The sequence below is a fragment of the Vibrio pectenicida genome (assembly GCA_024347015.1).
GTDB classification, from domain to species: Bacteria; Pseudomonadota; Gammaproteobacteria; order Enterobacterales; family Vibrionaceae; genus Vibrio; species Vibrio pectenicida.
Genome location: AP024890.1, coordinates 1,094,634 through 1,152,304, shown reverse-complemented (window position 1 = coordinate 1,152,304; position 57,671 = coordinate 1,094,634). Strand labels below are relative to the sequence as shown.

At 41.6% G+C, this 57,671-nt stretch carries 29 protein-coding genes and 2 pseudogenes (2 of these 31 cut by a window edge); 18 read left to right on the top strand and 13 right to left on the bottom strand.

Features of this window, described 5'->3' with window-relative positions; genetic code table 11:
* The 9 genes and pseudogenes from OCV27_RS20055 to OCV27_RS20015 all read left to right on the top strand — a co-directional run.
* A protein-coding gene (locus OCV27_RS20055) for a non-ribosomal peptide synthase/polyketide synthase (RefSeq protein ID WP_125320985.1) crosses the window boundary here: on the top strand, positions 1 to 10,225 show its final stretch. Its footprint begins 17,504 nt before the window's first position; 10,225 of the gene's 27,729 nt are visible here — the last part of the coding sequence; its start codon lies off the left edge, out of view; the stop codon is at positions 10,223 to 10,225.
* Between the two features lie 100 nt (positions 10,226 to 10,325).
* Positions 10,326 to 20,834 carry a non-ribosomal peptide synthetase gene (locus OCV27_RS20050; RefSeq protein WP_125320986.1) on the top strand — a complete coding sequence of 3,503 codons (10,509 nt, stop codon included), beginning with the start codon at positions 10,326 to 10,328 and terminating at the stop codon, positions 20,832 to 20,834.
* 64 nt (positions 20,835 to 20,898) lie between these two features.
* Positions 20,899 to 22,218 carry an MFS transporter gene (locus tag OCV27_RS20045; protein WP_337969455.1) on the top strand — a complete coding sequence of 440 codons (1,320 nt, stop codon included), beginning with the start codon at positions 20,899 to 20,901 and terminating at the stop codon, positions 22,216 to 22,218.
* A gap of 23 nt (positions 22,219 to 22,241) precedes the next feature.
* Positions 22,242 to 23,483 carry a diaminobutyrate--2-oxoglutarate transaminase gene (gene ectB / locus OCV27_RS20040; RefSeq protein ID WP_125322624.1) on the top strand — a complete coding sequence of 414 codons (1,242 nt, stop codon included), beginning with the start codon at positions 22,242 to 22,244 and terminating at the stop codon, positions 23,481 to 23,483.
* 221 nt (positions 23,484 to 23,704) lie between these two features.
* Positions 23,705 to 24,274 (top strand): 4'-phosphopantetheinyl transferase family protein, encoded by a 570-nt coding sequence (locus tag OCV27_RS20035; RefSeq protein WP_125322625.1) that lies wholly within the window; start codon positions 23,705 to 23,707, stop codon positions 24,272 to 24,274.
* 119 nt (positions 24,275 to 24,393) lie between these two features.
* Positions 24,394 to 24,807: a GNAT family N-acetyltransferase gene (locus OCV27_RS20030; RefSeq protein ID WP_125322626.1), complete on the top strand. Its 414-nt coding sequence runs from the start codon at positions 24,394 to 24,396 to the stop codon at positions 24,805 to 24,807.
* Positions 24,808 to 24,809: 2 nt separating this feature from the next.
* Positions 24,810 to 25,202: pseudogene (locus tag OCV27_RS20025) on the top strand (RidA family protein).
* Between the two features lie 53 nt (positions 25,203 to 25,255).
* On the top strand, positions 25,256 to 26,176 hold the full coding sequence (locus OCV27_RS20020; RefSeq protein ID WP_125322627.1) for a hypothetical protein: 921 nt from the start codon (positions 25,256 to 25,258) through the stop codon (positions 26,174 to 26,176).
* Between the two features lie 289 nt (positions 26,177 to 26,465).
* Positions 26,466 to 27,578 (top strand): annotated as a pseudogene (locus tag OCV27_RS20015) (HNH endonuclease signature motif containing protein); the annotation flags it as partial.
* Between the two features lie 12 nt (positions 27,579 to 27,590).
* Here the strand turns inward: OCV27_RS20015 and OCV27_RS20010 are convergent.
* Positions 27,591 to 27,803: a GNAT family N-acetyltransferase gene (locus OCV27_RS20010; protein WP_125322629.1), complete on the bottom strand. Its 213-nt coding sequence runs from the start codon at positions 27,801 to 27,803 to the stop codon at positions 27,591 to 27,593.
* Positions 27,804 to 28,306: 503 nt separating this feature from the next.
* Here OCV27_RS20010 and betI point away from each other — a divergent pair.
* Genes betI through choV form a run of 6 tightly spaced genes read left to right on the top strand, consistent with a single transcriptional unit; the run spans position 28,307 to position 35,146 of the window.
* Positions 28,307 to 28,903 carry a transcriptional regulator BetI gene (gene betI / locus OCV27_RS20005; protein ID WP_125322630.1) on the top strand — a complete coding sequence of 199 codons (597 nt, stop codon included), beginning with the start codon at positions 28,307 to 28,309 and terminating at the stop codon, positions 28,901 to 28,903.
* Positions 28,904 to 28,915: 12 nt separating this feature from the next.
* Complete coding sequence (gene betB / locus OCV27_RS20000) at positions 28,916 to 30,376, top strand: betaine-aldehyde dehydrogenase (RefSeq protein WP_125322631.1); 1,461 nt, start codon at positions 28,916 to 28,918, stop codon at positions 30,374 to 30,376.
* Positions 30,377 to 30,400: 24 nt separating this feature from the next.
* Positions 30,401 to 32,101, top strand: a complete 1,701-nt coding sequence (gene betA / locus OCV27_RS19995; RefSeq protein ID WP_125322632.1) for a choline dehydrogenase — start codon at positions 30,401 to 30,403, stop codon at positions 32,099 to 32,101.
* 28 nt (positions 32,102 to 32,129) lie between these two features.
* Positions 32,130 to 33,068: a choline ABC transporter substrate-binding protein gene (locus OCV27_RS19990; RefSeq protein WP_125322633.1), complete on the top strand. Its 939-nt coding sequence runs from the start codon at positions 32,130 to 32,132 to the stop codon at positions 33,066 to 33,068.
* Positions 33,069 to 33,116: 48 nt separating this feature from the next.
* Positions 33,117 to 33,959: a choline ABC transporter permease subunit gene (gene choW, locus OCV27_RS19985; RefSeq protein WP_125322634.1), complete on the top strand. Its 843-nt coding sequence runs from the start codon at positions 33,117 to 33,119 to the stop codon at positions 33,957 to 33,959.
* Positions 33,960 to 33,961: 2 nt separating this feature from the next.
* Positions 33,962 to 35,146, top strand: a complete 1,185-nt coding sequence (gene choV / locus OCV27_RS19980) for a choline ABC transporter ATP-binding protein (protein WP_125322635.1) — start codon at positions 33,962 to 33,964, stop codon at positions 35,144 to 35,146.
* Between the two features lie 61 nt (positions 35,147 to 35,207).
* Here choV and OCV27_RS19975 read toward each other — a convergent pair whose 3' ends face one another.
* From OCV27_RS19975 to OCV27_RS19935, 9 genes are all read right to left on the bottom strand, one after another.
* Positions 35,208 to 35,843 (bottom strand): esterase/lipase family protein, encoded by a 636-nt coding sequence (locus tag OCV27_RS19975; protein WP_125322636.1) that lies wholly within the window; start codon positions 35,841 to 35,843, stop codon positions 35,208 to 35,210.
* Between the two features lie 220 nt (positions 35,844 to 36,063).
* A complete protein-coding gene (locus tag OCV27_RS19970; RefSeq protein WP_125322637.1) occupies positions 36,064 to 36,636 on the bottom strand; it encodes a hypothetical protein in 573 nt (190 codons plus the stop codon).
* 114 nt (positions 36,637 to 36,750) lie between these two features.
* Positions 36,751 to 37,998 carry a DUF3644 domain-containing protein gene (locus OCV27_RS19965; protein WP_125322638.1) on the bottom strand — a complete coding sequence of 416 codons (1,248 nt, stop codon included), beginning with the start codon at positions 37,996 to 37,998 and terminating at the stop codon, positions 36,751 to 36,753.
* Between the two features lie 41 nt (positions 37,999 to 38,039).
* Positions 38,040 to 39,005, bottom strand: coding sequence for a hypothetical protein (locus OCV27_RS19960; RefSeq protein WP_125322639.1), 966 nt, complete (start codon positions 39,003 to 39,005; stop codon positions 38,040 to 38,042).
* A 309-nt stretch (positions 39,006 to 39,314) separates the two neighbouring features.
* Positions 39,315 to 41,729: a hypothetical protein gene (locus tag OCV27_RS19955; protein WP_337969454.1), complete on the bottom strand. Its 2,415-nt coding sequence runs from the start codon at positions 41,727 to 41,729 to the stop codon at positions 39,315 to 39,317.
* Positions 41,730 to 42,251: 522 nt separating this feature from the next.
* A complete protein-coding gene (locus OCV27_RS19950) occupies positions 42,252 to 44,957 on the bottom strand; it encodes an AarF/UbiB family protein (protein ID WP_125322869.1) in 2,706 nt (901 codons plus the stop codon).
* Between the two features lie 248 nt (positions 44,958 to 45,205).
* On the bottom strand, positions 45,206 to 45,994 hold the full coding sequence (locus tag OCV27_RS19945; RefSeq protein ID WP_125322868.1) for a PhzF family phenazine biosynthesis protein: 789 nt from the start codon (positions 45,992 to 45,994) through the stop codon (positions 45,206 to 45,208).
* A 200-nt stretch (positions 45,995 to 46,194) separates the two neighbouring features.
* Positions 46,195 to 47,331, bottom strand: coding sequence for an FMN-dependent L-lactate dehydrogenase LldD (gene lldD, locus OCV27_RS19940; protein ID WP_125322867.1), 1,137 nt, complete (start codon positions 47,329 to 47,331; stop codon positions 46,195 to 46,197).
* 57 nt (positions 47,332 to 47,388) lie between these two features.
* The gene (locus OCV27_RS19935; protein WP_125322866.1) at positions 47,389 to 49,080 is read right to left on the bottom strand and encodes an L-lactate permease; all 1,692 of its coding nucleotides are present in this window, start codon (positions 49,078 to 49,080) and stop codon (positions 47,389 to 47,391) included.
* A 157-nt stretch (positions 49,081 to 49,237) separates the two neighbouring features.
* Between OCV27_RS19935 and OCV27_RS19930 the strand changes: the two genes are divergently transcribed.
* On the top strand, positions 49,238 to 50,137 hold the full coding sequence (locus OCV27_RS19930) for a LysR family transcriptional regulator (RefSeq protein ID WP_125322865.1): 900 nt from the start codon (positions 49,238 to 49,240) through the stop codon (positions 50,135 to 50,137).
* Between the two features lie 94 nt (positions 50,138 to 50,231).
* Here the strand turns inward: OCV27_RS19930 and OCV27_RS19925 are convergent, their stop codons facing one another.
* Together OCV27_RS19925 and OCV27_RS19920 are read right to left on the bottom strand one after the other, a co-directional pair.
* Positions 50,232 to 51,857: an ABC transporter ATP-binding protein gene (locus OCV27_RS19925; RefSeq protein ID WP_125322864.1), complete on the bottom strand. Its 1,626-nt coding sequence runs from the start codon at positions 51,855 to 51,857 to the stop codon at positions 50,232 to 50,234.
* A 22-nt stretch (positions 51,858 to 51,879) separates the two neighbouring features.
* The gene (locus OCV27_RS19920) at positions 51,880 to 52,365 is read right to left on the bottom strand and encodes a hypothetical protein (protein WP_125322863.1); all 486 of its coding nucleotides are present in this window, start codon (positions 52,363 to 52,365) and stop codon (positions 51,880 to 51,882) included.
* A gap of 216 nt (positions 52,366 to 52,581) precedes the next feature.
* Between OCV27_RS19920 and OCV27_RS19915 the strand changes: the two genes are divergently transcribed.
* A complete protein-coding gene (locus OCV27_RS19915; protein ID WP_125322862.1) occupies positions 52,582 to 54,942 on the top strand; it encodes a Lon protease family protein in 2,361 nt (786 codons plus the stop codon).
* A gap of 36 nt (positions 54,943 to 54,978) precedes the next feature.
* On the opposite strand, the gene OCV27_RS19910 is transcribed toward OCV27_RS19915, so the two are convergent.
* Entirely contained in the window at positions 54,979 to 55,977 is a 999-nt protein-coding gene (locus tag OCV27_RS19910; protein ID WP_125322861.1) for a 2-hydroxyacid dehydrogenase, read from the bottom strand.
* A gap of 318 nt (positions 55,978 to 56,295) precedes the next feature.
* Here OCV27_RS19910 and OCV27_RS19905 point away from each other — a divergent pair, with 318 nt between their 5' ends.
* Positions 56,296 to 57,671, top strand: the 5' portion of a protein-coding gene (locus tag OCV27_RS19905; RefSeq protein WP_125320809.1) for a methyl-accepting chemotaxis protein. 262 nt of this gene lie beyond the right edge of the window; only the first 1,376 of its 1,638 coding nucleotides appear in the window; it begins with the start codon at positions 56,296 to 56,298; the stop codon falls past the right edge of the window.

Genomic DNA, 57,671 nt, shown 5'->3' with positions numbered 1-57,671 from the left:
ACTTGAACTGCAAAATGTGATGGGTTTATTTGTTAATAGTTTGGTTATACGTACGGATTTATCGGGCAATCCAAGCTTTGAACAGCTTATTGAGCGATGTAAAGAAACGGCTTTATCTGCATACGAACATCAGTCGTTGCCGTTTGAGCGCATCGTGGAGGTATTAAAGCCAAATCGTGATATGGGTTATCACCCTTTATTCCAAGTGATGCTTAATGTCGATACGCAAGGGCTAAAGTCGAGCATAGAATTTGGTGAGATTAAGCTAACAGAAGATCAAACGGAGAATGACACATCGAAATTTGATATCAGCTTAAATATATTGCCGAATGAAGAGAATGGATTAGATTGCTTCTGGGAGTACAGCACGGACTTATTTAACAGCGATACGATTAGAAGGATGGCTTTACAATTAGAGTGCCTCATGGAAAGCATTCTCTTATCCCCAGATAGGAATGTGTTTGGTTTATCCCTAGCCGATCAAGATACAATCGATCTAATCAATGAGTGGAATGACACGGATAGTCCTTACCCAAGTGATAAATGTATCCACCAGATGTTTGAGCAGCAGGTGATTAATATTCCTAATCATATTGCGTTGGTATTTGAGGGGGATTCATTAACTTATGAGCAATTAAACAAGCAAGCTAATCTTTTGGCACACCATCTTATTGAATCTGGGGTAGGACCAGAGAAGTTAGTTGGTATTTGTTTAAATCGATCATTGGAAATGGTGATTTCGATCCTTGCTGTGAACAAAGCTGGAGGTGCCTATGTTCCACTCGATCCTACCTATCCTTTAGAAAGATTAAACTTTATGCTGGAAAATAGTGATGTTGAGGTGTTGATTACTTCAGAGTCGCTACAGAAAACATTAGTGCTTGATGCCAATACATTGATTCTTGTTGATGATCGCGAGTTTTGGAGCCAATTGAGTCAACATTCTTGTTGGGTGAATAACCCTTACGTAGACAAGTTAACATCCCACAACTTGGCATATGTTATCTATACCTCAGGTTCAACAGGCAAACCCAAAGGTGTGATGAATCAGCATTCGGGTTTGGTGAACCGTCTGAACTGGATGCAAAATACTTATCAATTGACGTCAGGCGATAACGTCTTACAGAAGACGCCGTTCGGTTTTGATGTGTCGGTTTGGGAGTATTACTGGACACTAATGTCGGGTGCAACAGTTGTTATAGCTAGGCCTGAAGGCCATAAAGATATCGATTACTTGCTTGATGTGATTAAACAAGAACAAATCACCGTGATGCATTTTGTTCCCCCTATGCTAGCTAGTGTTGTCGCTGACGGTCGATATGCGAATCAGACACCAAGCCTACGTTTGGTAGTTTGTAGTGGTGAGGCACTGCCAGTTGATGTTCAAAATCGGTTTTTGGCAAATCATCATGCGCAACTTGATAATTTATACGGCCCAACTGAAGCCGCTATCGACGTTAGTATGTGGCATTGCCAACAGAACTTTGCTGGACGTTCAGTACCTATTGGTAAGCCAATTGATAACATCCAACTTCACATCTTGGACTCGCATCTAAATCCAGTGCCTGTAGGAGCAGTCGGAGAGTTATTTATTGCAGGAGTTGGGGTTGCTCGTGGGTACTTCAACCGCGATGACCTAACTCGAGAGCGGTTTATTGATAACCCTTATTCACGATCTGATATGGATAAATGTCTATACTGCACAGGAGATCTCGCGCGCTGGCTTCCTGAAGGAAATATCGAATATCTTGGTCGTATAGACCAGCAGGTTAAGATACGTGGTTTCAGAATGGAGCTTGGTGAAATAGAAACTACGATTGGACAACGACCATACGTAGATCAGTGTATTGTAGTGGTGCAGCGCAGTGGACGAGGAGACAAGTTTCTGGCCGCTTATGTTATACCGAGTGAAGCTGGTCATAGTTCAGATAAGCTTACTGAAAAAATTAAACAGGACATATCAAGCTATTTACCAGAGCATATGATTCCGTCAGCATGGGTAATCTTAGATTCCATGCCATTAACACCAAATGGTAAGGTTGACCGAAAGGCTTTACCTGAGTCGACGATATCAGTTAGTGCTAGTAAGCACCAAGATCCTGAAGGAAATATCGAGCAGAACTTGTGTCAACTATGGTCTCAAGTGCTTAACATAGATGTCTCGACGATTGGCCGTGATTCTAATTTCTTTGAAGTTGGTGGACACTCGCTGCTTGCAATTGAACTCATCAATAAGATTCAGAAAACTTTTGGTACGACTTTGCCTCTGACGAGTTTATTCAGAGCACCAACTCTTCGAGAGTTAGCGCTGCAATGCACCAATCAGCCAGAATCAAACATTAATGAGACAAAACAGATCCTGCCAATCAAAGAAAGGCCGGAGCTAATACCTTTGTCTTATGCTCAGCAGCGCCTTTGGTTTATTGATCAAATGGAAGGGGATAGCAGTCAGTATTATATGCCGGCAACGCTTGCGTTAATGGGGGCAGTGGATATACAAGCACTTCAAGGTGCATTTGTATCCGTGATTGCTAAGCATGAAGTGTTGAGAACCACTTATCATAATGATGATAGAGGAGTGGCATATCAATTTGTGCATGCAGCTGATTCGTTGTTCGATATGCCGTTGCATGACTTATCGAATTTGGAGAATGACGAGCAGACCTTAGTTCTGAATCAGAGAAAGAATGAATTTATGACGGAAGCATTTGATCTCAGCCTTGATGTTATGCTTCGTGCAGCACTATTTAAACTGGGAGACAATGATTTCCAGCTTACTGTAATCATGCACCATATTGCTAGTGATGGATGGTCTTCGAATATCTTTATTAGCGAGCTAAGCCAAGCTTATAACCAATTAAGTAAAGGCGAAGCTCTATGCCTATCGCCATTAGATATTCAGTATGCAGACTATGCAATTTGGCAGAGAGAATGGTTACAAGGTGATAACCTAACGTCACAATTAGATTATTGGCGCCAGCAGCTTAAAGATATTCCAGAAGTACATAGTTTGCCTCTTGATAAACCTCGTCCGGCGAAGCAGTGCTATACAGGTGACGTCGTCGTTGAACACCTCGATATGGTTGAACTGCAATCCCTTCTCGATTTATGTAGCTCGACTAATGCCTCCTTGTTTATGGGACTGAATGCGCTTTTCTCTATGCTGTTAAGTCGATACAGTGGGGAACAAGATATTGTTGTTGGTACACCAATCGCTAACCGTGATCAGTCTGAGCTTGCCCAAACGATAGGTTTCTTTGTGAATAACTTGGTTCTTCGAAATCATGTGGACATGAGCCAGAGCTTCCAACAATTGCTTGAACAATCTCGAGACACAGCGTTGGCAGCCTATGAACACCAGAATGTGTCTTTTGAGCATTTGGTTGAAGAGTTAAAGCCTGCCCGAGATTTGAGTCATCATCCTATCTTCCAAGTGATGTTGGTACTGCAAAATACCCCTGAGGACGCGTTTACTTTCGATGGTCTTCAAACTTGCAGTGTGGAGATGCAAACTTCGACGACTTCGTTTGATCTAACGCTTAGTGTTGAACAGCAGTCTGATGGACTGTCTATGCACTGGGAGTTCAACACCAGCTTATTTGAAAAGCCAACGATTACTCGAATGGCCAAGCACTTTGTTGGCTTGCTGAGAGATGTTGTCACCTCTCCGCAAGTCATGATGAGTAAAGTACTTGGCTTTGAGCACTCTGATGTCGAGAGTTTATTGGGCTTGGGGTATGAGCCACTTTTACCTCCACATCTAGAGGTGAAAGGATTATGTATACATGAGCTATTTGAGCGTCAGGTTGAGGCTTCTCCTGAAGCTATCGCTCTGATATTTGAAGATAGACAGGTTACTTATCAGGAGCTTAATTTTCGTTCAAACCAATTAGCTCATCATTTAATTGAACAGGGTGTTGGCCCAGATCAAATAGTTGGCATTTGTTGTCAGCGTTCGATTGAACTCATTGAGGTCATGCTTGGCATCCTTAAAGCAGGCGGGGCCTTTGTACCGCTTGATCCTACGTACCCAGAAGAGCGTCTTGCCTATATGGTTGAAGATAGCCAACTAAGCTTGATTATTGGTGAGCAAGGCTTTGAGAACAAATTACCGACAAGTGTTCAATTTGTCGAACTGAAGAGTTTGATGCAAGGCTCCACTTTACAGAGCACAGATAACATTACAGCAGAAGGTATCGGTCTTAGTGCCAATAATCTGGCTTATGTTATTTACACGTCAGGATCGACAGGCAAGCCTAAAGGCGTGATGTTGCAACATGACGGTCTTGTCGATTTGGCGATTTCTGAGCAACAGCGCTTTATGGTCAGCGAATCTTCAAGGGTACTGCAGTTTGCCTCTTTCAGCTTTGATGGTGCAGTAGCCGATTGGGTGGGCGTGCTCAATGCTGGAGGTACTCTGGTTTTAATTAATCAAGAACAGGTTCATTCTGCTGAGTTACTCACTGAAGTAGTTATCCAGCATCAAGTGAACCATACCATTTTGCCACCTGCTTTGTTACCTGCGTTAGATGCTCAAAAGTGGCAGGGAGTTAAGCACCTTATACTCGCAGGAGACGCATGCCCGCTGTCGCTTGCGCAAAAGTGGGCGCAAGGTCGCCATCTGATGAATGGCTATGGTCCTTCGGAGTCAACAGTTTGTGCCACAGTAGGGGACATTACAGAACATACTCAGACTATTGATATAGGGACGGGTATACCAGGTAAGCGTCTCTATGTGTTAGATGCTGAACGCAATCTTGTGCCTATTGGCGTTGGCGGTGAGCTTTATATTGGTGGTACAGGAACAGCACGTGGTTATCTTCATAAACCTGATTTAACTGATGAGCGATTTATCCAAAACCCGTTTGTCGAAGGGGAGTTGATGTATCGCACTGGTGATAAAGTACGTTGGAATAACCAAGGCAAATTAGAATTCTTAGGCCGTGTTGATCACCAAGTTAAACTACGAGGTTTCAGGGTTGAGCTTGGTGAAGTAACGTCCGTACTTCTTCAGCAGCCTCAGGTCAACGAAGCCTTTGTTATGGTACGTGAGGAGCAGGGAGAAAAGCGCTTGGTAGCATACTGGTCGGCAAGTATTGGTTCAGAATCTATAACTTCGAATGATTTGCGAGACGCCATTAAAGATCTATTGCCTGGCTATATGCTTCCTTCAGCCATCGTCAAACTTGAAAAACTGCCAATTAATGCGAATGGTAAGGTTGAACGCAAGTTGTTGCCAGAGCCTGATTATTCGTCACTTAGTGTGAAGTTTGAAGCGCCAAGCAGTGATACTGAAGTTGCTTTGTGTTCGGTGTGGAAGCAGGTATTAGCTCTTGATGAAGTTGGAATCAGTGACAACTTCTTCAGCTTAGGAGGAGATTCAATCCTGGCGATGCAGGTTGTGTCACAGGCAAAGAGAATCGGGTATAGAATCTCAACTCGCGATCTGTTTGAGCATCAAACCATAAAAGATTTGGCGGAAATTGCTCTGGTCGTAGAAATAAATAAAGGTAGCCAGCAGGTTTCAGGGAAACAAGAGTTACTCCCCATAGATCACTATTTCTTTGCAGGAGATGAAACCGATCGCCATCACTTTAACCAGTCACAGTGGTGTACGTTATCAGAATCAATGGATCTAGAGTCTCTTGGCGCTGTCTTCGCTTCCTTGTATCAGCGCCATGATGTGATGCGATTGAGCTTTATGCAGAACAATGCGCAGTGGAACGCAGATTATCTCGCCATAGATGAACGCAGTGCTGACAATGCGTTCGCGCAGAGCCTATGGATTGAAGACCTAACTTCTATAGAAGAAACCCAATGGGCAGAGTATCTGTTTGATGTGGCAAACAAGGCACAAGCTAGTTTGACCATTGACCAAGAGCAAGGTTCTATGATCAGATGGGTTTGGTGTCAAACGCCATCTGGACAAAGTGATAAACTACTTTGGATTATGCATCACCTAATTGTTGATGGCGTATCATGGCGCATTTTGATGCAAGACCTTCAGATAGCGTTAAATCAAGTGATACAAGGTGAAACAGTATCACTGCCTGAGAAATCTGATAGCTATCAGAACTGGGCACTGACTATGGATGCGTTTGGCCGTTCAGAGGAGCTTGGTGCTGAAAAAACCTATTGGCTGTCTGTACTTAATGCTCCTAGCGGTAGCCTAATGTCGTCAGAACACCTTGAATATGAAATGCTCGGAAGCTCTGATAGGCAGCGTGTAACCGTAGAATTTAGTGAAGCTGAAACAAAGGCCCTTCTCTCTGAATCAAACGAGTGTTATCACACTCATATTAATGATCTTCTCTTAGCGGCTTTGGTGGATAGCTATACCCAAGTTTGTGGACAAGAGTCGCTCAAAATTGATTTAGAAGGTCATGGGCGTGAATCAGGTGTCGTTGCTGATGCTTGTCCACTTATGGATGAGCTTGACTTGAGCCAAACTGTTGGCTGGTTTACTCACGTTTACCCTGTGTTATTAACTAATGCAGCAGGGTCAGATCTCGCAATACTGATAAAAGGCATCAAAGATCAGCTAAGAGCAACACCTAACAAAGGACTTGGGTTTGGCGCTCTTCGTTACCTTGCCAAAGATGAAGATATCATCCAAGCGGATAGTGCCTCAGAGATGGTGTTTAACTACCTAGGTCAATTTAATGGTGACGGTGAATCAATAGAGGCATTCAGGCAAGTAGGGGATGAAGTCAGTGCCAAGCGACAACCTACTCATGGTATTGAAGTTACGGGTATTGTCGTTAATGGCGTATTGGAATTCTCTTTTGATTATGATGCACAACGATATCCACTGATATCAGCCATTGCAGAGCAATATAAAACCAGCTTAATCAATATAATCAATCACTGTGTATCTCACCAAGGGGGATATACTCCGTCTGACTTCCCGTTGGTTGAAATGACCACTGATGAAATTGCCGCAATAGAATCTCGGTACCCTGATGTTGTGGACATGTATCCAAGCACACCAATGCAGAAAGGCTTACTCATGCATAGCCAAATTGCTTCGGGTACAGGAATGTACATTTGTCAGATGGATATGTTGTTTGAAGACTTAGTGGTCTCGAACTTTAAGTCAGCCTGGCAGGGTATTATTGATAGGCATGACATATTCCGCACTGCTTTTGTTGAATCTCGCAGTGGTGACCTATTGCAAATTGTTTCAAAGAGTGCCGATTTGGTTTGGCAGGAGTTAGATTGGAGCCACCTATCACAACAAGATCAAGAACATCGCTTTAGAGAGTTAGCAGTCGAGGAGAGAGTTAAGCCGTTAGATATCACTCGAGCCTCATTAATGCGCTTTGTTACGGTGAAGATATCTGCAGCACGTCATCGCTTTATCTGGAGTAATCATCATGCGCTACTTGATGGTTGGTGTTTACCACTGGTGTTTGATGAAGTCCTGAAGCTTTATCAAAGGGGATTAGGCGCTAATATTGAACAACTGCCAGCAGCCAAACCTTATTCAAATTATGTAAAATGGCTCCAGCAACAACCGCTCTCTTCTGCCAAAGCCTATTGGCAAAGCTATTTGTCAGGTGTGGTTGAGCCATGCAAGCTAAGTTTGCCCAGCAAGCCAGATGACTCTCAAACTGGTGATGGAAGTATCGTCAATGTTCTGGACGAAGAAAGAACAGCGAAGCTCAATCGCTTTGCCAAGCATAATCAAGTGACAATTAATACCGTTGTCCAAGGAGCTTGGGCGCTGCTTCTCCATCAATACAGTGGTGATGACAATATAATCTTTGGTTCGACTCGTTCGGGTCGAAATATTCCTCTTGCTGGTGTTGAAAAAATCGTCGGGCTATTTATCAACACGCTACCTATAAGAGCAGATTTTTCTGACATGCAATGCCAGCTTGGGGACTGGCTCAAGAATCTCAACAAAGCACAAAGTGATCATGATAACTTTGTTTATAGCCCACTTAGTGACATTCAAGAATGGAGCGAGGTAGCCGTCGGTCAGAATTTATTTGACTCGTTAGTTGTGGTAGAAAACTACCCAGTGACTGACAGTTCTAGTGGGGCTGGCCGTGATCAACCACGCTTAATTGAGTCACAAGGTGAAGAGCAAACAAACTTCCCTATAACTTTGGTTGTGGTGCCGGAAAACCGAACAGAAGTACGATGGCTTTATCAAGCTGGCAGTGTTTCTGAGCAACAAATGGAGCAAGTAGCCTCTGACTTTGATCGTATGCTTACTATGATGCTAAATGCTAGTAAGCAGCCATTAGAATCGCTAACCTTACTAGGTGAAGAAGATAAACACTTAACAATGGTTGAGTGGAACCAGACCCAGAGTGATTATAATCGTAGTTGGGATATAGCACAGTGGTTTGAATCTTGTGTTGCCAAAACGCCAGAATCACTTGCTTTGGTTCATGGGGAGTGCAAGGTCACTTACTATGAGTTAAATATTAGAGCAAACCGCTTGGCGAATTACCTGTCTTCTCAAGGTATTCAGTCAGAGCAACTCGTTGGTGTTTGTCTACCTTCTGGTATCGATCTAATCACCACTCTGCTCGCGATAATCAAGCTTAATGGTGTCTACGTGCCGATTGACTCGAACTATCCTGCAGAGCGTCAAGCTCATATCCTGCAAGATACTCAAGTACAATATCTACTTACGCAGCATAACTTGAGCGTTGCGGTTTCGAGCAGTGAGTGTACAAGAATTGATATTGACAGCGAGCCTTTGCAGTCAATGTTGGTTAAAGAATCATCGACTAATCCAGAGCGCCCGCAATGCAATACGAAAGACTTATCGGCTTATGTGATGTATACCTCGGGATCAACGGGTATGCCTAAAGGCGTGGAAGTGACACAACAAGGTGTTATTCGCTTAGTAAAAAATAATTCGGCGCTACCACTTACCCAAGATACGGTTATGCTGCAGTGTGCCTCTGTTACTTTTGATGCTGCGACGTTAGAAATCTGGGGACCTCTTCTAAATGGTGGGACTTTGGTTGTCTACCCAGAGACCTTGGTTGATGCCACACAGCTAGGTAAGGTTATTGATAACTATCAAGTCAATATGCTTTGGTTAACATCGGGTCTATTCGATCAATTTGTCGCCATAAACAAGCATAGTTTACCTAGCCTAAAATACCTTCTGACGGGAGGTGATGTGGTTAATCCGTATTCAGTATCTCGTTTTTATCAGCAGCAAGCTGATGTGACTGTGATAAATGGTTATGGACCAACAGAGAATACGACCTTTACGACTTGTTATCCAATACCAAGAGAGCTGGATGTTACTCAGCCTATTCCAATAGGAAAACCCATCTCAAATACCACAGTGTATGTGTTAGATCGCAATCAAAAGCCAGTACCAATTGGCGCTATTGGCGAATTGTACACAGGCGGAGAGGGCGTTGCTAAAGGGTATTTAAATCAGAAGGATCTGACTTCCGAGCGCTTTATTTCAAATCCATATGCAATCAATGTGAAAAGTACAAACTGTCTTTATCGCACAGGAGATTTAGTGCGTTGGCAAGACGATGGCACCCTGATGTTTGTTGGTCGAGCTGACAGCCAAGTCAAAGTACGTGGCTATCGTATAGAGCTGGGTGAGATAGAAGCGCAGCTGATGTCAATCGATGAGGTTGACACTGCTCTGGTGGTGGTCAAAGAAAGGCAGATAGGGCAATCGAGAGATAAACAGTTACTCGCGTATGTGATAGGGCATGCCGAACTGAATGTTAGCCCAGAACATATCAAGGCGACACTCTCTCAGAACCTGCCAAGTTTTATGCTGCCAGATCATATTGTATTGATGGATCAATTCCCTCTTAACGCCAATGGTAAGGTTGATCGCCGTGCGCTACCAGAACCTAAAATGTTGGTCGATAGTGATTTTGTCGCACCCGAAACGGACACGGAACATATGGTATCCAAGCTTTGGTGTGAGTTGCTGCAATCAACCACAATAATGAGTGCAGCACGTAGCTTCCTAGAAGTGGGAGGAAACTCGTTGTTGTTGATGCGAATGAACGCTCTGATCAAAGACAGATTTAGTGTTGACCTTACCATTGAATCACTGTTTGCATCTCCAACAATCCAAGGCATCGCACACATGATTGATCAACATAGAGAATTAGAAGAATCGAGTATGCTCGATGACATTCTAAAACAAGTTGAGGATCTTGATATTGAAGACTTGGAGTCTCTTGATATCGATGATTTGGAATCACTCATTGATTAAACATAATACCACTAAGTTTGCTTAAATACCCCTAATAGATAATGAGAAAGCTCTATATGAGTAGGGCTTTCTCTACTCTAAAACAATGGACTGAAAGAGTATGACTACTCAAAATAATAATAAACTTGATAACTTATCTCCTGAAAAACGTGCGTTGGTAGAAAAGCTTCTTGCCAAGAAAAAACAACAAAAGTTGGCTCAGATACAAGCCAGTAAAATTGCTGCTCCAGATAAGAGGCGAACCAAGGGGAAACTCTCTTTTTCTCAACAGAGACTGTGGTTACTTGATCAGTTGGAAGGGGGGAGTGCTCACTATAATATTCCCTCTGCGCTGCATATTCAGGGAAAACTCGATCTTGCAGCGCTGAAATCTGCATTTATACAAATTATCGATCGACACAGCGTTTTACGAACTCAGTATGTAAAACAGGGTGACGATGCTCAGCAAGTTGTTAAGCCTATGCCGGTAGAGTTCTGTTTTGAAGTGATGGATCGTAAGCAAAAGCTTACAAAGGTTATTAATGAACAAGGCATAAAAACGGCTATTTCGACAATAAGCGCAGAGCTTGAATTACGAACGGAATATGTTTTTGACTTGGAGCGAGATACTTCACTACGTTGTCATTTGTGGCAGTTGGATGAAGAAAATACCGTGCTATTGATACTGGTTCACCATATTGCCGCAGATGGTTGGTCGATGGGGGTGCTCACTGAGGAACTTAATCAACTTTATCGGCAGGCTGCTATGGGTGTTGAAGACACACTAAAACCCATCGATGTTCAATATCTAGATTATGCTCAGTGGCAACACGAATACTTAAGTGGGGAGGTTCTGGAGCGCCAGCTTACCTATTGGCAACACCAACTTTCTGACATGCCGAGTATACATAATTTACCAGTTGATAGAGCAAGGCCTAGTCTGCCGAGCTATAAGGGAGGTAATGTAAGTACTAGCATATCTATGAACTTAGCGTCGTCTTTTAAAGCTTTATGCAATGATTATGATGCTACCCTTTTTATGGGTGTGTATGGCGCTTTAAGTGTCCTGCTTTCTCGTTATAGTGGTGAACAAGATATCGTGATTGGCACAACAGCGGCAAACCGCGATCAAACGCAAGTCGAAAACTTGATTGGGTTCTTCGTTAATATGCTAGTGCTACGTCAGCAGCATGATGATGAAGCGAGCTTCGTTAACATTCTTACTCAAAGCAAGCGTATTGCACTTGAGGCATTTAACCATCAGCAAACCCCTTTTGAGAAGGTAGTTGAGCGAATCAATCCCGCTCGAGATATTAGCTACCATCCAATGTTCCAAGTTATGTTGGCAGTACAAAATAATCAATCTAGTGATCTAGATCTTGCTGGGTTGAGCTTTAGTGATGTAGAGATAAAGTCGAATAATGCCAAGTTCGACTTATCACTCAATGTTGAAGAGAATGAATTTGGCCTCAGCTTAAGTTGGGAATACAGCACAGACCTCTTTAACCGTGCCAGCATTGAGAACTTGGCAAATAGTTTTACGCTATTGCTTGAAGCCATGACTGAAAAACCTGAGTGTCCAGCGTTCTCGGTACCATTGGTTGACTCAAAAGCACGCGAGATGGAGCTCTACGCGCACAACCAGACCAAGCAAGATTACCCAAGGGATAAGTCAGTCGCAGATTTGTTTGAAGCACAAGCCTTGCTGACACCTGATGCGTCTGCGGCCACTTTTGATGGGGAAACATTAAGCTATCGCGAATTGAATAAGCGAGCCAATGCGTTAGCGCATGAGCTTCAATCTCGGGGTATTGGCAGCGATAATTTGGTTGGCGTTCATCTTCATCGCTCGATGTCGATGCTGGTGTCTTTGCTTGCAGTATTGAAATCAGGCGGCGCGTATGTGCCTTTAGACCCCAACTATCCACAAGAGCGTATACAAGGGATGTTAGCGCACAGTCAACCAAGTTTGGTTCTGTGTGATAAGGAATCTGAGCAAGCGATGACGTCCTACTCGGAGGCGGTATTGGTGGTTGAGCATCACCAATGGGCGAAGGGGGAGAGTGAGCTGGTTGTTCGTGACAGTGCGACTTCTCGCGATTTGGCGTATGTTATTTACACATCAGGTTCTACTGGTGAGCCTAAAGGCATTGCGGTTGAGCATCAATCGGTAGTGAACTTTTTGTGGTCGATGGCGAAAAAGCCCGGTCTGAGCGCAGAGGATACTTTACTCGCAGTGACCTCGATGTCGTTTGATATCCATGTGTTAGAGCTTTACTTGCCCTTGGTTCTGGGCGGGCATGTGGTGGTGGCATCGAGTGATGATGCACTGAATCCTTCCCAGTTAGCAGGTTTGCTGAGCGAGCATCAAGTGAGTGTGATGCAGGCAACGCCCTCGACATGGCAGATGTTGGTCAATGACAACTGGCAACCAGTTCAGCCTCTGCGCGCCATATGCGGTGGTGAAGCCATGCCAGAGAGTCTGAAGTCATCGTTACTCAGCCATGGCGTTATTGAGCTTTGGAACGTGTATGGTCCAACCGAAACAACGGTATGGTCATCGGTTAAAAGGATTGAAAAAGGCTCGACCATCACCTTAGGTCACCCGATTGGCAATACTCAGTTTTATGTGCTCAATGAGCAGCATCAACTGGTGCCAACAGGTGTTGCGGGTGAGCTGTATATTGCGGGTGAAGGGTTAGCGCGTGCCTACTTGCATCGTGATGATTTAACGGATGCGGCGTTTGTGGCTAACCCATTTTTTCCAGATGAACGCATGTACCGAGCGGGAGACCGAGTGCGCAGGTTGGCAGATGGTGAGCTGGAATACTTAGGTCGGACCGACCATCAAGTTAAGCTTCGCGGATTTAGGGTTGAGCTGGGGGCAGTTGATGCGGCGGCGCAAAGCCATAATAGTGTGAATCAAGTTGTGAGTGTGGTTCGTCAAGGCAGTGAGAATGGTGAGAGCCAATTGGTGACTTACGCTGTCATGAATTCAGAATGGCTTGAGCGAGTAGATGAAGCGCAAGGCCTGTTATATGAGCATCTGAAGGGGCAGTTGCCACACTATATGGTGCCATCCATTATCCAAGTACTAGACTCGATGCCACTGACGCCGAATGGAAAGATAAATCGTAAGGGGCTTCCTGAACCTACCGCGTTGAGTATGGGAGGGAATTACCAAGCGCCGGAAGGTAAGGTGGAAGTGAGTTTGTGTCAGCTTTGGTCAGAGGTGCTCAAACTGGATGCGTCGACCATCAGTCGTGATGCGAATTTCTTTGAAGTCGGTGGACAGTCTCTTAAAGCGATTCAGCTATTGAACGGCATAAAAGCGGTATTCAGTCTCGATATTTCAATGAAAGATGTTTTCATTTCCCCTAAGTTAAAAGATTTGGCAAAGTATATTGAGAATAAAGCGAACGTACCACTTGAGTCCAATTATCAATGTCTGCCAGTTGACCGAAGCCAGCCTTTACCGCTCACAGATATGCAGCAAATGCTTTGGATTATCGATCAGTTGGAAGGAGACAGCAGCCATTATAATATGCCTCTGGCGTTTCGTTGGAATGATGTTGTTGACCATAATGTGCTTAATAAAACCTTCATCGAAATCATCAATCGCCATGAGATTTTGCGTACGCGTTTCGAGCTGTTGGAAGGGGGATCTGTTCAGAAGGTAGGGAAAAAAATCACTACTTTTCCACTGTGCATTGATGATCTTCGTGGTCAGGATACGGAATCACAAGAAAAATTCATATCACAGTCGTTTGCTCAAGAAGCCCAGTTGGCGTTCAATTTGGGTGAAGATTTAATGCTCAGAGGGCGGCTCATTATCGAGCAAGACAAGAGCAGCGTATTACTTCTTACATTACACCACATTGCTGCTGATGGCTGGTCGCTTGATGTTTTGATGGAAGACTTCTCTGCCATCTATAACGCCTTGCAGCAAGGCCAAAGTCATAACCTAATGCCTTTACCATTGCAATATGGTGATTATGCTGTTTGGCAGAAGCAGTGGCTTACTGGTGAGAATATTGAAAGGCTTCGTTCATACTGGCAACAAGAGTTGCACTCGTTACCTATTGTTCACCGACTACCCCTAGATTACTCTCGTCCCCACCAACAAAAATTTGATGGAGGATTATTCGTTGGGCAGCTCCCGGCGGAGGATTTTGATAAGCTAACCCAACTTTGCCACTCTAAAGGCGTTACCCCCTTTATGGCAATTCATGCTGCACTCTCGGTTTTGATCGCGCGTTTGAGTGGTGAAAGTGACATTGTAATAGGCTCTCCAATCGCAAACCGAGAGCATCTAGATATTGTTGATAATATAGGCTTCTTTGCGAATACTTTAGTTTTTCGTAGTGATTTGAGTGCAAGTCCGACCTATCTTGAACTGCTTTCTCAGTCGAAGAAAAAAGCCTTGGATGCCTATGAGCATCAACAGATGCCATTTGAGCAGCTGGTCGAGCTTATTCAACCAGAGCGTAGCTTGGCACATTCTCCGCTTTTCCAGATCATGCTTACATACGCAAGCGGTGATTCCAAACCAAATAGTAATCAGTTCCTTGTACCACTGGATCAAAATCAAACGCATCATACGTCTAAGTTTGATCTCACTCTACATGTTGCAGAAGAGCAGGGCAGCGCAAGCCTTGGTTGGGAGTATGCGTCATCTTTATTTACCTCAGAGACCATCAGTAGAATAAACGAGACCTTTGTTACCTTGGTGTCTAATTTGGTGCAATCGCCAAGTCAAAGTGTTATGTCACATGAAATTGTTCCTGATGAAGATAAGGCGCTATTGGAAGAAGAGTTTAATGATACTGCCAAGCCTTACCCTGAGTTTGAAACCATTCATTCTCTATTCGAGCAACAAGTTGGTAGAAGCCCAAATTGTATCGCATTGACCTTTGAGGGTAACTCTCTGACATATAATGAGCTTAATAATAAAGCCAATGCGCTTGCTGCTAGCCTTCAATCGGCCAATGTTGGGCCTGATACATTAGTCGGTTTGTGTTGTTATCGCTCTCTAGAGATGGTGGTTGCTCTATTAGCCATTTTGAAGTCTGGAGGGGCTTATGTGCCTTTAGATCCTGATTATCCAACCGAGCGCCTTGAGAGTATGCTTGAAGATGCACAGCTTCAGGTAATTCTGACCAGTGATGCGACAACAAATAGAGTTTCAGCGGATCATTTACAAATAAATGTGGATACGTTCGATTTTTCTCATTCGGAATATCATTTTTCCAACCCAAAAAGTTCGGAACTGACTTCAAGTAACCTCGCTTATGTCATTTACACCTCTGGCTCGACGGGCAAGCCCAAAGGTGTGATGAATGAACACAAAGCCCTGGTTAACCGAATTCTATGGATGCAGCAAGAATTTACCCTTGATGAAACGGATAAAGTCTTGCAAAAAACTCCGTTTAGTTTTGATGTTTCAGTATGGGAGTTTTTCTGGCCTTTAATAGTAGGCGCAGAGCTTGTGATAGCGAGGCCAGAAGGCCATAAAGACGTAGATTACTTACTGAATGTCATTGAGCAGAGCCAAATTACTACACTGCATTTTGTACCGCCGATGTTGGCTATGTTTATGTTTGATGGTCGGTACCAAACCCAATCTAACTATTTAAGGCGTGTGTTTGCTAGTGGAGAAGCCCTGCCGTCAGAGCTAGCTAAAGAGTGGACAAGGCATCATCATGCTGAGTTACATAATCTTTACGGACCGACAGAAGCTGCCATAGATGTGTCATGGCATGCTTGTCAGGCTGATGCAGATTATATTAGCGTTCCGATTGGAAAGCCTATCAATAATATTCAACTCTATGTACTAAATAACGAATTGCAAATCGCGCCGATTGGAGTGGCAGGAGAGCTCTATATCGCTGGAGATGGTGTAGCAAGAGGGTATCTAAATCGCCCTGAGTTGACTAAAGAGAGATTTGTTGATAGTCCATTTTCATCTCAAAATGATGCGCGATTATATAAGACAGGAGATTTAGCTAAATGGAATCACCAAGGTGAAGTCGAGTATTTGGGTCGACTTGATCATCAAGTAAAAATTCGAGGGTTTAGAATTGAATTGGGTGAAATTGATTCCCAGTTGCAGAGACATCAAAATGTGTCGGAGTCAATTACAGTCGATATCGAGGGAGCAAACAGCTGGGATAAACAGTTGGTGAGCTATGTGGTCTCAACAGAATCAAAGTTTGAAGAGAACAAACTGACCGAAAGCTTAACAAAATATCTATCAGGTGTGCTCCCCGTCCATATGATACCCAGTCAAGTGATAGTGCTTGAGTCGTTACCACTGACGCCAAATGGAAAGGTAAATCGACAAGCTTTACCCCAGCCAAATTTTAGAGTTGAAACAATAGAATATTCAGCTCCTCGCTCAGGGAAAGAGAGTCAGTTAGCCAGCATTTGGAGTCAAGTTCTACAGGTAAAAGAAGATAGTATTAGTCGTACTGCTAACTTTTTTGATATCGGTGGACAATCACTTCGTGCAATTCAAACCTTGGCTTTGGTCAGGAAAGAGTTTGATGTGTCATTGTCTGTCAAACAGCTTTTTATGACTCCAATTTTGAGTGATTTTGCCAGATTAATATCACAGACTAATTTAGAGCAGGAAAAGACTGTGATTTCTCCAAGTCAGCGCAAGGGTTTATTACCCCTTACCCACATGCAGCATAGATTGTGGTTTATTGACCAAATGGAGGGCTCAAACGCCTATTACAACATTTGCCATACACTACAAACTAACGAAAAGCTTGATCCACAAAGATTAGCCAGTGCGTTAATTAAAGTTGTTGAACGCCATGAAATATTACGTTCTAGCTATTGCAATAAAGGTGATCAAGTTTGGCAGCAGGTTAATGCATCTCCGACGGCGTTTGCGATAAAGTATACAGATATTCGCCACTTAGATCTTTTATCTCAGCAACGGCAACTGAAGGTGATAGCCTACAATGAAGCAAATACTCCTTTTGACCTAAGAAGTGACATTTTGCTAAGAGCGCATTTGGTCGACTTGAGTGAAGTGAAGAGTGTTGTTGTATTGACTATGCATCATATTGCTTCTGATGGTTGGTCTTTGGGGGTGTTGCACTATGAAATTGAACACTATTATTCTGAAGATAAGCCAGAGATATTGACTCTGGAAATACAATATGGTGATTATGCCAATTGGTTGCAACAACCAATTGCAAAATCACAACTTGATGAGCACCTTGCATACTGGAGCCACAAACTAGCTGGAGTCCCACAGGTTCATTCGTTACCACTTGACCGAGTGAGGCCCAAATCGCAATCTTATAATGGCCAGTTGTTGAAATCTGAACTAGATGATAGGACTTCATCGGCGTTTAAAAAATTATGCAAGCAACATGGCTCGACAGTGTTTATGGGGTTTCATGCGGCATTAAGTATTTTGGTCAGTCGTTTGAGTAATCAACAAGATATTGTGATTGCTACTCCTGTGGCCAACCGTGAACATTCTGAGCTCTCTCCATTAATAGGATTTTTCGCCAATACGCTACCATTGAGAAGTCGGCTTGATGACACTATGACCTTTAACGACATGATTCAGCAATCCAAGCAAACCGCATTGGAGGCTTATGATCATCAGCAAGTACCTTTTGAAAAAATTGTCGATAACTTACAGCCTGAACGTAACCTAAGTCACCACCCTATATTTCAAATTATGCTTTCTGTAACCGATGAGGAAAGAGCCCAAGGTGGCCGTAATCGATTTACTACACTTGACTTGACCGATGAGCATTCCGTTGTTTCTAAGTTTGATCTGACGCTACATGTTATTGAAAGAGAGCAAGACATTTTCTTAGCTTGGGAATTTTGTAGTGATTTGTTTGAAAAGTCGACCATCGAAAGGTTCAACAAAACATTTACAACCTTGCTTCACGAAATGTTGGCTTCACCGGCAAGCAATATTTATACATTACCATTACTTAGCAAAGCGGAATGCCAGAACTGGTTGTTTGATTGCAATAATACCCAAACCGTACTCCCAGAGGTAAGTAGTTACTTGTCGTTATTTGAGGAACAAGTGCTCAAACATCCGAGCCAAATTGCAGCTCGATTTGGTGATCAGTGTCTGTCATATTTAGAATTGAGCCAAGCCTCTGATAGGTTAGCAAAACGTATCGTAGCGCGGGGAGTGTTGCCTGAACAGCTCGTGGGAATCTATCTAGATCGGTCTTTGGAAATGCTGATCTCTATGATGGCGATAAGCAAAGCTGGGTGTGGATATGTGCCACTAGATCCTCGTTACCCCCATGATCGTATTCAGTATATGGTTGAAGATGCTCAGCCTAGTTTAATTGTGACGGTGCAGAGTCTATCAGAGCAGTTGGTTATCTCGACCTCGAAACTCTGTTTGGATTCTGAATCATCTGGTATTGAAGCGACTCAAGTATTACCTGAGATAAGTCGAAATCAGCTAGCGTATGTTATCTACACATCCGGTTCGACAGGTAAGCCGAAAGGGATTGCCATTGAGCACGGTTCTTTGCTGAACTTTTTATTTTCAATGCAAGGTATGCCCGGAATAAAGCAAGCAGATAATCAGCTCGCAGTGACCTCTATGTCTTTTGACATTCATACTCTGGAGCTATTTTTACCATTAATTTCTGGATCACAAGTTGTTATTGCAAGTACAGAAGCGACTATGGATGCAGAAATGTTGGCAGACCTTATCCAGCATGAAAGTATTACTATGATGCAGGCGACACCTGCAACATGGCAAATGTTACTCAATAATGGATGGCAGCCTAGCACGAAACTAAAGATGTTGTGTGGTGGTGAAGCGATGAATATGGCGGTAAAAACAGGCCTATTAGTGACCGATCAGCATCAGCTTTTTGATATGTATGGACCAACAGAAACCAGTGTGTGGTCTGGCGTCAAACAAGTGCAAAAGTCTGACGTTTTGGGTGTGATCGGCGGCCCTATCGCCAATACGCAGTTTTATGTGTTGAATCAGCACATGCAGCCTGTTCCTCAAGGTATTGGTGGCGAGCTGTATATTGGTGGTTTGGGGCTTGCTCGTGAGTATTTAAACCGACCTGAACTTACTAAAGAGTCCTTCGTCAGTCTCGATATTGGAGGTAAAAAGCGTCGTTTGTACCGAACAGGCGATCAAGTTCGTTGGTTAAACAATCACTCTCTTGGTTATATGGGCCGTTTGGATACACAGGTGAAAATTCGTGGATTTAGAGTTGAATTGGGAGAAATAGAGTCTCAGCTTCTGAAAAACTCTTGGGTTAGTGAAGCGGTGACTTGTGTACAAACAGCTAGCAGTGAGAATGAACTGAGTTTGATAAGTTACGTGGTAATCAACCAGTCTGATTATTTAGAAGGCCAGCAACAATGGAAAGCAATAAGACAAGGTATTTATCACGACCTTCGAACTAACTTACCTCACTATATGGTGCCTTCTACTATTGTCGAAATCCAAGCCATGCCTCTAACTCCAAATGGTAAAGTTGACCGTAAATCGCTGATGAAAAGAGAGCTTGATATTGCTCAAGTTAACTATGAACAACCAGTTGGTGATATCGAGCTGAAGTTAGCTGCTATTTGGCAGCAGTTAGTGAAACCTTTAGCACCTATAAGCCGTAATGCGCAATTCTTTGAGATTGGTGGGCAGTCATTATTGATTATGTCGATGATCAACAAAGTGCAGGAAAAATTCGCTATTAAATTGTCAGTAAAAGAGGTTTTCTCTACGCCAGTTTTATCGGACCTAGCGGTTTGTATTGCAGATAAAATATGTAATTTTGAGCCCAATGTGGTTTCAGAGAGCATAGTATCATTTAGCGAAGGTGCTGAGTATGACATCTATTGTTTTCCTGGTTTAGCGGGTATGTCGATGGCTTACGCTCCATTGGCAAACATTTTAAGGGGGAAAGTGAACATACACGCGTTTGATGCTCCAGGAATGTTTGGCCATAGTGAACCTAGTCACCATTTCGAGGAAATGGTGACTAGGTATGTGCAAGAGATCAAAGATAACCAGCCTCGAGAGCCGATCTATCTAGTAGGTCACTCTTTTGGAGGACGAGTAGCTTTTGAGGTTATGCGTAAATTAGAAGCTGGGGACAAAACAGTCAAACTCATTTTTCTCGATACTATTTTAACTGACCAGAACTTTGAAGATGGCAGTGCTGTTCCGAGCGAAATGGAAATAAAAATGTCTTTTATAACTGGTATATCGAACTGGCTAGGTCTAGATCTGCCTATTTCGCCATACTCTGAGGCATTTGATATAGATGAGGTATCTGACTTTATTGCACATGAGTTGGCAATACAGGGGTTTTGCCATCAAGGCGGCTTTTCGATTGATGGATTTTGGCAGGTTTATAAGCAGCAAGAAATGATGAATCGTAGCTATACCCCTTCTGGCCAATGTGTCGGTGATCTCCACCTGCTGTGCTGTGAAGAAACGATGCCATATATACAAGAGATACTAGGTGCGAATTCACTGTACTCTACACGGGACATTCACAGTACGATAGTGGCTGGAGAACATAACTCCATGTTGCAAGCAAATAATGTTGCAGGTATTGCAGATTATTTGTTGTCTCTTATTGCTGTCTCTGAAGCTTAGTCGTCATTTGATAGTTCCCCCCGCTTAAATGGTGGGGGGAATTTATCTCGTTTGGAATACATATATGTCTCAGCCAACAAATACAACTTTAGAAAGTCAGGATAGTAAATTTGGCAATGCCACTTATTTTATGATGCTTGCTGCCACACTGATATCCTTGCTAGGTACGTTAATGACTGACTTTGCTTTGGGTCAATGGGTGTACAAGCAAACCAATTCTGCAACAGCCTATGGCGTGATTGGTTTCGCAGCTTTGGCTCCCCAATTATTATTTACGCCCTTGGTAGGTACATTTCTTGATCGGTATCCAAGGGGAACAATAATGATTATTGGTCATATTGGGGCAGGACTTTGCACGCTAATTATGATGACCTTGTATGCTAATAAGGTGCTATCTTTTGAATGGATATTGGTTTTTGTCAGTATAGGTTCAATTTTTAATAGTTTTATTAGTCAGAGCTTTATGGTTTTGGTACCTGTACTTGTAAAACAAGATAAATTAATAAAATATCAAGGCTTTTCTCAAGGTGGATTGGGAATGGTAGAACTGAGTGTTCCAGCTCTTGCTGCTTTATTCTTGGTAACTATTGGTCTAAAAGGCGTGTTTATCTTTGATATCGCTAGCTTTTTAAGTGCTATTTTTATTCTTTCTTTTATTGTTAGAGGAATAAATAGAAACGATGGCCGCAGTGGTAATATTGAAGGAGAAGCAATCAGTATAATAGAGCAAGTCAGATTTGGATTTAAATACTTAACAGGTCATAAGTATTTATTATTATTGTTAACATTTATGGGTATGGTTAACTTCAGTATTGGTATTGTTCATGTATTACTGACCCCTCTGGTACTGAGCTTCTCGACGGTTGTAGAGCTGGGCACTGTACTAACAGCCGCAGGGGTAGGGACATTGGTGGGATCATTTACATTAATGTTCCTTAGTGATATTAGAGACAAAAATAAACTGCTATGCTGGGTATTATATTTAATTGGTATTGTACTCATAAGCTCATTATTTATATTTGTTAATCAAAAAATTACTATATGGCTTTTAGTAGGTATTGCAATGATGATGACCTTGCTATTTGTGATGGTAGAAAGTGTCAATCAAGTTATTTGGCAAACATCTGTCCCGAGTGAATTGCAAGGTCGAGTACTAAGTGTGCAAACATTAGTGACTCAGATGTCATTGCCATTGGCATTCTTAATTGCAGGACCACTAGCAGATTTTATTTTTGAACCCATGTTTAATCAGGATGGTTTACTTACAAATAATATAGGAGAAATAATTGGTACTGGCCCAGGGAGAGGTATTGTTTTTTTATATGGATTATGCGGATTAATAATAATATTCAGTGTAATAGTGTTTTATAAAAAATCAAAATAATAATTTAGTTGAAAGGGAATACAATGAACGTCTTTGAAAGTTTAGAATCAGAAGTAAGAAGTTATATTCGATCTTTCCCTGCTGTATTTGATACCGCAGACAATGCATATATATGGGATGAAGCAGGGAATGAATATATAGATTTCTTTTCTGGAGCAGGGACATTAAATTATGGCCACAATCCTGATCTTATGCTAGAAGCTATATCATCCTATCTTAATAGGAAAGGGATATTGCATAGCTTGGATAAAGCGACATTGGCAAAAAAAGAATTCATTAAACAATTTAATAGTGTAATTCTGCAACCAAGGGATTTGGAATATAAAATTCAGTTTACAGGGCCTACAGGAACGAACGCAGTGGAAGCTGCTGTTAAATTGGCACGAAGAGTGACAGGCAGAAGAAATGTTATCGCCTTTACTCGTGGTTACCATGGCTTAACGGCAGGAGCCCTTGCACTAACAGGTAATGACTATTATCACCACTCTACCTATGGAGGCAGGAGTGATGTTTATCATGCACCTTTTGATCAATACTTTGGTGAAGGTGCTGATACCGCCTCATACCTAAAACAGCTGATTGAAGATAATAGTAGTGGTGTTGCCTTGCCAGCAGCCATTATTTTAGAAACGGTACAAGGGGAAGGAGGGATTTACCCAGCTTCCAAGCAGTGGCTAACTCAAATTGCTGATATTTGCCATCAACACGAAATTCTATTGATAGTGGATGAAATTCAAGTAGGAAATGGGCGTACAGGTAAGTTCTTTAGCTTCGAATTTGCTAACCTCACACCGGATATAGTGTGTATGTCTAAGTCTATTGGTGGTGGACTACCATTAGCTTTGAATTTGATAAAGCCTGAGTGGGATCAATGGCTACCGGGTGAACATACTGGAACATTTCGAGGTAATAACTTAGCCTTTATTGCTGCTACTCAGTTACTTAGCTATTGGAAAACTACTGATTTTTCAAATGAAGTCGAGAATAAAGGGCAGGTTATCGGGGGGCGATTACACCAATGGGTAAAAGCATTTCCCGGCTTAAATATGTCTGCTCGAGGTCGTGGTATGGTTTGGGGACTTGAAATCCCAGAAAAAAATGTTGCAAAATTTGTGTCTAAGCAGTTGTTTGAGGACAAATTGTTGTTAGAGTGCTGTGGTGCCAATGATAGTGTCTTAAAATTCTTGCCTCCTCTGACAATAGAAAGAGAGACACTGTTTCGAGGTTTGGATAGAGTTGAACAGGTATTCAAACAAATGTATTAAGTGTTAAAATCTACAGCTGCATAACGAATTAATAGAGCTTAGCTTTTAAGTTAAGCTCTTTTGAATGAATAGTTGAAAAGTAAATAAATTTGAATAAACAAGATTTTCTAATTCTATCCAAAACCTGCTTATTAGAGCTGCCGGACACGATTGAATTCAAATATAGTGTTTTTGATGTGAGTTCATATAGTCAAAGTCTGTTTCAACATTACGGAGTTGATATGCCGCAGAGCTTGCAAAGTGCGGTTAATAAGCGATGCGCTGAATATCTTGCAGGACGTATTGTTGCTCGACAGGCAATAGAACGAATTAATGGAACTAAGCCGCAAATTGGTACACATAAAGACCGCTCTCCTATTTGGCCAAAAGGCTTGATTGGTTCAATAACACATTCAGATAGATTTGCGGCAGCGGCATTGGCTCAGCAGAAATATCATCAATTTCTTGGTATTGATTTTGAACATTGGATCAATGCTCAGTTAGCTGATGAACTTTCTGGGCAGATCCTCGATAAATATGAAAAACAGTTGCTTTCACAGTGCTCGATTTCATTTGAACAAGGTGTAACCTTGATCTTTTCTGCAAAAGAGAGTTTTTATAAAGCACTCTATCCGCATGTTAAAACATTCTTTGGTTTTGATGAAGCGAGAGTTAGCAGTATGGATGTTGCATCTGGACGTTTTACTATTGAGCTTTTGACGAGCTTTGGTGATGAATTTGAGCAAGGTTGGGCAATCAAAGGTAATTTTAAGATGTTGCCTGATGGCATACTAACGTATATATTCTACTAGTTGTGTATTTATTGCAATATATTTAACAAATTCATAATGTTATAAAGCGTAATGGTAACTGTTTTTTTATACAGTTTCTTGGTGTATCCTTTTTGCTTATTTTAGAAAGGGTAAATCGTATGGAATTGAACTATAAAGAAATTACGCCAAGTCCTAGAGAGTTCTGCGAACTACGTGTAAAAGCTGGATTATCAGCAAAGTCTCTTAAGGCCGCCACTATTGCTTTACCAAATAGCTTGTATGCCGTTTCAATCCGAGATGGTCAGTTACTTGTTGCAATGGGACGAGTCGTGGGCGATGGGGCTTGTAATTTTGAAGTCGTCGATGTGGCAGTTGACCCGGCTTATCAAGGCAATGGGCTTGGAAGAAAAGTAATGGAATGTATTGATGGTTATTTGGCTTCAGTAGCACTTGAAGGTTCGTATGTGTCAATGATTGCTGATGAGCCTGAGTTCTATGAAAAATTGGGCTACAGGTTGGTCTCACCGTCTTGCCAAGGCATGACAAAAAATTTTAAGCCAGTAGAGCAATAAATTTGATTAAAAAATGCAGTTATGATTTCTTACCTGCAATCGCAAGCCCGTATGTGCATGCGACAAAGCACAATCAGACTCTGTATATTTCCGGACTGACAGCATTTGGTACAGATGCTCAGTGTGGAGGGGTAACTGAGTAAGCGATGGAAATTTTGTCTCAGATATCGCAAGTGCTTGATCATGAAGATTGTTCAAGGTCTGATCTAATAAAATTGACCATATTTGTTACGGACATAACCTTGTTATCGTTAATTCGAGAGCATCTGTTTGAGTTTTACCAAGGGCACCTACCCGCTTGCTCATTAGCCGAAGTGTCCGCATTAATTCACCCTGATTTAAAAATAGAAATCGAGGCAATTGCCGCGCTTAGTCACAAGCATGGAAACATATAGAAACTCTATTTTTAGTAACACGTTTAAAACTCAATATTACAGGATGTAAATTGATGGCAAAAAGAATAATTTTCATACATGGCCGTGCGCAAAAACCATCTAAAGAGGACTTACAGCAACTTTGGTATGAAGCGATTAATCATGGCTTATTCAGGGATTTTGGCTTCAAGGCAATGGAGCAGTTTCAATCGGTCAATAAAGACTTTGTTTATTACGGTGACCTATCCAATGATTTTTTACAACAGCCGATTGAACATGCCGCGATACGTAATGAATCACTAGAAAAGCTTAAAAGTTACTCTAAGCATCAGTTTACTAAGGCTTCTTATCAGGATTTAACTCAAGCCGGTTTTTTCAAAGAAGCACTAGCTGATTTGTTTTCCGCACCACTTGGTAAGTTAGGCATCGCCACGTCTTTAATTAAACTTGTCGCTCCAGATATGGCTCACTATTGGAATTGTGATTCCTACTACGGCAGTGATGTCAGAAGTCGCTTAATGCCAGTGCTAAAACAAGCTTTAGACAGTGGGGATGAGATTATGCTTGTCGGGCATAGTTTAGGCTCTATGATTTGCTTTGATAATTTATGGAAGCTTTCACATTACGGCGAATATCGGCGTGTCTATGGCTCGCACAAAAAAGTGAGTCTTTTTGCTACTTTGGGATCGCCTCTGGCGGATGAAAATATCAAACAATACCTTAAAGGAAGCCAGAACAGAGGGTTTAAGAAATACCCAACTAATATTGAAAGATGGTGCAACTTTGCAGCAGAGGATGACTTCATTTCACATGACAGCCAAGTAAGTAACGATTATGCAGAGATGTCTAAATTAGGTTTGCTCAGCGTACCTATCGCTGATTTTCATATCTATAACCTTGCTGTTAGAGAAGGGCGCTCTAACCCTCATGCGTCTATAGGTTATTTGATCCATCCATATTTTGTATCCCTAGTTCATGACTGGCTCAATCAATAATATAAAAGGTTCTTTGCGCTTCGGTCGGTGATGAACCGCTGTGAAAAGTAAATAAGTTGCGATGTAGGTAAAAGTTTCTAATTAATAAGTTGTTCTATCACTTATATTTATAAACTATGTATTTGTCATTGGACGGCTATCACGTAAGTTATGTTGCAAGCTTGTTAACTCAAAAGGAAGCATAGTGATCTCACCGTTTAAAAAATGTATTTGTCTGTTATTTCTATTTCCCTGTTGTGTTTTTGCTAACGTCAGTACTTCACCCTTGGCATTGCAATCAGTTGATAAATCCACGAAGCAATCTACCGAAATTTGTCCGCATCACAATGTGGCTCTTGATCTTGTTACCGATGATTATGGCTCAGAAACAAGCTGGAGAATTAAAAATAGCCAAGGCGATAACCTATTTACTGGCTCAGGTTACGACAACAACCAACGCTACCAAAAGATAATGTGCTTCGAGCCTGGGTATTACTCACTGGAAGTTTTTGACTCAGAGAGTGATGGTATGTGCTGCCAATTTGGAGAAGGTTCTTACAGTCTACGTTCTGACAGGAAGATATTAGCTTCTGGTGGTGCATTTTCTGGCTCTGTTGAACATGGCTTTGCTTTAGGGGAAAGAAACGATAATCGCAAAGGCTATTATCAATCTGCGCAGGGTAAATCTGGTTACGAGCTTAAAACTGCATTACATAACATCATTAAAAATCATCAGCCTCAAGGTTATTCTGCGGTATGGAGTTTGGTGAAATCAACAGATATAGACCGTTATTACGAGAATGATGGCAGTATCCTCGATATCTATTCTGAGAATGTATCAGGACCAGATTCGATAAATTATGTGGCTAGGGTTGATCAATGCGGTCAATACCGTCGTGAGGGTGATTGTTATAATCGTGAGCACTCTTTTCCTAAAAGTTGGTTTGGCGGTAAAGTTGCTCCGATGAACTCAGACGGCCATCATCTGTTTGCATCTGATGGCTATGTGAACTCCAAACGAGGAAATTGGCCATTTGGTGAAGTCGATGTATCTAGCTATCAATCGTCTAATGGCTCTAAACTTGGCTCTGCTGCGAGTGACTTGAATTACTCTGGGGTTGTGTTTGAACCGATTGACGAATTCAAAGGTGATTTAGCTCGAGTATACTTCTATATGGCGACGCGTTATGAACACGAAATTGCTCATTGGGAAGGCAATACAAGTAGCTCAGATGCGGTGTTAAATGGTACTCAGGATTCGGTTTTTGAACCTTGGGCTCTGGAGATGTTTAAGCGTTGGCATGTCAGTGATCCCGTTAATCAAAAAGAGCGAGATCGAAATGACGCGGTTTATCAATTTCAGAACAACCGCAACCCTTTTGTTGATCACCCAGAATTTGTTGAAATGATTTGGAGGAACTAACTGGCTATGACTTCACAGTGATTTAATTTGCAGATGGAACTCCTTTATTAGGTCATTCTGGCGTTCCACCTGCTTAAACCCAAGCTTAGATAGTACAGCGATACTGCCTTTATTCCAAGCGTGGACGCCTGCCCAAACATTACCTTTGTAACCGATATCTATGGTGTATCTGAGTACTTCTCGGCACATAGTTGTGGCATAGCCATGTCCAGACAAAACATTCATTCGTTTGCCAATTTTTAGATCGCTCTGTGCACCATTGCTTCGCTTTGTCTAGCGTATCAATTTTTGAAAGTACTAAATCGGGATGAAAGGCTTTAGTACTGACAGCATTAAATAAATCCTTAGCATCATCGACTGAAATTGGCATAAAAATCAGGCCATAAGCTGTGAGTATATTGCTTTGGTTTGCAGGATCTGAAAATTCAAAATTCATATGAAAATGACACTATCGTTAGTGTTCTAATTATTATTTTTTGGTGTGCCAAACAGGATGTTTAAAGTGTTAATCTGTAATTAGCTCATATCTTCACTATTATTTACCCAAATATCAAGTATTTTTAAATAATTTACAAGAAATTGTAATTGTAAAGATATGTTTTACCCCAAGATGTATATGAACTGCGAATGGACCCATGTGTCATTTTGTAAAAATTAATTTGAACACTAACTAATTTTCTGGCATGTTATTTTTAATTGAACGTTCAATTAAAAAAGGAAGATGGTTAATGCCGAAGGTAGGGATGCCTGATATTAGAAAGCCTCAGTTGGTGAATGCGACCATGTCTGTGATAGATAGAGTGGGCTTACACGCTGCAAGTGTTGCTTTAATTAGTAAGGAAGCGGGTGTATCGACGGGCATTATTAATCACTACTTCGGGGGTAAACAAGGCTTACTGCAAGAGACGATGAGAGAAGTGCTACGTCAGCTTTCTTACACGGTGAAATCACGTCTTAGTCAATTACCTAAAAATGAACATCACCAAAGAATTAATGCCATTATTGATGGCAATTTCGTTGGTTATCAGGCTGAGAACAAAGTGGCAAAAACTTGGTTGGCTTTTTGGTGTTACTCCATCCATAACCCTCAGCTTAAACGGCTTCAGCGAGTCAACGAAAAGCGTTTGCTATCTCATCTTAAAGCTGAGTTGAAAGCCTTGTTTGAAAATGAACAGGCAGAGATTGTTGCTCATGGTATTGCGGCTCTTATTGATGGTATTTGGCTGAGAGGAACACTAAATCCGTGCGGTATTGATGCCAGGAGAGCTCGGCTAATTATTAATGATTATTTAGATAACCAACTGAATCTTTACTCAAGAAAATAACGAAAAGTGTAAATAGAAATGAAATCTCAATATATCGATGGACAGGCATGTGATGCGACATCAGGTGAAACCTTTATCACCAATAACCCTGCAAATGGAGAGCCATTAGCCGAAATAGGTCAAACAAATGTCGACGACTTACACTCGGCTATTGAGTCGGCAAAAAAAGGCTTTCAAGTATGGTCGGCGATGGCGCCAGTTGAACGCAGCAGAATTTTGCTAAAGGCGGTTGATATTCTGCGTCAGCGTAATGATGAGTTAGCTGCATTGGAAGTTGCCGATACGGGAAAGCCTCTGCAAGAAGCGATTGAGGTTGATATTATGACAGGTACGGATGTGATTGAGTATTACGCCGGACTTGCCGTTGGTATGCAGGGTGAGCAACAGCCTTTGAGTGAAAGCCAATTTTTCTATACCCGACGTGAGCCATTAGGGGTATGCGCAGGTATTGGTGCTTGGAACTATCCAATTCAAATTGCGATGTGGAAATCAGCACCTGCTTTGGCGGCGGGTAATGCGATGATTTTTAAGCCATCTGAGGAAACGCCACTTTCAGTGCTAAAGCTTGCAGAAATTTATACTCAAGCAGGGCTACCCGATGGTGTATTTAATGTGGTGCAAGGTGATTATCGAGTTGGACAAATGCTTACAGCTCATCCAGACATTGCCAAAGTATCATTTACTGGTGAATCAAGTACGGGTAAGGCCGTTATGGCTGATAGTGCCGCGACACTTAAGCAAGTGACCATGGAACTTGGCGGTAAATCACCCATGGTTATTTTTGACGATGCAAAATTGGATGATGCGGTATCCGCTGCCATGGTGGCTAACTTTTATACTCAAGGTGAAGTGTGTACCCATGGAACAAGAGTTTATGTCCATGAATCGCTGTATGACGCTTTCTTGAGTCAGTTAAAGCAAAGAGCGGAGAAGCTTATTGTTGGCGATCCTATGGATATGGATACTCAAGTTGGTTCGTTAATCTCTCGGCAGCATCTAGATAAAGTTTTAGAGGCAATCGAGATTGCCAAGCAAAGTGGTGCCAAGCTTCTGACTGGTGGATATCAAGTTACAGACAATGGCTTAGCGAAAGGTAATTTTGTCGCCCCTACGGTCTTTTTTGATTGCTTAGATGATATGCCACATGTCAAAAATGAAATCTTTGGCCCTGTGATGTCAGTACTTAAGTTTTCAGAAGAGCAAGACGTTATTCAAAGAGCGAACGACACTGACTATGGCTTAGCCGCCGGTGTATTTACCCAAGATTTGGCCAAAGCGCATAGAGTTATTCACCAGTTAGACGCTGGGATCTGTTGGGTTAATACTTGGGGAGACTCACCGGCTCAAATGCCAGTCGGCGGATACAAACATTCGGGTCTTGGCCGAGAGAATGGACCAGAAACCTTGCGCCATTATACTCAGACTAAAAGCATATTGGTCGAACTTGGTCCTTATGAAAGTCCCTACGCCTAGTTAAGTGCTATCTGAGAGGTAATTATGAAACAGAGCTACGATTATATCATCATTGGCGCGGGCTCGGCTGGGTGTGTGTTAGCAGATAGACTTTCAGAAAGTGGTCAACATCAGGTATTACTTTTGGAAGCGGGCGGTAGTGATAAAAGCATTTTTATCCAAATGCCAACGGCGTTGTCGTATCCGATGAATACGGAAAAGTATGCGTGGCAGTTTGAAACGGTTGCTGAACAAAGCTTAGATGGCCGCAAACTGCATTGTCCGCGAGGAAAGGTACTGGGTGGCAGCTCTTCTATTAACGGTATGGTGTATGTGAGAGGCCATGCGTGTGATTTCGATCAATGGGAAGAACATGGCGCAAAAGGTTGGAATTACCAATCTTGCTTACCTTATTTCAGGCGTGCAGAAACATGGCTAGGAGGCGAAGATGACTACCGAGGAGGCATGGGCCCATTAGGAACATGCAGTGGTAACAACATGACGCTCAACCCATTGTATGAAGCGTTTATTAAAGCGGGGGAAGATGCGGGTTACCCAACCACTTCAGATTATAACGGTTATCAGCAAGAAGGCTTTGGCACTATGCATATGACGGTTGATAATGGAGTGAGGTCGTCAACCTCTAATGCCTACTTAAGGCGTGCTTTGAAGCGCTCTAATTTGACGCTATTAGAAGGTGTTCAGGTACATAAGGTATTGCTAGAAAATAAAAAGGCGATAGGTGTTGAGCTTGAACGCAGGGGTAAGACCTTGCAATACTTTGCGAATAAAGAAGTCATACTTAGTTCAGGTTCAGTCGGTTCTGTTCAGCTTTTGCAACACTCAGGCATAGGCCCAGCGGCCGTGCTTAAAAAAGCAGGGGTAAAGGTTGAGCATGATTTACCTGGTGTTGGTGAGAACCTTCAGGATCACCTTGAAGTCTATTTTCAGTACCGATGTAACCAACCTATTACGCTTAACAGTAAACTTGGATTAATCAGCAAGGGTATGATTGGTGCTGAGTGGATCTTGACGCGCAAAGGCTTAGGTGCGACGAATCATTTTGAGTCATGCGCGTTTATCCGCTCGCGTAAAGGTCTCAAATGGCCCAATATCCAATACCATTTTTTACCAGCCGCTATGCGCTACGACGGTCAAGTTGCTTTTGATGGGCATGGTTTTCAGGTTCATGTTGGTCCAAATAAGCCACAGAGCCGAGGTCGTATAACGATTACGTCAGACAACCCTAAAGATAAACCAAAGATTGAATTTAACTATATTTCTACCGAGCAAGACCGCCAAGATTGGCGAGATTGTATACGCCTAACACGTGAAATTTTAGGCCAACCTGCGATGGATAAATATAGAGGCCATGAAATTCAGCCTGGCGAGCACATCACCAGTGATCAAGCTATCGATGAATGGGTGAAGCAAAACGTCGAAAGTGCGTATCACCCATCTTGCACTTGTAAAATGGGGGCTGACGATGATCCTATGGCGGTTTTAGACTCACAATGCCAAGTTCGCGGTATTGAAGGGTTAAGAGTGGTTGATTCCTCTATTTTTCCAACGATTCCCAACGGCAACCTTAATGCGCCAACTATCATGGTGGCAGAGCGTGCCGCTGATTTAATTTTGGGTCAGCCTTTGATAACAAGTAAGGAGCTACCTGTATGGATAGCGCCTGATTGGGAAGAACAACAAAGAATAAATGCCCCTAAGCGAGAGGTACAACCTCATGTTTGAGGGGATTAATAATGATAAGGAAACCATTATGACTATGCTAAAAAAGTCGCTGGCGATGATTGCTCTAAGTGTCACCACAGTCAGTGCTTATGCTAATCAATGTTCTACAGTTCGATTTGCTGATGTAGGCTGGACCGACATTACTGCCACGACAGCGGTTGCCAGTGAGTTACTCAAAGGGATGGGGTATAAAACTAGGACGGATTTACTTTCTGTGCCAGTGACATACTCCTCTCTAGCTAATGGTGATATTGATGTGTTTTTGGGTAACTGGATGCCCACTATGGAAGCAGATATTGCCAAATATCGCCAAGCAGGAACTGTCGAAACGGTAAGAGCCAACCTTGAAGGGGCAAAGTATACCTTGGCGGTCCCTAAATATGTTTATGATGCTGGTATTACAAGCTTTTCTGATCTGATGAAAAATGCTAGCAAGTTCAAAGGCCGTATTTATGGTATTGAACCGGGTAATGATGGCAACCGACTGATCCAGTCGATGATAGACAAGGATGCGTTCGGCCTTAAAGACTTTAACCTCGTTGAGTCGAGTGAAGCAGGTATGGTGTCTCAGGTGGCTCGTGCGGTTCGTCGAAATCAGTGGATTGTCTATTTAGGTTGGGCTCCTCACCCGATGAATCAAACCGTTGAGATGGAGTATCTTACCGGGGGAGACGATTTCTTTGGTCCTAATTACGGCGGGGCGAATATCTATACTAATGTCAGATCTAACTACCTTGATGAATGCAAAAATGTTGGTCAGCTACTCAAAAATCTTGAGTTCAGTCTCGAAATGGAGAGCGCGCTAATGGAAGACATACTCAATAAAAAAATACAGCCTTCTAAAGCGGCTCAGCAATGGCTTAAAAATAATCCTAATCAGCTCAATCAGTGGTTAGAAGGTGTACAAACTCTCTCAGGTGATGATGCTATCAAGGCGGTGGCTGACTACATAAATACTAACGCATAAGGTTATTTAGCGGGCTTGGTTGCCCGCTCCACAAAATAAGGCTGTATTGTGAATTTTATTACAAACAACAAAATCCCTTTTGGTCAATGGATGGAGCAGGGCGTTGATTGGTTAACGATTAACGCTGCTGGTTTCTTCGACGCCATTTCTATTTTTCTTGAAACTGTCATTTTATCTGTTGTCGACATTTTTAAATGGATGCCGCCAGAAGTGCCCATCATAGTCACCGCTGTCATCGCTTGGTATTTGCATCGAAGTATTCCGCTGGTTTTGTTTGTGGTTGCTGCTTTGTTAATGATTTTAAACCTCGGTTATTGGCAGGAAATGCTAGAAACCTTCGTATTAGTTTTTGCTGCGACGACGATGTCCGTATTGATTGGTGTTCCAGTAGGAGTTATGGCGGCTCATAGGCCGTGGCTATACACTTTACTAAGGCCAATCCTCGATTTAATGCAGACAGTTCCCACATTTGTGTATTTGATTCCAACATTGGTTTTATTTGGTTTAGGTATTGTCCCTGGGCTGATTTCAACGGTTATTTTCGCTATTGCAGCGCCAATCCGTTTAACCTATTTGGGGATCACAAAAGTCCCAGAAGAACTCATAGAAGCAGGGCAAGCATTTGGCGCTAGTAAAAGAAAGTTGTTGTTTAAAGTTGAATTGCCAGCTGCCATGCCGAGTATTATGGCCGGTGTCACCCAATGTATCATGCTGTCACTATCTATGGTGGTTATCGCTGCATTAGTCGGGGCTGATGGACTCGGTAAACCTGTCGTACGAGCACTCAATACAGTCAACATTTCCCAAGGATTTGAAGCGGGGCTGGCGATTGTGCTAGTGGCAATAATTCTCGATCGTTTGTGTAAATCACCTAATCAAAAGGAAGTGTAATCATGGATGCCATTACGATTCAAAACCTTGATGTGGTGTTTGGTGAGCAATCACAGAAGGCATTATCATTACTAGATGAAGGCAAAACACGCCAAGAGATCATTGAACAAACTGGGCAAGTGGTGGGGGTAGATAACGTCACCATGAGTGTTAAAGAAGGTGAAATCTGCGTGTTGATGGGGCTATCTGGCTCAGGTAAATCGAGTTTACTTCGCGCTGTCAATGGGTTAAACCCTATTACTCGCGGCTCTTTACAGGTTAAAGATGGCAATAGCCAAGTCGAGTTATCTTCATGTGATTCAAATACCTTGCGCGATCTTCGCACTCATAGAGTGTCGATGGTTTTTCAAAAATTTGCTTTAATGCCTTGGCTGACAGTACTGGATAATGTCGCTTTTGGGCTAGAGATGCTTGGCATGCCTAAAGCTCAAAGGCGTGATAAAGCGCGCGAGCAATTAGCCATGGTCGAGCTTTCTGAATGGGCGAATAAGTATCCTCATGAGCTGTCTGGAGGTATGCAGCAAAGAGTCGGATTAGCAAGAGCATTTGCGATGGATACTGATATTTTATTAATGGACGAACCCTTTTCAGCTCTTGATCCATTAATTCGAGCTCAACTGCAAGATGAACTTATTTCCTTGCAGAAAAAACTCAATAAAACCATTTTGTTTGTTAGCCACGATCTCGATGAAGCGCTCAAAATTGGCAACAATATTGCCATTATGGAATCAGGCAAACTGATTCAACATGGCAAGCCAGAAGAGATAGTTTTAACGCCTGAAAATGATTACGTTAAAGATTTTGTTGCGCATACTAACCCACTTAATGTACTTAAAGGTCGCTCACTAATGCAACCAGTGAGTGAATTAGAGCGAGAAGCAGCGAGAATGCAAATTTGCCCTATACAAAAGGTATGGGTAGAAGCACGTGATAGCCAGCTTTATCTAGATGATAAAACGTCTCTCAGGTTAATAGATTGGCGAGATGAGAGAGTAAAATTAGACGATATTTCAAAACAAAGTGTAGTGATTGCCAGCCCAGATATCGGTATGCGAGAGGCGATTAAGTTAAAGCAGCTCAGTGGGCAACCGATTTTGTTAGTCGAAAGCGGGGAGTTAGTTGGCGTATTAGATGACAACGATTTTTACTCTGGTTTACTTGGCAAACATAACTATAAAGCTGCATAGCGTTGAAGCTAGTGCTCCACATTGATTTGGTGGGGAGTGCTGGTCTCTCGTATTTCGCACTTTAATCTACCGATTGCTTGCCATGTGTAAAACTATTCGTTTTAATAAAGTGGTCGATTTGTTTCGATACCACAGAGTTATATATCATGCTGGTGTGCGCACTACGCATCTCGATATGATCAGTCATGCCTTCGATTTTGGTTTCTTCCACTGTAACGGTTCCATCCGAAAGAGTGTTATCACCCATCATTAACAAGCTTCGTGCACCTATCGCTAGCGTACCTGCAATACTACCCAGTTTTTGTGGATGATTCCAATTATCTTCATGTTGCTCTAGACCAAATTTAGGCGCATTACCTAATACAGCTCCCATGCCTAAATCTTGAATTCGATTGACAATCGAAGCGCCTTGCAGCGGTGACCCTACAGCAACAATGTGGGAAATACAGCTAGGGGTTGGCGTGCGTGAAGTAAGGTAATGTTTAATAATAAGGCCGCCAAGGCTATGCCCGACCAATACATTGGTTTGGGAGGGCGACAAGGCATGGTCAATCACCTCGAACACCTTGTTTTCATCTATCGCTAGACTGTTGTAGCTAACCGTTTTTGTATCATAACCGTATGAACGCAGCTTTTGACTAAGCGGCTTCATGACTAAGCCATGCATATAAAGTCCATGAAGAATAACAATGTTCATTGGTGCCCTTATTTATAAAAGCCTAGGTCCATTGTGCCAATTCTGACCCAGTTGATCCAGCATGGATATTTTTGAAGTGTGATTTGACTGTTGATGGTTGTTTTTTAATCGATCATGAAACTTCGTTTTGGACAAAAAACGATTTAGGAAATTGCCGTAAACCGATTTAATCAGATTAGAAATAGTATCTTGAAACCTTAAACGCTTGTATGGCTGAAATTTACAAAGAGTCCCTAATCGTTTTAAAAGCCTGTTTACCACTATCCTGAATCCAACAGATTTCATGTGCAAATGAACTAAGCAAGTCGTTGTTGCTATATTCATCGGAGTAGTCATGTTTTTGAATTCGTTCTAGGTAACCCTCAAATATTTCTGTTAGGTGCTTTGTGTCCATACTTTTATCTATTTCTGCAATTAATCCAAGTCGTTGCATCCGTAGTACTGCGAGTTGAAAGTTTGAGTCATGTAGAGCCTGCTTTTCAAAATTTAGTTTTTCAGACTCTCGTGAAATTACATCGTTGGCTTCTGCTCTTGTCTCTTTAGGTGTATTTCGTGTTTCGAATGCCAACTTACTGCTATGAAAGAAAAAAGAAAAATTTTGCATATATCCTTGCACAACCAAGTAATAGCAATCTTCCGCTTCTAAAACCGCATTTAATTTTGGTCCCAAGAGTTGCTGATTTTTCCAGCTCAATAATGTGATTAACGCAATAACCGCTGCTGCAATAGTAAACAATGCAGCAACAAAGTTAACTAGTGCTACTATTTCCGTATTCAAAAACTCAAACTTCAATTTATCAACCTACTACTATTTCTGCTAACGCCCGCTTAAGGGGTAAGTGAACGCGTGCTATGTTTGAGCGAAGCGAGTTCGGCACGCATTTACGAATCCCACTTAAAACAACTGTTAATTGGCTTTTTTCACTTTTGCCAACACCTCTGGCTTTTTCAGCTCAGTCGTCAAGAATGTTACCCATTGCTTTGTGTATAAATATCCATCAAAACCCTCAATAAATGATGCATACTCACCTTCAAAAGCTGGTGCATTATCGCGAGGACGAGCTTCGAAATACTTCCAACACTTCGTATGAAGTGGCATGTTGAAAAACGGAAGTTTCTCACGGACAAGAGCCATTACTTTTGATGGTTTTAATTTGTATGGATTTTCAATACCTTTAATAAACGCTACACCCTGTTCGTAGTTTTGCAGTTCTTCTTCGGTGAGTTTGTTTACATTAATAAACTCAACAGCGATATCAGATGATTTAGCATGGTTGCCAAGCTTAGGAACTAACATAGCGCGAATACGATATTGTTGACTCTCAACTATGTTGTCTTCTAAGTCAGCGCGATAAGTTTCCATATAATGGCGAACAACTTTGTAGTTTTCTTTTTGGAGCTGTTTCATCGCATCAATTTGGGCTTGTTCAGATATGCGACTTAGTTGCATAGCAATAGCTAGGTTTGTACATAGTGCATGGGAGTCACCAAACTCTTCTGCTAACAAGTTTTCAAAATTAATGAGAGCAGCTTGGCACTCACCTGCAACCGCAAGGTCTATGGCAGGAAGGCTGCGATGTTCGATTTTGTTTCTTAGTCCAATCAAAAATTGAAGGTTATACTTCTCTGGACGTTCAACGCCATTCCAATACTGATTACAGCACTCCATTAGTTCCCACGCTTTTTCTTCGCCGTCGATAATGACGAGCTTCCCATCTCTTAGGTGGAAGTAATCAATGCCTTTCTTTTCAAAAATTGCGTGAAACAGTGCTGTATAAGCAATAACAATATTTACGATATAACCATAGGTTTTAAACTCAGTGTATGGGTTGTTGTATGTTGATACTGCTAGTAATGCAAACTCTCTAGCTTTATGTAGTAACATACCTTTCGCAGACTGGTCTGCTACTTGTTGTAGCTTTTGACTATGGACTGCCCTAAACTCATCTTTACTAAGGAATTTAATCCCAGTAGTGAGGTAATGAGAACCATCCTTTTGGACATATTGATGCCAGCGCTTTGATGGGTATGTACCACAGGTCTGCTTTTTCCAACCAGTAGCTTTAGCCAATTCATCAATCGTAAACGACTCGCCCTCATTTTCTTTTGAGGAAAGAAACTTATAAGCCAAATCTACTTTATCGTATCTACTCAATCCTATTACTCCTCACGGATTTAAAGCCAATTAATACCCTGTTATATTTCAAGAACGGTGGGGTCAATAGATAACCTAGAGTTATCGGATATATCCTCGACAAACTCAGCCCATGCCCCCCTCTCGACTCTTCGGCTGCAATAATGTGATGTAGACCTAATGAAACCAATAGATACATCGTACAAATCTTGAATGAATTTTTCGATCGTAGCTTCATTGTTATCACCGTATGATAAAAATATAGAGTCGCGATAGTTAGCTTTTCCACGGTAACGAAATGCCTGAATAAGAAAGTTTACTTGCCCCTTTTCTAGTGCACGATCGCGAACTTCACGAGCAGCTTTCGTACGAAAGTTGTCAACACCCAGTGCTTTTAAATCACGAGAAGTTCTTACTCTTTCTTCTGTTTCCCATTTTTTATAACCATGAGTTCCCTTTAGATACGAAACCAATGCGCCATGAGCCGTTTCATTATCATAAGCCCTATCATTTAAATCGTAACGATTGCTGCCTCTATACGCCGTTATTTCAGCATCAGCAGTTTTGGAAACTAAGCTAGTTAGAAGAAGGTTGAATGGGTAAGGGATCAGTTCTTTTTCCGCGATGTCTGATTGCCATACTTTCGCTGTAGCTGTGTGCGTTTCTTGAATAGAACCAGAAGATGCTGCAACCATCGCACTAGCGGAAAAATAGATACTGTAATACCAAGATATAATGGCTGAACGACATATATCATATTTGTCTCCGGCATCTTCATTCATGCTCTTGAGGGAAGACAGATTATGTAAAGCCATCATTGTATTTTCAAACACAAGCGTGTCAGCTTCACGATTAACAGGTCTCCGTTGAACCCGAGCATATAAGTCACTTAATTTATCGTCAGCACAAACACCATCGTTAACAACTTCGGCAAGAGCCCTCATCCAGTTTACAGTGCCCTGAAGTGCAAAGCGTGGCGCTGCCTGATCACCAGCTTCAAATAACCTGTCCAATAACCACTTACTCATGATAATCCTCCGAAAATATAACGCTTTATAGACGGAATTTTTCCGCATTTCTATTTCGTCTATGTTGCTGCTATTCATTATGAAACTCAACTAGTATCAAGCTTTAGTTTGAATCGACCACACATCACAAGAGAAACTACGTAAAATTTCCGTGTTACACCGCAGTACTTGGATTAGATTAATTTGGTCTTAACTGAAACGTTCAAAGAACGAGCTTGGTGGCTCTAAAAAGCTTTGGGGCAAAAATGCCTTACCCTAACAAAACCGCCAGTCTTAACTGGCGGTTTAATGTTAATTATTACTCAATGGTTACAACTCGTCTTCTAATGTCGAAAGTCGTGAATTTCTGGTTGGGAAAGCCGTGATAACGTAACCGTCACTACCCACTACAATGGCGACATTGGTAAACAGATAATGATAACGGCCATACACAAAAGTGACCGCTGCATAATCTCTGCGTTGGCCGCCTTCGCCCGTTCTCGTTGTAATTCTAGGGTTACCGTCAACACTGGTTAGTGCTTCCATGATCATGCGTGCTAGCATCTCTTGGTTGTGGAAACCATGCTGCATAAAGTCGTTTTGGTGGCCACCATCTCTGTTGGTCCATATGTGAGTTAAGCCAAAGCCAAATCTATCACGCCTTCCATCATTGGCATCTGATAGAACCACAAATCTGCGGTTATTGCCCGCTGGTGCTCCATCATAGGCAATTGCCCAAGTATTAGCGCTCACTTCATTCCGGCTCATACGTGAACTTACACCGCTGTTATTGAATACCCTTATCATGTTGTTGAAGTTTGTATAAGCTGACCTTCTCGTGAAATATTGTCCGCCAGTTTGCAATAGTGGGGGTAGGGTAACTACCGTATCTGTTACTCTCCTATTCGTTCTCTTTCTTATTTCTCGAACACATTGCCAACCATCATCATCTTTCACTTCCAGATTACTATTTGCGCAAGAGCCAGTAACAATAGTGTCATTGCGCTTTTTACCTTTCTTGGATCGTCGTGAAACAAGCTTGTCCGGTTTTACATTGGACGCATTGGCAATTTGCATTGCGCTATTTAACAGATTTATTGCGACTTCGGGGTTGTGATTGATAAAGTTGTCTAGATTGGGGTTGCCTGTATCAACCGATAGCGCAGGGACTGCTCCTTGCTCTGCAAGGTTAAGATGCTCTTGGACGTCATTAATGAGAGTTTCTAGCTGATCATGGGTAAGATCACCCATAAGGTTTATCGCTTCATTTTGCTCTGTGGTACATGTCCCTTCATCTGCGTCGGTATTTACATTGTCATCACAAGCCAATACATTCATCGCTGTGTTAAACGCATCGGGGTTATTACTGTGAGGCTGAGCTTCTATCACTTCATAAACCACATTATTGCTGTTGCTAGTAGGTTGAGGCTCATCGACAATAAGAGGAGGAACATTGGCCAGTGGTTGATTATTTTGAACACCGCAGATACTAGGCTCTCCCCACATCCTTGCTAATGCCCATGTACCAAGACTTTGTAATGATTGTATGAAGTCCTCAACACATCTCCTTTGACGGTGATGTGCGGTGGGAAGCTCCAATGGTATCGCAGTGTGTTGAGCTAATATGAGGTTTTGTAAATCGTCGGCATACTTATTTTTTTGAGTGAAATTAGAAAGAGTACCGATATGTTTTCCGCTAAAATAGCGCTCATCGATTGCCTCAGAGCTTGCGCTGTAAAGTAGACGATAAGTAGACCACTGATTTTGTGAATACTCATCGGTTCTAAAGTGGATAGGGCTACTGAGTAGTGAGTTACCCACAACGGTAACACCAGTTTCAGGGAAATACTCAGCATCATTCAGTTCCAAAGAAATATTCGTTTTCTCAAATAGCTGTTTTTGCGCTTTATCAGAAAAAATATTAAGTGTAGCAAGTACATACCCATCTGAGATACTTTCCTCTAGATTCAGTTTAAACTCCCAATACTTCATAAGCGGGTAACCTGAACCTGGAGTAAAAAGGTAAGAATCTAAAAGTGGTGGGGTGGGACCCAGTGCACGATCTCCTGTACCGTTATAGCGCATCCGGAGCGTTTTACCATTAATCGCTCCTGTAAGGCCAACGTACCCTAAATTTCCATAACCGTCGACAGAGACTTGTGAATCCGGTGTTGGATCTTCCCCAACCGCTCTTATCATGAAACTGGTGCGATTATCTGTGTCTACTTTCACTAGGACTCTAATTCGGCTAATCAGGTTTTGGCCATACTTGATAGCTGACACCTGATCCATTGTCGTCGTGTGTAATACGCCATCACTCAGCTCTTGGTCAATTGCTAGCTCATTGTAAATAATTTTTTGGTACTTAGTTTCACTACTCGTATCAACAGCATAGAAATTACCTTTTTGCTTAGTACATAGGCTTTGTCCTGTTGGAATATGAGGATCATTATCTCCAATATTAGTCAGGTACTGAAAAGCATCATTATCCATGTTGATACTGTTATCTTGAGTGATGGAGAGTGTTTTGCCATTATCTAGAAAATACCTACCCCATACTTCAATCTTGTTTTGGTTATATAGTTGTGTAGATAGTTTCCTAGCTTCGGCAGGCTTTATTAGTCTATAGCCTTTTTCACATTGCTCGCCCTGTACTTCAATATGGCTAGGAGTGAGGTCGATAATGGCTAACGAATTTGTGGAATAAAAAGCGGTTAGGAAAAAAAATTTTTTTATTTTCTTCATTAAAATTACTAGTTCCCATCGTAGATACATGGAAATTTTATATATAAAATTAATTAAAAAATAAAGTCACATATATAAAAAGTATGACTGTATAGCCAAATTTATAAAATTTAAATAATGATTTTTGTCACCCGTTTTGGTTAGTTAAATACTGCCGAATCTTAATTTAAGAGCTTGAATTTAGAGTGATTAACTTCCTATTGTATTGATATTTAAAACTAAATTTTGCTGAATTGGTTTTGATTAATGTGCGATGGAGAATACTAACTAATTAGAAGTAAATATTGATGTATATGCATGACTAAATATTATAATAGTTTATTTGAAATAATTTATTGTATTTAATTAAGGGTTAAAGGCATTATATTTTTCTTGTAATGCCTGTTGTTGCTATTTTATTGCTGATTTATAATAATATAGTGGTCAATTTTTATTAAACTAACCACTATATTAAAATATTCATCGAGAAAAACACCTGAGATTAGATATAAATTTTGCCTCTTGAATACAATACATCGTCATTTAGCTTGTTCTTCGCATCAATTGCAATACATCGCCATAGGCAAGTTGTGCACTAGAAACTTTATTGTTTTTAACAACGTTCATTATTACCTCTGAGAAGTTAATTTCTTTAAGGTTATTAGATAAATAACTATTACAAAGTTTTATGGTGTGCTCAAGCTTAAGTTTAAGTGTCTCTATCACTTCAGTTGATGGTATGGTTTTTAACTCTTCTAGTTGGTGTTTTACTTGTTCTTTAAGCTCTGGGATAGTTCCCCCGGAAGCACCAGCTGAAACTGCTAAGTATCTTATGCGACCTTCAAGCTTGATTGCTGCTATTTCGTTTAGCTCATTAATATTATTGATCGCATTTTGTAGCATCATTTGGGAACGCGAAAAATTCGAGACTGTTGCAGGAATCTCTAGGCCAAGTTCGTTAGCAGCATTAAGAATTTGCATGATTCTCTCTCCAGGATCACTGATTCTATTCATAATTTCGGAAGTTTTTACACAAAGTGCATCCCGTTTATCCACAATCTGTTCTCTACCTTCGCTAGAAAGTACTTTTTCATAATTGCGTACAAATACCTCAGTTGAACCTATCCCCGCGGCCAATACCATCTTGAATACGGCTCTCCTTTGGGCAAGAGACATTTGGTCCGCATTTCCCATATCGATAGCTGTTAACATGCCAGTGATATCGGAAAACATAATATTCCCAGAATGTAAATCGCCGTGGTAAAAACCCGACCCAAAAATACCTTCTTCGATCCATTTTGATGTTAATGCTTCAATCCCTGAAGCAAGTTGTGCACCTGTTATATATGATGTATTGTCTTCATTCACTGGATTCCAACTTTTTATGTTGTTTTTTAGATCTTCAAAAGCCCTTTTCACTGTTGTACCCGGCGCTTTTTCAAGTACCATATAGCCTTGAGAAGGTGGAACCTTACCAACAAGTTTCATCGCACTTAAGTTCGTAAAACCCTCGTTATATACTTGAGCTGAACGCACATTATCCGCTTCTTTTTTTAAGTCCATTTCAACCTGGATTTGTTGTGAAATACCCTGGAATGTTTTCAACATACCAGGAATTTTTCTCGCCTCTGCTTCAAAGAAACTGAGCTCTCTATCGGCTTTCAAACGGATTCCTGGACGTAGTAACTTGATAACAACTTCTTGAGGGGCTTCTTCGTGTTTCCAATGGATATTCGCCAATACTGTTTCACCGACCGAGGCTGCGCCCAAACTTCGAGATATATCAATCTTTTCAATGGCTCCACCAGATTTAGCAATAATACCCGCAGTAATCGCCTTGACTATTTCTTTATTGATTGGGTTTAAGCCTGTTTTCAGATCATCTAATGCGACTTTCAAGTCACCTGTTGCTTTGTCTCCAAACAACTGCAAAACTTTTTGTAAATATGGGCCTCCTCCCTTGAGCAGGCTGACCAATTTCATTTCTTCATTATCTTTGCTTCCAGAGTTGGTAAGATAAGAAGCTAACATCGCACGCTTATCGACGATCGCTTGATTATCAAAATAATTAGTGAATATGTTGGTTAAGAAGGTTTGAAAGTTACCTTCCCCCATTGCGGCAAGGTTGGTAAGCAAATCTACTCCGCCAAGAGAGTTAAACTCAAAATCAGCTAAATGTGAGTCGATATTTTTAGACATAGCTCCATAGGACTCAGAAGGCATGACATGTAAAGCAGCAGCTACTGTATCTTGATTTATTAGGCCATTTGGTATGTTTAATTCTTGTTTGAGTTCGTTGAGCGTACTACGTATAACGTCGTTTAGATCTGCTGGCAAACCCGCCTCTTCAATCAGAGATGGTTGAGAATAAATACGCGCGAGCAAACCTGAGTTATCAATAAATACTTTTTGAAGTCGCTCTCCGGCATTTTGAGTATCCGCTTGCCAGGATTTCTCTGGTAGGAAAATTTCTGCAAGTAAAGTTCGGATTTGTCTCTCATTGTCTGATTGGGTAGCTCGGTTAACTTGCCTTGGTTCTACACTATCAGCATAGTTAACTCTTTCTTGCTCTGAAAGTGGCTTTATTTGCCAATTTTGTATTAACTCGAGGCACTCCGCATCAAGCAGATTTGCTTTGTTATTATGTTTTCCATCAATTTCATTCTCGATTTCATCAATAGAGCGGTGTTTATCAACTAGGCTAATACAGCAATTGACTAGTTGTTTGGTGTCAATATGATCGAATTTATGCAAATGGGTTTTAGATTCAAGATACGCAATAGCTAAAGATCGTTGATTACTTGTTTCGTCCTTAAAAGCTCTCTTTATGGTATCGGTATTGTAGTTTGTATCTTTAAGTACTATCTCTCGCTTTAGATTCTCTCTGACTTCGCCCATCAATTTGCTTTGAATTGTTGCAGATTGATCGCCAAATTGAACCTCAATATTTTTACCTTCCGGTCTAACTATAATCACACCACCCTTGTAAGGGATTTCAAAACCAGCTTCTTCATGAGGCATGTCCTGTAACCCTTTAAGTAATGTATCTGCCAGATCCGTAAACTCGCTTTGCTGCTGTGACTTGCTATAGGCATGATAAGCTTCAAAAGCTATTGCACCAATACCACCAGTCAATAGACCTACAATCGCCTCAACCACGATACTCGCTGTCGATCGCTGATATTCACCAGCTTTAATCGCCATATCATTATTTGCTGATAGGCCTCTTTGTAAAAACTCTATAGACATGATGATTTTCTCTCTATCGATTGATTATGATAGGAGATTAATCAACCTAAAAAGCTTATTCTTTCTAAAAGCAAAGATATCTAATAGTCACTGGTAGAACCAGATCTTACCAAATGGAAGTCTTGTAATTCTAAATTCGCTAGAAGATATTAATAATCCTAAAGTTTAAGTAATTAAGGATCTTATAAGTCACTTATGATGTATGTCCTTATGAACTTCTATTATTGGCTGGCAAAAAATACCTGAGATTAGATATAAATCTTGCCTCTTGAATACAATACAGCGTCACCTGAAACGATCACATTGTCATCACTCACATGGCAATAGACTACGCCGCCATGTCGTGATGCTTGGTAGGCTTTTAAATGGTTTTTGTTTAACTCTTTGGCCCAAAAAGGCGCAAGAGATGTATGAGCTGAACCTGTAACAGGGTCCTCACAATCACCGACATCAGGCCAAAAGTATCGCGATATAAAGTCGTAATTCTGACCTTTAGCTGTAACGATAAGATCATAAGGAGCAAGTTTCTCTAAGTACTCTCGGCGCACTTTTACCTGTATTACTTCCTCTTCATTATCAAAAACTGCAAAATAAGCCTGAGGCGTTTTGAGTACTTTCGTTGGGCTAATGGAGAGTGATTCAAAGACCTCGGCGGGACATTCGGCTTCGATTGGCAACCTATTAGGAAACCCCATTAGAATCCGACCAGAGAGATCTTTCTCTACATCTAAGGTGCCGATATGAAGGGTATCGAATAAAATTTTCCCCTCTAAATCAAAGAACTGATAAAGGCAAAAGGCGGCAGCGAGTGTTGCGTGGCCACAGAAGTCCACTTCAGAGCTTGGGGAAAACCAGCGGATAGCATATCTGTTGGCTCCGGTTGGTTTGACAAATGTCGTTTCAGACAGATTATTCTCAGAAGCAATATTCTGCATGGTCTCATCACATAGCCATTCACTTAAAGGAACCACTGCTGCTGCATTACCTTTAAAGCGTTGTGTGGTGAATGCATCGCAAATAAACATTTCTAGTTCCATATCTAATTCCTTGTGTCTTATATGGTTTTTATAGGCATCATATGCATGGCAATGGGAATTGTAATGCATTACATTGCTGTTGTGTGATGATCACTACTGAAAGTCATACTTTTATTGCATTGTGCTTATCGCGAAAAATGGCTGAGAGTCATAACCTCAGCCAAGATCTAGAAAATTGATTAACAGCTACTCATTTGAGTTTAGGTATACATCAACGAATCATGATTTAATTGACTGATGTCGTTCGCTCCAGTCAGCGTCATGGCTACTTTCATTTCTTGTTCATAAAGATCAAGCAGATTTTCAACCCCTGTTCTTCCTTGCGCAGCCAAGGCATAAATATACGAGCGACCCAGCATGGTACAATCCGCGCCTAAAGCGAGCATTCTTACCACATCAAGCCCTGAGCGAATCCCGGAATCGACCAATATTTTCACATCCCCTTTTACGGCATCGGCTATGTATGGGAGCGCTTTGGCCGAAGATAGTACGCCATCGAGCTGACGCCCGCCGTGATTAGAAACCACTATGCCGTCTGCGCCAAAATTGACAGCATCTTTGGCGTCTTGTTGATCTAAAATACCCTTTATCACCATAGGGCCTTGCCAAAAGTCACGAATCCACTCCAAGTCTTTCCAGCAAATTGAAGGGTCAAAGTTCTCACCTAGCCAGCCAATGTAGTCTTCAAGCTTGGTTGGTTTACCTCGATAGGTAGAGATATTACCGAGATCATGGGGCTTTCCCATTACGCCAACATTAAATGCCCAATCAGGGTGACGCATTGCCTGAAAGACTCGTCGCATCGCGGCGTTAGGTCCACTCATTCCAGAATGTAAATCTCGGTAGCGGGCACCTGGGATGGGCATATCGACGGTAAACACCAGCGTACTCACACCAGCTTCTTTCGCACGTTCAAGAACATTTTTCATGAATCCACGATCTTTTAGTACGTAGAGCTGGAACCACATCGGCCTTTCAAGCTTGGATGTCACTTCCTCAATTGGGCAAACCGACACCGTTGACATGGTAAAAGGAATACCTTTTTTCTGCGCTGCGAGTGCGGCTTGGACTTCACCACGTTTAGAATACATACCTGTTAAACCAACGGGAGAAAGGGCAATAGGAAGATTTAATGATTCTCCGAAAATCTCGGTTGATAAGTCTACTTGAGACATATTTTTTAGCACTCGCTGCTTGAGCGCTATTGTCGTTAAGTCTTCACTATTGCGTTTTAACGTATGTTCGTTGTATGACCCACCGTCAATATAGTGAAATAAGAACGGTGGAAGTTTAGATTTTGCGGCTTTTCGATAGTCGGTTGCAGATGAAATGATCATAGATAGTAGTCCTAGATTTAAACATCGGATAAATTTAAGTTGTTCTTGACGGATACTTTATACCATCAATGCGTCCGTAATCTTTAGGCCATAGATTGTAACTAGCCCGATGATACCTGTGAGAATGAGGTAATATAATGTTGGTAACACGGTTTTTCGGAGTGTAGCTCCCTCTCGACCCAATAACCCAACAGTGGCAGACGCCGCGACCACATTATGTATAGCAATCATGTTACCTGCAGCAGCACCGACAGCTTGCAAGGCAACAACAGTCGCACTTGAAATAGACAAGGTTTGAGCAACTTCAAACTGAAATTGACTAAACATCATATTGGATACCGTGTTAGAGCCTGCAATGAAAGCACCAAGGGCACCTATGGCAGCACTTAAGGCAGGAAAGGCATCTCCAGCAATACCTGCAGCGAAATTGGCGGTTGTAACAGGCATACTTGCTAAATCTGCACTGTTCACTCCTGAGTTAATAAAAATTCTCACCATGGGGATGGTGAAAACCAATACAAAACCTGCACCTATTAAGGTTTTACTGGATTCACCAAACGCTTTAGTTAATGGTTGAGCACTGCGTGATTGAATCATAACCGCAATAATAGCGACAAAAACTAAAATTCCCCCTGGTAGGTACAGAGGTTGTATAACAGCGCTGATATCTGCTTGGTTGAGTATTTGGTTAAATGACAAGCTGATGTTGGTAAGTAGCGTTTTGAAGTCACTACTGACACGACTAGCGACTAAAACTACAGCTAAAAGGACATAAGGAAACCATGCTAGCCACATACTCATGGCTTTATCTTTTGTATCATTAAGCTCTATTTTGAGTGAGCCTAACCATTCTTTAGGCCACTGGTCTTCACTTTCAAAATCCCAAGTAGTACGGGGGACTAAAAATCCTTTTTTAGCGGCGAATACCACGATAGACAATCCAATCAATCCACCAATTAACGATGGGAATTCTGCACCAAGGAAAATACCAGTTAATGCGTAAGGGACGGTAAAAGATAAACCCGCAAAAAGTGCAAATGGAACAATATCTAAGCCTTCAGTCCAGCTTTTGTTTTTGCCAAAGAATCGAGTAAGCATAATTGCCATAAGCATTGGTATGAGTGTACCAACGCAGGCATGGATAATCGCAACGCTTGACGTTATTTGTTGCAGATAACTCCCCCAATCAGAACCATTAGCAATGAGTAACTGACTGATACTATGGCTATCTAAACCCTTATTCACACCGACTATGATGGGAGTACCAACGGCACCAAAGGAAACAGGGGTAGATTGTATCATCATGCCCATAAGTACAGCGGCAAGGGCAGGGAAACCGATGGCAACTAATAAAGGAGCTGCAATGGCTGCGGGGGTACCAAACCCTGATGCTCCCTCAATGAAGGAGCCAAAACACCAAGCTATGATAATTGCCTGTACTCGTCTGTCTGGAGATATGTTAGTAAAGCCATTACGGATAGTGGAAATGGCGCCTGTATGTTTTAAGGTGTTGAGAAGAAATATAGCGCCGAAGACAATCCAAAGGACAGATACAGTGATAACTAACCCCTGTATTGTTGAGGCTAGGATTCTAGTGGTTGACATATTCCAAATGAAAAAAGCTATAGCAACGGTTATGCCAAAAGCAACGGGCATCGCGCGCTTTGCAGGCCAGTTAAGCCCAACCAATAAGACTGCTGCTACCACTATTGGTGAGAAGGCCACCAAGGCCAATATCGTTTCACTCATAAGTACATCCTCGTACAAGTGGGCCTTAGGACTCTCCAGAGTCTCTCAGGTTTAATAATTGTGAAGTGAGTGTTAAATTAGAGTGAATTTACCGCTTTATTTTTTATGGATACAGGGAAATAATGAAAATAATTCATTCCAAAAATCACATAATAATATGAAATCAGATGATATTATTCTATTCTCACAGATTGTTGAACTGGGAAGTTTTAGTAAAGTTGCTGAGGTAAATAACCTTACAAATTCGGTAGTTAGCAAAAGGATTGCACGTTTAGAACAGCATGTTGGTACCCAACTTTTATACAGAACGACACGTAAATTGACCTTAACTGAGGCTGGTAAGACGCTGGCTCTGGGTGCAAGAAATGTGAAGCAAGCTGCGCAAGAAGCGATGGATTCAGTGTCTGGATTTGGTGAAAGCATCAGCGGCCATATAAAAATGTCTGTTCCCTGTATATCTGGAGATTTGGTACTCGCAGACGCCGTTGCCGAGTTTTGTACTTTATATCCTGGGTTGACAGTAGATATGTCACTCGATAACCGTTTTGTTGACCTGATTGATGGCGGCTATGATCTCGTTATTAGAACGGGCTACCTAGAAGACTCGAGTCTAATAGCTCGCCATATTCTCGATTCTCAGTGGGTTGTGTGTGCTTCCCCATGTTACCTTTCTCGTAATGGTAGGCCAATGAAGCCACATGACTTAATTGGTCATAACTGCTTGCAGTATGCATATCAAACTACTGGAGCTTCTGATTGGGAGTTTAAAGGGTCATCTGATAACTATATTGTGAAGGTTTCAGGAAGTTTTTTTACAGACAATGCTGCAGCATTAAGAAAAGCGGCGATTGGAGGGCATGGTATTGCCTATGTGCCTCGTTGTCTGGTTTATCATGATATTCGAAATAGTCAACTAGTCGATATTTTCCCCGAATTAGTGGGTAAGTGCTTAGGTATTTATGCGGTGTATCCCTTTACACGCCAGCCTCCTAACAAGGTGAAATTACTCATAGAACACATTCGTACTCGGTATCTTGAGATTAGCCATTATTTTTAGATAAAGCTTGTAAACAGAGTTTTAAATGAAAAATATGAGCACCAAAAAAGCCGATGTATCAACCTCTACATCGGCTTGATAGCTAAATATGGAATTAAGCGGCTGCGACGTCTTTTTCGTCTAAATCGAATGAGGCAGCAATAAGCTTTTTGGTGTAATCATTTTTCGGAGACTGGAAAATCTCTTCTGCTGTTCCTTCTTCCATCACTTCACCCTTTTGCATCACTAAAACGCGATCAGATAAAGCTTTCACAACACTGAGATCATGACTAATAAACAGAAACCCAATGTTGTGCTTTTTCTGAATGTCTTTGAGTAAATCAATCACAGTTAACTGTACGGATCGATCTAACGCAGATGTTGGTTCGTCCAATAAGATAAAGGAAGGTTCTAATATTAGAGCACGAGCAATGGCGATACGTTGACGTTGACCACCAGAAAATTCGTGCGGATATCGGTTAATTGACTGGGGATCTAAGCGAACTTCATTTAAAGCGATTCGTGCTCGCTGCATGCGTTCAGAGTGACTTAGCTGAGGTTGGTGGACCGTTAATCCCTCTGTAATAATATCGCCAACCGTCATTCGAGGAGAAAGAGAACCATAGGGATCTTGGAAGACCATCTGAACGTCTTTTTTAAGTGCAAATCGTTCTTTGTTGGTTAAAGAAGCTATATCATGACCTTTAAACGCAATATCACCTGTGTAAGGCAGCAGACCGATAAGAGCGCGGCCAAGTGTTGACTTACCAGAGCCCGATTCGCCCACAATACCAAGAGTTTCTCCTTGTTTTAGCTCAAGAGATATTCCTTTAACGGCCTCAAAATACTGGTTTTGACGTGAGATAAAGTGGCTTTTAATTAGGAATTTAACTCGAATATTTTCAGCTTTAAGTAGGGGAGATGCATTTGGTTCGATAGGGTGTTTGCTGCCCTTGGGCACAGAATTTATCAACATCTTGGTGTATTCGTGCTGAGGATCGCTAAAGAGGGAATGACACTTTCCTTCTTCAACTACGTCACCTTCACACATGACGATGACACGATCAGCAAGGTGCTTAACAACGCCTAAATCGTGAGTGATAAAAAGGATCGCCATGCCCATTTTGACTTGAATTTCTTTGATTAGATTAAGAACTTCTGCTTGGACTGTTACATCTAGCGCAGTAGTAGGTTCGTCTGCAATAAGTATGTCGGGTTCATTGATGAGCGCCATAGCGATCATTATACGTTGTAGTTGGCCACCAGAAAATTCATGAGGGTATTTGCTGTATGCTTGCTGCGGGTTAGGTAAGTGAACAAGCTCAAACAGCTCTAATACTCTTTGCTTTGCTTGCGATCCTGAGACAGACTGGTGGCATGTGAGCGCTTCAGCCACCTGAATTCCAACTCGCATAAATGGATTAAGTGACGTCATCGGTTCCTGAAAAATCATACCAATACGATTGCCACGAATTGTTTGCATGGATTTTTCTGACATACTCAGTAGCTGCTCTCCTTCAAATACAGCAACCGATTTTTTATCTACAATGGCATTTTTAGGAAGTAGTTGCATTACAGCGTTGGTTGAAACGGATTTTCCGCTTCCAGATTCACCTACAATAGCGAGTGTTTCTCCTTGAAACAACTCGAAACTGACATTCTTAACTGCATCAACAATACCATCATTGGTTGTAAAACTGATGGAGAGGTTCTTAACCTCAAGAATCGGCATCTGTGACATTTAAACTCCTTGTGTTCATCGTTTAATGAAAGCTGTCCATAGCATTGTCATAGCTCTTTAATGCTGAAAAATGATGGTGAGCTTTTTGAACTTGTTCAAACTCTAACATCCATTGTGCATTTCGCTGAGCACTACAAAATGCGCCCATGTGTGATAGTAGATCGTTACAACTTTTATCTAATATTGAATGGGTGGCTTCGACCAGTTCGATGGGTTCAATCGACATAAACTGCAGCAACCCATAACTTTGGTTGAGTAAGTCGAACGCATTTTGGTACTGACCCATTTTATTGAGTATTTCTGATTGCGAAATTGCAGAATCCCTTAAACTTCTCAGCAGGCAACCAAATTGACAAGGTTGTGTTTGGTCATCATTTAAGGCGCTGTGGATATGATTGGGTAAATGTGTGAGAACTTGATCATACAAATGATGGGCTTCTGGCCAATGACCTTGCTCTAACAACTGCTCTGCTTTTAAATAGTAAGTCCAGCATTGTTGTAGATCCATATTTGATTAACTCCACCAAAGTCGTTGCTGATACCATTTAAAAGTAATTATGCTGTTATTGCAAATAATTATCATTTAATTTGCTGTTTGATGACGGAATTGAGTGATATTTAACCACTTAAACGCTGAGTGTGCCTAAGTCACTAAAATATAAATAAAACTAGCCTACACTTGGACGTTATAGAGCTAAAAAAAATAATGATAAGGAACATAGAGATGGCAATTCAAAGGCTTGAATCAAGCCAGCTGTACCATGCTGCGCAGCTAGAAATGCTGCCAAGCAAGTCGACGAAAGAGCTGGCACCTATTGACGAAATTGTTGGTCAAAAACGCGCACAAAAGGCAGTAGAATTTGCAATGTCCATTAAGGAAAAGGGCTATAACATCTATGCCATTGGTCAGAACGGATTGGGTAAGCGTACTATGATTATGCGTTACCTAAATCGCCATCAACATGACGTAAAAACACTATTTGATTGGTGCTATGTTGCTAATTTTGAAGATATTAGGACTCCAAAAGTGCTGGCTTTACCGCGTGGAATCGGTAATCAGCTTAAGCAAGACATCGAAAAGCTGATGTCGAAGTTGGTCAATGCTATGCCTTTGGCCTTTGATAATGAACTTTATTACAGTCGTGCAGATAAACTAAAAAATCAGTTAGCCCAGAAGCAAGAGGCGGAACTGGCTATCATTACAAAAGATGCAAAAACGAAAGGGATCAGTCTAACCATTACCAGTCAAGGCGACTATCAATTTGTTGCGATGAATGATGATGAAATGCACACAGAAGAGTCATTTGAAGAGTTGTCTAAAAAAGAGCAGGAATACTTTGGCTCCACCATCGATGAACTTGAAATTAAGCTGCGGGATATGGTTCGTCAGCTGACTGAATGGGAAGAAGCGTACAGTGAAAAGATTAAGAAACTCAATGATGATGTGACTCTTGATGTGATTACTCACTTTATCAAGCAATTAAAAAAAGATTACTCGGGTTACGCGGCGATAAAAACATATTTGACTGACCTTCAACAGGATATTGTTGATAATGCAGATATTTTTTTAGAACAAAGCGGTGAGCAGGGTGAGGTCGCAACAGCATCATTGGATAAAAAACTGCCTAGACGTTATAAGGTTAACGTCCTGGTAAGCCGTAAGAATGATGATTTTCCGATAGTTGTCGAAGAAAACCCTAATTACCATAGTTTGTTTGGTTACATCGAGACGGCAACATTTAAAGGCACGGTATTCACAGACTTTTCACTGATTCGCCCTGGTAGTTTACACAAAGCGAATGGTGGAGTGCTAATGATGGATGCACAGAAAGTCTTGGAGCAGCCTTATGTTTGGGATGGACTAAAACGTGCGCTGAGAGCACGCAAGTTGAGTTTTACCTCTCTTGAGAAAGAAGTCACTTTAACAGGTGCTGTGTCACTTGATCCAGAAGCCATTCCACTTGATGTAAAGATTATCTTATTTGGTGACTATCGAACCTATCAATTGCTACAGCACTACGACCCGGAGTTTAGTGAACTATTTCGTGTCACGGCTGATTTTGAAGATGAAATGGTTCGTACCCCAGAGTCGGAGCTGCAATATGCTCGTTTTATTTCAAGTGTGGTTCATGATAATAATATGCTGCATTGTGATAAAAAGGCGATTGCACGAATCATCGAACATAGCTCTCGATTGTCAGGAGATCAAACGAAGCTTTCGCTCCATTCAGCAAATATTGCTAATTTGATTAGGGAATCGAATTATGTAGCTCGTCAGGCGAACTCGAATATGATCCGTTCGAACCATGTTGAGGAAGCGCTTGCAAATCAAGAGCTAAGAGTGAGCCGTTTAAAAGACAGTGTTATGGAAGGGTTTATCAATGGCACAACACTATTACAAACTCATGGTTACTCTGCTGGGCAAGTTAATGCGTTGTCGGTGCTGAGTACCAGTGAATATATGTTTGGTGCACCTAACCGAATTACTGCAACGACCTGCTACGGCGATGGTGACGTTATTGATATAGAACGTAGCGTTGATTTGGGTGGTAGCATCCATTCAAAAGGGGTGATGATACTGACGGCGTATCTTTCTTCTGTTTTTGGCAAAACAGCTAAAGTGCCTCTCACAACCACAATTACATTTGAGCAGTCATATGGAGGAGTAGATGGGGATAGTGCCAGTATGGCTGAATTCTGCGCGGTCGTTTCTGCTTTTTCAAAACAACCAAATTGCCAAAGTATTGCGATTACGGGTTCTATGAATCAATTTGGTCAAGCTCAGCCTATCGGGGGGGTGAACGAAAAAATTGAGGGTTTCTTCGATGTATGTGGAATAAAAGGTCGCAGTGACCACCAAGGTGTCATCATACCTAGGGCCAATATGCATAACCTTATGTTGAGACCCGATATTGTAAAAGCAGTCGAACGTGGTGAATTCCATATATGGGCGATTGACCATGTGACAGAAGCGATAGAGTTATTTATGGGTAGACCTGCTGGAGAGCCAAGTGATGAAGGCAGTTATCCCATTGACACTATATTTGGTATTGCGCAGGCTAAACTTAATGCATTACGTAAATAGAGACATGGGCTTTCGTTAGAAAGCCCTTTTCTTTATTTAAAGCTTAATCAGTTCATTCCCTGATGCTTTATTGTGGTGAAAAGCATTAATATTACCGAGAGTTGTATCGGCTATATTGCCCAGAGCTTCGTCAGTTAAAAAAGCTTGGTGGCCGGTGAATAAAACATTGTGACAGGCAGAGAGGCGGCGAAAAACGTCGTCAACAATAATATCATTTGATTTATCGCGGAAAAATAAATCTTTTTCATTTTCGTATACATCTAGCCCAAGTGCGCCAATCCTTCCTGTTTTTAAAGCCTCAATTGCTGCTGCTGCATCCAGCAGGCCACCACGGCTGGTATTAATGATCATGACACCATCTTTCATTTTATCGAAAGCGCTATTATCGAGGAGATGATAATTATCTTCAGACATTGGACAATGCAGCGTTATGACGTCACTTTTCTTGAAAAGTTCTTCTTTACTACAGTAAGTTGCCCCAAGTTCTAATGCGATTGGGTTTTCAAATGGATCATAACAGAGTATCGTCATGCCGAGTCCTTTAAGGATCCGCATGGTAGCGATACCTATTTTACCTGTACCAATAACACCAACCGTTTTTTGATGGAAGTTGAAGCCGACCAGTCCATCAAGAGAAAAATTAGCATCTCGAGTACGTTGATATGCCTTATGGAAACGGCGGTTTAAACACATCATCAACCCTAACGTGTGCTCAGCAACTGACTCTGGAGAGTAAGCCGGCACTCTAACGACTTGTATGCCTAAACCCTCAGCTAAATCAAGGTCTACTCGATCAAAACCAGCACATCTCATTGCAATAAGCTTAACGCCTTGTAATGCTAGTTCTTTCAATACTAGAGCAGACAAGTCATCATTAACGAAGGCACACACTACCTTACAGCCGTGTGCCATCTTGGCAGTTTTCTTCGTGAGTTGGAAATCATGAAAATGCAGTTCAAAGCCAAATTGCTTATTTACTTTTCTAAATGATACTTCGTCATACGACTTAGCGCTGAAAACGGCGACATCTAACATATGGACCTCTCAAAATTTACGATGAGGAAAAACTTAGTGATATTGAAGCGTGAAATTGAGCAAAGTTAAAGAATTAATTACTGATAAAAGTTCAACATACTCAGGTAAAACCTCAATGCATACCGATGCTTGTAATGTCTATTTTGTTATTAAAAATAAAAGTGCATAAATTACATACAAATTGCCCATAAAGATCAAAATTTACTGCTAAATTATTAGAGATAAATTAAATAGCTCTTAGCTTTATTATCATTAAGTTAGGTGGATGTTGTAGCTAGGTGCTTAAAGGTATTTATTCTCTGGCTAGGATATATAAACATGATTACAAAAAAGCTATCTGAGGTGTCAATAGCGACACGAGCATGGTCCATCTTAGGCTTATTTGCTATTGGATTGTTGGCAAATACGTTTCTAAATATCGATAAATCTCGGCAGCACATGCGAGAAAACTATGAACGCGGAGTCTCAACACTAGTTGAAGCAGCCACTGGTGTTGTGAAACACAACTATCAACAATATCAATCGGGTAAAATTTCTGAAAGTGAAGCAAAATCGAGTACGTTGAAAGCAATATCAGCGATGCGATTTGATAGTAATAATTACATTTTTGTAGTGAGTCGTGAGGGAGTTCAGCTTGCAACAGGGGTTGAATCACTGATTGGCAAGAATATTCGCGACTTACAAGATAGTGAAGGCCGCTATTTTGTTCAAGACCTATATGGGTTAGCGCAAAAAGGTGGTGGATTTGTTGATTATTATTGGAAAAACCCTAATTCGACCACATCAGATCTTAAAACCAGCTATGCGACCATTTTTCAGCCGTGGGGGTGGATGATTGGTTCTGGAATGAATATGGTGGCCCTTGAGGCCGATATGCGTAGCTCTGAAGTAGCATCTACAGGCTATGCGGTAATTATTCTTATATTATTATCCTTAGCAATAGGATTCTTTATCCAAACCATTACCACCCCTCTAAAGCGCACGGTAAGCGCAATGAAAACACTGTCTCAAGGTGAAGGTGATTTGACACAGAGGTTAGAAGAGAAAGGCAGTAAAGAGCTAATAGACTTGGCCAAATATTTTAATCAATTTGTGGGTTCGGTTCAGGATATTATGCTCAGCATTAGTGACTCAGGTAGTGAAGTCTCAAGTGCTGCTGGCCAGCTATCAAGGTCAGCAATACATATCGACCATAGCTTGAATCAGCAGCAAAGCGATGTTGAAACTTTGGCAAGTGCGATGACGCAAATGTTGGCTACTGTTGAAGAGGTAGCAGCACGTACGGTCGAAGCTAATGATGCTAGTCGATTGGCCGCTAAGGAGGCCAATCATAGTCATGAAATTATAGATAAAAACGTTGGCGGCGCTAACGAGCTTGCTGGAGAAATTCAGTCTGCCAGTCAGGTTGTGCAGCAACTGGCCACAGATGCACGCAATGTTGACACCGTTTTAGAAGTGATCCGTGGTGTTGCTGAGCAGACTAACTTGCTCGCATTAAACGCAGCAATTGAAGCAGCGAGGGCAGGTGAGCAAGGACGGGGTTTTGCTGTGGTTGCAGATGAAGTTAGAAGTTTATCACTAAGAACACATGAATCGACACTTGAAATCCAGAATATTGTGGAGAAGCTTCAGGTTGGTGCTGAAAATGTGGTTAAAGCAATGGATCATGGAACGGCGAGAGCTACCAATGCATC

Bases quoted from the DNA above. Each gene is read 5' to 3' on its own strand.
- OCV27_RS19930 (WP_125322865.1), top strand. From the start codon at position 49,238: ATGAAATCAGATGATATTATTCTATTCTCACAGATTGTTGAACTGGGA.
- OCV27_RS19920 (WP_125322863.1), bottom strand. From the start codon at position 52,365: ATGGATCTACAACAATGCTGGACTTACTATTTAAAAGCAGAGCAGTTG.
- OCV27_RS19975 (WP_125322636.1), bottom strand. From the start codon at position 35,843: ATGAACATTGTTATTCTTCATGGACTTTATATGCATGGCTTAGTCATG.
- OCV27_RS19950 (WP_125322869.1), bottom strand. From the start codon at position 44,957: ATGTCTATAGAGTTTTTACAAAGAGGCCTATCAGCAAATAATGATATG.
- OCV27_RS19955 (WP_337969454.1), bottom strand. From the start codon at position 41,729: ATGAAGAAAATAAAAAAATTTTTTTTCCTAACCGCTTTTTATTCCACA.
- betI (WP_125322630.1), top strand. From the start codon at position 28,307: ATGCCGAAGGTAGGGATGCCTGATATTAGAAAGCCTCAGTTGGTGAAT.
- OCV27_RS19960 (WP_125322639.1), bottom strand. From the start codon at position 39,005: ATGAGTAAGTGGTTATTGGACAGGTTATTTGAAGCTGGTGATCAGGCA.
- OCV27_RS19925 (WP_125322864.1), bottom strand. From the start codon at position 51,857: ATGTCACAGATGCCGATTCTTGAGGTTAAGAACCTCTCCATCAGTTTT.
- OCV27_RS20030 (WP_125322626.1), top strand. From the start codon at position 24,394: ATGGAATTGAACTATAAAGAAATTACGCCAAGTCCTAGAGAGTTCTGC.
- ectB (WP_125322624.1), top strand. From the start codon at position 22,242: ATGAACGTCTTTGAAAGTTTAGAATCAGAAGTAAGAAGTTATATTCGA.
- betA (WP_125322632.1), top strand. From the start codon at position 30,401: ATGAAACAGAGCTACGATTATATCATCATTGGCGCGGGCTCGGCTGGG.
- OCV27_RS20020 (WP_125322627.1), top strand. From the start codon at position 25,256: ATGGCAAAAAGAATAATTTTCATACATGGCCGTGCGCAAAAACCATCT.
- lldD (WP_125322867.1), bottom strand. From the start codon at position 47,331: ATGATCATTTCATCTGCAACCGACTATCGAAAAGCCGCAAAATCTAAA.
- OCV27_RS20035 (WP_125322625.1), top strand. From the start codon at position 23,705: ATGCCGCAGAGCTTGCAAAGTGCGGTTAATAAGCGATGCGCTGAATAT.
- OCV27_RS20045 (WP_337969455.1), top strand. From the start codon at position 20,899: ATGTCTCAGCCAACAAATACAACTTTAGAAAGTCAGGATAGTAAATTT.
- choV (WP_125322635.1), top strand. From the start codon at position 33,962: ATGGATGCCATTACGATTCAAAACCTTGATGTGGTGTTTGGTGAGCAA.
- OCV27_RS20050 (WP_125320986.1), top strand. From the start codon at position 10,326: ATGACTACTCAAAATAATAATAAACTTGATAACTTATCTCCTGAAAAA.
- OCV27_RS19945 (WP_125322868.1), bottom strand. From the start codon at position 45,994: ATGGAACTAGAAATGTTTATTTGCGATGCATTCACCACACAACGCTTT.
- OCV27_RS19910 (WP_125322861.1), bottom strand. From the start codon at position 55,977: ATGTTAGATGTCGCCGTTTTCAGCGCTAAGTCGTATGACGAAGTATCA.
- OCV27_RS19935 (WP_125322866.1), bottom strand. From the start codon at position 49,080: ATGAGTGAAACGATATTGGCCTTGGTGGCCTTCTCACCAATAGTGGTA.
- OCV27_RS20010 (WP_125322629.1), bottom strand. From the start codon at position 27,803: ATGAATGTTTTGTCTGGACATGGCTATGCCACAACTATGTGCCGAGAA.
- OCV27_RS19915 (WP_125322862.1), top strand. From the start codon at position 52,582: ATGGCAATTCAAAGGCTTGAATCAAGCCAGCTGTACCATGCTGCGCAG.
- OCV27_RS19990 (WP_125322633.1), top strand. From the start codon at position 32,130: ATGACTATGCTAAAAAAGTCGCTGGCGATGATTGCTCTAAGTGTCACC.